Source organism: Paramaledivibacter caminithermalis DSM 15212 (assembly GCF_900142245.1).
In the GTDB taxonomy this organism is placed as follows: Bacteria; Bacillota; Clostridia; order Peptostreptococcales; family Caminicellaceae; genus Paramaledivibacter; species Paramaledivibacter caminithermalis.
The window spans coordinates 1-57,671 of sequence record NZ_FRAG01000006.1; the positions used below are offsets into that span (position 1 = coordinate 1).

Annotated in this window: 58 protein-coding genes and 2 other annotated features (1 of these 60 running past the window's edge); of the genes, 13 read left to right on the forward strand and 45 right to left on the reverse strand. The window is 30.0% G+C overall.

Going from position 1 to position 57,671, the window contains the following annotated elements; genetic code table 11:
- Window positions 1–30 precede the first annotated feature (30 nt).
- The 3 genes from BUB36_RS03520 to BUB36_RS03530 all read right to left on the reverse strand — a co-directional run bounded on the left by BUB36_RS03520 (window position 31) and on the right by BUB36_RS03530 (window position 4,309).
- Complete coding sequence (locus tag BUB36_RS03520) at window positions 31–1,533, reverse strand: sodium-dependent transporter (RefSeq protein ID WP_073147075.1); 1,503 nt, start codon at window positions 1,531–1,533, stop codon at window positions 31–33.
- Between the two features lie 282 nt (window positions 1,534–1,815).
- Window positions 1,816–2,019: a binding site (T-box leader), on the reverse strand.
- Between the two features lie 211 nt (window positions 2,020–2,230).
- Window positions 2,231–3,013, reverse strand: a complete 783-nt coding sequence (gene pdaB / locus BUB36_RS03525) for a polysaccharide deacetylase family sporulation protein PdaB (protein WP_073147077.1) — start codon at window positions 3,011–3,013, stop codon at window positions 2,231–2,233.
- A gap of 114 nt (window positions 3,014–3,127) precedes the next feature.
- A complete protein-coding gene (locus BUB36_RS03530; protein ID WP_073147079.1) occupies window positions 3,128–4,309 on the reverse strand; it encodes a polysaccharide deacetylase family protein in 1,182 nt (393 codons plus the stop codon).
- Window positions 4,310–4,539: 230 nt separating this feature from the next.
- Here BUB36_RS03530 and BUB36_RS03535 point away from each other — a divergent pair, with 230 nt between their 5' ends.
- Window positions 4,540–4,728 (forward strand): hypothetical protein, encoded by a 189-nt coding sequence (locus BUB36_RS03535; RefSeq protein WP_073147081.1) that lies wholly within the window; start codon window positions 4,540–4,542, stop codon window positions 4,726–4,728.
- Window positions 4,729–4,771: 43 nt separating this feature from the next.
- Here the strand turns inward: BUB36_RS03535 and BUB36_RS03540 are convergent, their stop codons facing one another.
- Window positions 4,772–5,464 carry a 4Fe-4S double cluster binding domain-containing protein gene (locus tag BUB36_RS03540; RefSeq protein WP_073147083.1) on the reverse strand — a complete coding sequence of 231 codons (693 nt, stop codon included), beginning with the start codon at window positions 5,462–5,464 and terminating at the stop codon, window positions 4,772–4,774.
- 277 nt (window positions 5,465–5,741) lie between these two features.
- Here BUB36_RS03540 and BUB36_RS03545 point away from each other — a divergent pair, with 277 nt between their 5' ends.
- Window positions 5,742–5,948 (forward strand): alpha/beta-type small acid-soluble spore protein, encoded by a 207-nt coding sequence (locus tag BUB36_RS03545; protein ID WP_073147085.1) that lies wholly within the window; start codon window positions 5,742–5,744, stop codon window positions 5,946–5,948.
- A gap of 463 nt (window positions 5,949–6,411) precedes the next feature.
- A complete protein-coding gene (locus BUB36_RS03550) occupies window positions 6,412–6,939 on the forward strand; it encodes a DUF4364 family protein (RefSeq protein ID WP_073147087.1) in 528 nt (175 codons plus the stop codon).
- Window positions 6,940–6,955: 16 nt separating this feature from the next.
- Here the strand turns inward: BUB36_RS03550 and BUB36_RS03555 are convergent, their stop codons facing one another.
- From BUB36_RS03555 to BUB36_RS03625, 17 genes are all read right to left on the reverse strand, one after another.
- Window positions 6,956–7,870 carry a YVTN family beta-propeller repeat protein gene (locus BUB36_RS03555; RefSeq protein ID WP_073147096.1) on the reverse strand — a complete coding sequence of 305 codons (915 nt, stop codon included), beginning with the start codon at window positions 7,868–7,870 and terminating at the stop codon, window positions 6,956–6,958.
- Window positions 7,871–7,975: 105 nt separating this feature from the next.
- Window positions 7,976–9,274 (reverse strand): bifunctional folylpolyglutamate synthase/dihydrofolate synthase, encoded by a 1,299-nt coding sequence (locus tag BUB36_RS03560; protein WP_073147098.1) that lies wholly within the window; start codon window positions 9,272–9,274, stop codon window positions 7,976–7,978.
- Between the two features lie 58 nt (window positions 9,275–9,332).
- Window positions 9,333–11,987 carry a valine--tRNA ligase gene (locus BUB36_RS03565; RefSeq protein ID WP_073147100.1) on the reverse strand — a complete coding sequence of 885 codons (2,655 nt, stop codon included), beginning with the start codon at window positions 11,985–11,987 and terminating at the stop codon, window positions 9,333–9,335.
- 81 nt (window positions 11,988–12,068) lie between these two features.
- Window positions 12,069–12,575, reverse strand: coding sequence for a GNAT family N-acetyltransferase (locus BUB36_RS03570; RefSeq protein ID WP_073147294.1), 507 nt, complete (start codon window positions 12,573–12,575; stop codon window positions 12,069–12,071).
- A gap of 133 nt (window positions 12,576–12,708) precedes the next feature.
- Window positions 12,709–12,943 (reverse strand) — a binding site (T-box leader).
- 101 nt (window positions 12,944–13,044) lie between these two features.
- Window positions 13,045–13,572, reverse strand: a complete 528-nt coding sequence (gene pgsA, locus BUB36_RS03575) for a CDP-diacylglycerol--glycerol-3-phosphate 3-phosphatidyltransferase (RefSeq protein WP_073147102.1) — start codon at window positions 13,570–13,572, stop codon at window positions 13,045–13,047.
- 152 nt (window positions 13,573–13,724) lie between these two features.
- Complete coding sequence (locus BUB36_RS03580) at window positions 13,725–14,078, reverse strand: hypothetical protein (protein ID WP_073147104.1); 354 nt, start codon at window positions 14,076–14,078, stop codon at window positions 13,725–13,727.
- A 226-nt stretch (window positions 14,079–14,304) separates the two neighbouring features.
- Complete coding sequence (locus tag BUB36_RS03585) at window positions 14,305–14,880, reverse strand: accessory gene regulator B family protein (protein ID WP_073147106.1); 576 nt, start codon at window positions 14,878–14,880, stop codon at window positions 14,305–14,307.
- Window positions 14,877–15,596, reverse strand: a complete 720-nt coding sequence (locus tag BUB36_RS03590) for a response regulator (protein ID WP_073147108.1) — start codon at window positions 15,594–15,596, stop codon at window positions 14,877–14,879. The genes BUB36_RS03585 and BUB36_RS03590 overlap by 4 nt, the downstream gene beginning before the upstream one ends.
- A 48-nt stretch (window positions 15,597–15,644) precedes the next feature.
- Window positions 15,645–15,776 (reverse strand): AgrD family cyclic lactone autoinducer peptide, encoded by a 132-nt coding sequence (locus BUB36_RS19045; RefSeq protein WP_084111653.1) that lies wholly within the window; start codon window positions 15,774–15,776, stop codon window positions 15,645–15,647.
- The gene (locus BUB36_RS03595) at window positions 15,763–16,989 is read right to left on the reverse strand and encodes a hypothetical protein (protein WP_073147110.1); all 1,227 of its coding nucleotides are present in this window, start codon (window positions 16,987–16,989) and stop codon (window positions 15,763–15,765) included. The genes BUB36_RS19045 and BUB36_RS03595 overlap by 14 nt, the downstream gene beginning before the upstream one ends.
- A 93-nt stretch (window positions 16,990–17,082) precedes the next feature.
- Window positions 17,083–18,312 carry a hypothetical protein gene (locus BUB36_RS03600; RefSeq protein WP_073147112.1) on the reverse strand — a complete coding sequence of 410 codons (1,230 nt, stop codon included), beginning with the start codon at window positions 18,310–18,312 and terminating at the stop codon, window positions 17,083–17,085.
- 356 nt (window positions 18,313–18,668) lie between these two features.
- Window positions 18,669–18,815 (reverse strand): hypothetical protein, encoded by a 147-nt coding sequence (locus BUB36_RS19565; protein ID WP_165613018.1) that lies wholly within the window; start codon window positions 18,813–18,815, stop codon window positions 18,669–18,671.
- 342 nt (window positions 18,816–19,157) lie between these two features.
- The gene (gene speE, locus BUB36_RS03605; RefSeq protein WP_073147114.1) at window positions 19,158–20,012 is read right to left on the reverse strand and encodes a polyamine aminopropyltransferase; all 855 of its coding nucleotides are present in this window, start codon (window positions 20,010–20,012) and stop codon (window positions 19,158–19,160) included.
- 173 nt (window positions 20,013–20,185) lie between these two features.
- A complete protein-coding gene (locus tag BUB36_RS03610; protein WP_073147116.1) occupies window positions 20,186–21,070 on the reverse strand; it encodes a LiaI-LiaF-like domain-containing protein in 885 nt (294 codons plus the stop codon).
- A gap of 1 nt (window position 21,071) precedes the next feature.
- Window positions 21,072–21,512, reverse strand: coding sequence for a PspC domain-containing protein (locus BUB36_RS03615; protein WP_073147118.1), 441 nt, complete (start codon window positions 21,510–21,512; stop codon window positions 21,072–21,074).
- 394 nt (window positions 21,513–21,906) lie between these two features.
- On the reverse strand, window positions 21,907–22,848 hold the full coding sequence (locus BUB36_RS03620; protein ID WP_073147120.1) for a TDT family transporter: 942 nt from the start codon (window positions 22,846–22,848) through the stop codon (window positions 21,907–21,909).
- A 13-nt stretch (window positions 22,849–22,861) separates the two neighbouring features.
- Entirely contained in the window at window positions 22,862–23,326 is a 465-nt protein-coding gene (locus BUB36_RS03625) for a C-GCAxxG-C-C family (seleno)protein (RefSeq protein ID WP_330390399.1), read from the reverse strand.
- Between the two features lie 286 nt (window positions 23,327–23,612).
- Between BUB36_RS03625 and BUB36_RS03630 the strand changes: the two genes are divergently transcribed.
- From BUB36_RS03630 to BUB36_RS03640, 3 genes are all read left to right on the forward strand, one after another.
- Window positions 23,613–24,299, forward strand: coding sequence for a response regulator transcription factor (locus tag BUB36_RS03630; RefSeq protein WP_073147124.1), 687 nt, complete (start codon window positions 23,613–23,615; stop codon window positions 24,297–24,299).
- The gene (locus BUB36_RS03635; protein ID WP_073147126.1) at window positions 24,274–26,397 is read left to right on the forward strand and encodes a HAMP domain-containing sensor histidine kinase; all 2,124 of its coding nucleotides are present in this window, start codon (window positions 24,274–24,276) and stop codon (window positions 26,395–26,397) included. The genes BUB36_RS03630 and BUB36_RS03635 overlap by 26 nt, the downstream gene beginning before the upstream one ends.
- A gap of 162 nt (window positions 26,398–26,559) precedes the next feature.
- Window positions 26,560–27,558: an ABC transporter substrate-binding protein gene (locus BUB36_RS03640; RefSeq protein ID WP_073147128.1), complete on the forward strand. Its 999-nt coding sequence runs from the start codon at window positions 26,560–26,562 to the stop codon at window positions 27,556–27,558.
- Window positions 27,559–27,993: 435 nt separating this feature from the next.
- Here BUB36_RS03640 and BUB36_RS03645 read toward each other — a convergent pair whose 3' ends face one another.
- Window positions 27,994–28,314, reverse strand: a complete 321-nt coding sequence (locus BUB36_RS03645) for a hypothetical protein (RefSeq protein WP_073147130.1) — start codon at window positions 28,312–28,314, stop codon at window positions 27,994–27,996.
- Window positions 28,315–28,601: 287 nt separating this feature from the next.
- On the opposite strand from BUB36_RS03645, the gene BUB36_RS03650 reads away from it, so the two are divergent.
- Entirely contained in the window at window positions 28,602–29,366 is a 765-nt protein-coding gene (locus tag BUB36_RS03650) for a YwaF family protein (RefSeq protein ID WP_084111655.1), read from the forward strand.
- Window positions 29,367–29,450: 84 nt separating this feature from the next.
- On the opposite strand, the gene BUB36_RS03655 is transcribed toward BUB36_RS03650, so the two are convergent.
- The 14 genes from BUB36_RS03655 to BUB36_RS19570 form a co-directional block, all read right to left on the reverse strand.
- Complete coding sequence (locus BUB36_RS03655) at window positions 29,451–29,633, reverse strand: hypothetical protein (RefSeq protein ID WP_073147132.1); 183 nt, start codon at window positions 29,631–29,633, stop codon at window positions 29,451–29,453.
- A gap of 162 nt (window positions 29,634–29,795) precedes the next feature.
- Window positions 29,796–30,164 carry a hypothetical protein gene (locus BUB36_RS03660; RefSeq protein ID WP_073147134.1) on the reverse strand — a complete coding sequence of 123 codons (369 nt, stop codon included), beginning with the start codon at window positions 30,162–30,164 and terminating at the stop codon, window positions 29,796–29,798.
- Window positions 30,165–30,247: 83 nt separating this feature from the next.
- Window positions 30,248–30,757 (reverse strand): Gx transporter family protein, encoded by a 510-nt coding sequence (locus BUB36_RS03665; protein WP_073147136.1) that lies wholly within the window; start codon window positions 30,755–30,757, stop codon window positions 30,248–30,250.
- Window positions 30,758–30,830: 73 nt separating this feature from the next.
- Window positions 30,831–31,712: an L-serine ammonia-lyase, iron-sulfur-dependent, subunit alpha gene (gene sdaAA, locus BUB36_RS03670; protein WP_073147138.1), complete on the reverse strand. Its 882-nt coding sequence runs from the start codon at window positions 31,710–31,712 to the stop codon at window positions 30,831–30,833.
- Between the two features lie 16 nt (window positions 31,713–31,728).
- Window positions 31,729–32,400: an L-serine ammonia-lyase, iron-sulfur-dependent subunit beta gene (sdaAB, locus tag BUB36_RS03675; RefSeq protein WP_073147140.1), complete on the reverse strand. Its 672-nt coding sequence runs from the start codon at window positions 32,398–32,400 to the stop codon at window positions 31,729–31,731.
- A gap of 356 nt (window positions 32,401–32,756) precedes the next feature.
- Window positions 32,757–34,109, reverse strand: a complete 1,353-nt coding sequence (gene ypeB, locus BUB36_RS03680) for a germination protein YpeB (protein WP_073147298.1) — start codon at window positions 34,107–34,109, stop codon at window positions 32,757–32,759.
- A gap of 16 nt (window positions 34,110–34,125) precedes the next feature.
- Window positions 34,126–35,022 (reverse strand): spore cortex-lytic enzyme, encoded by an 897-nt coding sequence (sleB, locus tag BUB36_RS03685; protein ID WP_073147142.1) that lies wholly within the window; start codon window positions 35,020–35,022, stop codon window positions 34,126–34,128.
- A 650-nt stretch (window positions 35,023–35,672) separates the two neighbouring features.
- Window positions 35,673–36,974 carry a peptidoglycan-binding domain-containing protein gene (locus BUB36_RS03690; RefSeq protein WP_073147144.1) on the reverse strand — a complete coding sequence of 434 codons (1,302 nt, stop codon included), beginning with the start codon at window positions 36,972–36,974 and terminating at the stop codon, window positions 35,673–35,675.
- Window positions 36,975–37,236: 262 nt separating this feature from the next.
- The gene (locus BUB36_RS03695) at window positions 37,237–37,989 is read right to left on the reverse strand and encodes a tRNA threonylcarbamoyladenosine dehydratase (RefSeq protein WP_073147146.1); all 753 of its coding nucleotides are present in this window, start codon (window positions 37,987–37,989) and stop codon (window positions 37,237–37,239) included.
- A gap of 17 nt (window positions 37,990–38,006) precedes the next feature.
- Complete coding sequence (locus tag BUB36_RS03700) at window positions 38,007–39,986, reverse strand: molybdopterin-dependent oxidoreductase (protein ID WP_073147148.1); 1,980 nt, start codon at window positions 39,984–39,986, stop codon at window positions 38,007–38,009.
- Between the two features lie 640 nt (window positions 39,987–40,626).
- Complete coding sequence (locus tag BUB36_RS03705) at window positions 40,627–41,478, reverse strand: bifunctional 5,10-methylenetetrahydrofolate dehydrogenase/5,10-methenyltetrahydrofolate cyclohydrolase (RefSeq protein WP_073147150.1); 852 nt, start codon at window positions 41,476–41,478, stop codon at window positions 40,627–40,629.
- 21 nt (window positions 41,479–41,499) lie between these two features.
- Window positions 41,500–43,176, reverse strand: a complete 1,677-nt coding sequence (locus tag BUB36_RS03710) for a formate--tetrahydrofolate ligase (protein ID WP_073147152.1) — start codon at window positions 43,174–43,176, stop codon at window positions 41,500–41,502.
- Window positions 43,177–43,360: 184 nt separating this feature from the next.
- Complete coding sequence (locus BUB36_RS03715) at window positions 43,361–44,140, reverse strand: folate family ECF transporter S component (protein ID WP_073147154.1); 780 nt, start codon at window positions 44,138–44,140, stop codon at window positions 43,361–43,363.
- A 342-nt stretch (window positions 44,141–44,482) separates the two neighbouring features.
- Entirely contained in the window at window positions 44,483–44,650 is a 168-nt protein-coding gene (locus tag BUB36_RS19570; protein WP_165613019.1) for a hypothetical protein, read from the reverse strand.
- Window positions 44,651–44,898: 248 nt separating this feature from the next.
- Between BUB36_RS19570 and BUB36_RS03720 the strand changes: the two genes are divergently transcribed.
- Window positions 44,899–45,324, forward strand: coding sequence for a universal stress protein (locus BUB36_RS03720; protein ID WP_073147156.1), 426 nt, complete (start codon window positions 44,899–44,901; stop codon window positions 45,322–45,324).
- Window positions 45,325–45,644: 320 nt separating this feature from the next.
- On the opposite strand, the gene BUB36_RS03725 is transcribed toward BUB36_RS03720, so the two are convergent.
- The 4 genes from BUB36_RS03725 to BUB36_RS03735 form a co-directional block, all read right to left on the reverse strand.
- Window positions 45,645–46,478, reverse strand: a complete 834-nt coding sequence (locus BUB36_RS03725; RefSeq protein ID WP_073147158.1) for an aminotransferase class IV — start codon at window positions 46,476–46,478, stop codon at window positions 45,645–45,647.
- A gap of 107 nt (window positions 46,479–46,585) precedes the next feature.
- A complete protein-coding gene (locus tag BUB36_RS19575; protein ID WP_165613020.1) occupies window positions 46,586–46,759 on the reverse strand; it encodes a hypothetical protein in 174 nt (57 codons plus the stop codon).
- Between the two features lie 25 nt (window positions 46,760–46,784).
- Window positions 46,785–47,039: a hypothetical protein gene (locus BUB36_RS03730; protein ID WP_073147160.1), complete on the reverse strand. Its 255-nt coding sequence runs from the start codon at window positions 47,037–47,039 to the stop codon at window positions 46,785–46,787.
- A gap of 569 nt (window positions 47,040–47,608) precedes the next feature.
- Window positions 47,609–48,487: a cation diffusion facilitator family transporter gene (locus BUB36_RS03735; protein ID WP_073147162.1), complete on the reverse strand. Its 879-nt coding sequence runs from the start codon at window positions 48,485–48,487 to the stop codon at window positions 47,609–47,611.
- Window positions 48,488–48,831: 344 nt separating this feature from the next.
- Here BUB36_RS03735 and BUB36_RS19400 point away from each other — a divergent pair, with 344 nt between their 5' ends.
- Entirely contained in the window at window positions 48,832–48,999 is a 168-nt protein-coding gene (locus BUB36_RS19400) for a small, acid-soluble spore protein, alpha/beta type (RefSeq protein ID WP_165613021.1), read from the forward strand.
- A gap of 46 nt (window positions 49,000–49,045) precedes the next feature.
- Here BUB36_RS19400 and BUB36_RS03740 read toward each other — a convergent pair whose 3' ends face one another.
- From BUB36_RS03740 to potA, 4 genes are read right to left on the reverse strand one after another with little or no spacing between them, the layout of a single operon-like run.
- On the reverse strand, window positions 49,046–50,095 hold the full coding sequence (locus BUB36_RS03740; protein ID WP_073147164.1) for an ABC transporter substrate-binding protein: 1,050 nt from the start codon (window positions 50,093–50,095) through the stop codon (window positions 49,046–49,048).
- Entirely contained in the window at window positions 50,092–50,883 is a 792-nt protein-coding gene (locus BUB36_RS03745) for an ABC transporter permease (RefSeq protein ID WP_073147166.1), read from the reverse strand. The genes BUB36_RS03740 and BUB36_RS03745 overlap by 4 nt, the downstream gene beginning before the upstream one ends.
- On the reverse strand, window positions 50,877–51,701 hold the full coding sequence (locus BUB36_RS03750; RefSeq protein ID WP_073147168.1) for an ABC transporter permease: 825 nt from the start codon (window positions 51,699–51,701) through the stop codon (window positions 50,877–50,879). The genes BUB36_RS03745 and BUB36_RS03750 overlap by 7 nt, the downstream gene beginning before the upstream one ends.
- Complete coding sequence (potA, locus tag BUB36_RS03755; RefSeq protein ID WP_073147170.1) at window positions 51,691–52,746, reverse strand: spermidine/putrescine ABC transporter ATP-binding protein; 1,056 nt, start codon at window positions 52,744–52,746, stop codon at window positions 51,691–51,693. The genes BUB36_RS03750 and potA overlap by 11 nt, the downstream gene beginning before the upstream one ends.
- A 581-nt stretch (window positions 52,747–53,327) precedes the next feature.
- Between potA and BUB36_RS03760 the strand changes: the two genes are divergently transcribed.
- From BUB36_RS03760 to BUB36_RS03770, 3 genes are read left to right on the forward strand one after another with little or no spacing between them, the layout of a single operon-like run.
- Window positions 53,328–54,101, forward strand: coding sequence for an ABC transporter ATP-binding protein (locus tag BUB36_RS03760; RefSeq protein WP_330390402.1), 774 nt, complete (start codon window positions 53,328–53,330; stop codon window positions 54,099–54,101).
- Entirely contained in the window at window positions 54,094–54,900 is an 807-nt protein-coding gene (locus tag BUB36_RS03765) for an ABC transporter permease (protein ID WP_106406469.1), read from the forward strand. The genes BUB36_RS03760 and BUB36_RS03765 overlap by 8 nt, the downstream gene beginning before the upstream one ends.
- 21 nt (window positions 54,901–54,921) lie before the next feature.
- Window positions 54,922–55,356, forward strand: coding sequence for a DUF2935 domain-containing protein (locus tag BUB36_RS03770; RefSeq protein ID WP_073147174.1), 435 nt, complete (start codon window positions 54,922–54,924; stop codon window positions 55,354–55,356).
- 36 nt (window positions 55,357–55,392) lie between these two features.
- On the opposite strand, the gene BUB36_RS03775 is transcribed toward BUB36_RS03770, so the two are convergent.
- Entirely contained in the window at window positions 55,393–56,955 is a 1,563-nt protein-coding gene (locus BUB36_RS03775) for a zinc metalloprotease HtpX (RefSeq protein ID WP_073147176.1), read from the reverse strand.
- Window positions 56,956–57,272: 317 nt separating this feature from the next.
- Here BUB36_RS03775 and BUB36_RS03780 point away from each other — a divergent pair, with 317 nt between their 5' ends.
- On the forward strand, window positions 57,273–57,671 hold the 5' portion of the coding sequence (locus BUB36_RS03780; protein WP_073147178.1) for an AEC family transporter. 537 nt of this gene lie beyond the right edge of the window; only the first 399 of its 936 coding nucleotides appear in the window; it begins with the start codon at window positions 57,273–57,275; its stop codon lies off the right edge, out of view.

Sequence of the window (57,671 nt, forward strand, 5' to 3'; positions counted from 1 at the left end):
TTTTATGTGCTATATAAATAGTGCTTTTTACTACTTTTCACTAGAGCTTTTGAGCCTACTTCCTGTCATTGGTCCATCCATTACTTTGCTAATGAAATAGTTCTTAGTTACTAATGTGATTATTATTAAAATAGTAAATTGAAATGCTATTGATCCTGCACTAAAGGTCTCAAAGGGATTCCACCAGCTATTTGGATACCATGATATAGCTTGTTGTACCCACCATCCTAGAATAATTACAAAGAATATGGGGAATAATCTAATACATGTGTTCCACCATTTTCCAACAATGAAATCTGTTTCTGGAATATTGATATCCTTGGTTCTTAATTCTTCTAGTCCATATTTAGTTAATGCTATTGCAAAAAATAGACCACTAACCAAAAGTCCTACTCCCCACACAAAGTCCTGATTATCTAAAAAGTGTAGACTGTATGCCGATGGTATCCCAAGTAAAAATCCTGATACTGTTATAACAATTGTTGCCTTATTTCTTTCTAATCCCATATCCATTACATTCCTTACCCCTACTTCTATCATTGGCAATAATGATGATAATGCTGCTATTGACATTGTTAAAAAGAATAATGCAGCTATAAATCCTCCTGCTGGCATTCTACTGAAAAGCTGGGCTAGATAAATAAATGTTATTCCTTGATTTCCTGCTGATAAGGCTTCGTTTGCAAACTCTACAGTAGGTGATAAAGCAAATATGGCTGGCAACACTGTCATTCCTGCTACTAATGCTCCTACATTATTACCAAGTCCCATAATCATACAGTTACCACCAATATCTTCATTTTCCTTTGTATATACTGCATAGGTTACTATAAAGCCCCAGCCTGCACCCGTTGACCATGCTGATTGTGTAAAAGCTTCAAGCCATATTTTAGGATTTAAAAGCATACTTAGCTTTGGACTAAATAAATATTCAAGCCCCTTTGCTGCTCCTGGTAATGTTACTGATCTTACTAAAGCAATCAACAATAGTACAAATAGTGTTGGTATCATTATCTTTGACGCCTTTTCGATTCCGTTTGTTACACCTTTATAAATTATAAATCCAGCAATTGACATAGCTATAAAATGAAATAAGATCGTTTGGGATGGCGTTGTTGTAAAGGTATTCCATATAAGTTCTGTTTCTTTTACTCCTATTCCTGGTTTAAATGCTCCTGATACTGAAAGTGTAAAGTATTTCATACACCAACCCATTACTACTGAATAATAAAACATTATAAGTAAGCATACTGCTGCTATCCAGCTTCCCATCCATGTAAATTTCTTTCCTAAAAAATCCCTAAAGGACCCTATTGTACCTAGTCTTGTCTTTTTTCCTATTACCATTTCTCCCATTAATAGCGGTATTGACCATACTAACAGTGCTACAGTCCAAGCGATTATAAATGGTCCTCCTCCATTTTTTGCTGCTACCCTTGGAAATCTCCATATATTACCTGTTCCTATTGCCATACCTATACTGGCTGCTATAAATCCCCAGCGGCTTCCCCATTGCTCCTTGTTTTGACCCATAAAAATCTCTCCTTCATATTCTAAATTAGCAAAGCTATAAATTATTACTTGTATTTTCATATGTTTTAAACATCTAACTTCTAGAAGTATTATGATTTACTAAAAAATATTTTTATAAGCACTTTTAAACATTAGTTTTCATTTGATTTATTTAAAAGACAAAGGCATCTAACGACGTGTTTTAGTTGCAAGTTACAAGTTTTAGGATCATTCTTTTAGATCTAAAAACCTTAATTCCTGATTCTAAAATTTTACTGGTAAAATAAAAAACCTCCTTTCCCTAACAGGGACGGAAGTTAACCGCGGTACCACCCAAATTAATCACAATTGTGATTCACTCAAATAGCTTTAACAGCGCTATAACTGGTATGGCTTATTTCACCAACAGCTTAGGAGCGGGTTCAAAAAGATACTCTAGAAACTTTCACCAACCGTTTCCTCTCTATAAGAATAAACTTTTCTACTATTCCCCATCATTGCACTTAAATATTAATTTTTTGTAATTTATTATATATTTTATTACTTTCTATACTAATAGTCAATATTAGTGAATTCTTTTTTATAAAATTTTATACATGTATATATAAAAACATTTATACACCCATGCCAAATATTTGTAGATCTGTCTACATCCTAACAGTTAGACAATTAAGAAATATTAGAACTTCTGTAGTAGAAATTAGAACAATGGGTTAAATCACTCTTTATTATTATTATCTAATTTTTTTTGTTTGCCAGTGTGATCAATATAATAATTATCCTTCATAATAATTTCTGAAATAGGAACTATTTGATAGCCTTCTTTTTGGAGCTTTTCAATTATTAATGGTAAAAAATCCAATATATATTTTGCATTATTATGAAACAATACTATTGATCCATTTTTTACATTTCTTGTTACTCTATCAACCACAGGTTCTACACCAAGTTCCTTCCAGTCTAGAGAGTCAACATCCCATTGAATCGTATAATATCCACATTCCTTTGCAGTTTTTATTAAATTATTATTATAATCTCCAAAGGGTGGTCTAAAGAGATATGGTTTTTCACCTGTTAAATTATTAATTTTATCACCAGTTTGATTTAACTCCTTAACAATCTGCTCCTTGGACAGCTTAGACATATGGGGATGGGTAGAAGAATGATTGCCTATATCATGACCTCTTTTATTTATCTCTCTAACCATATCTGGATATCTATCAACCCAAAATCCTACTAAAAAGAAAGTAGATTTAATATTATATTTATCCAATATATCTAAAATTCCTTGGGTATAACGATCACCCCAAGCAGCATCAAAGCTTATAGCTATCTTCTTTTCTTCGGTATCAACGCAGTATATAGGAACTAGTTTATTTGGAGCTATGGTTTCTAAAACCTTATAGCTAATATCTTTAAATAATAATAAGGAAAGCAAGATAATGGTGAAGATTATAATAGCTATAATCACACTCTTTTTCGAAATAACAATAAGCCTCATGATTTCCCCCCTTATTTCTCTTATATATTTAATTTATTCTTAAGTAATTTTATTATTCTATATGTTTAAAAAAAAATATAAAAAACAACCCACTGTTTAGTGGGCCTTTTGCTGTTATTTCTTTTCTAATTTATATATTCTTAATTTCTTATCACCTATCTTAGTCTCATCAACTACATCTCTTTGATGTTCTTGTATTGTAACTGTATCTTGATCTCCATCGCTTATATATCTTTTTTCTGGATGCTTATCAAAATATTCTAACCAAAATCTAATTCCCCATTCTCCAGAACTTCCATGAACACGAGGTATATATCTATGATTAAATTCTTTATGTATAGAAGAATGTGCTGGATTAGCTCCAACTGCCAATGCACCAATGTTTTGATATTCTATACCATCAAAGGATCCATTATAAAGATAGTTTCGTTTTTCTTCACTTTTCGGTCTAGCTCCATAGGGTAATGCTAATGTATTGACTTCGTAATCAGGTAAATATTGTTTTATGTATTTAACATTTTCAGCTAGTGTCTTTTGTATATCTTCTGCTGACAAAACACTAAGCTTATCATGCCCTGAAGTATGATTGCCTATATCCATTCCTTTGTTTATAATATATTTAAGCTTATAATCAATTAAATCCTTCTGTCTAAATGGGTTCCTTCCATATATATAAAATGTTGCTTCAAGACCAAAATCTGGATGTTCCTTATAAAAATCTTCTAAAATACCAACAGCGCAATTGGGATCTACCTTTTTCTCTCCATTTTCTTCAATAATATTAAAATCAGAATTATTACCATCATCAAAGGTAATAACTACTGGAGTCTTACCAGCTTCTATATCGATATCATTATTAATATAATCATTTAAGCTAATCAGTCTATATCCTTTTTCGTAAAGAAGTTCTAAATCTTTTTTGAAATTTTCTCTTGTTCTTACAAAATCTTTCTCTTCATCTCCAAGGGCATGATACATAACAATCATTACCTTTCCTGCTTCATTGGGTTTTATTTCTTGCAAATTTATTTCCTTTTCTTTCTTATCTTCTTGTTCTTTATCATTTGTATCAGGTTCAGAATCCAAATCGCTATTAGCTTCACTTAGTTCATTTTCATCAACATTCCTTTTATCATCATTCTCTTTTTCATTTTCCTTAACTTCTCTAACAATTTTTTCATTTCCTTCAACCTTCGAATCATTGGTATTGTTTAAATTTATAGTTGAAGCAGTACATCCTGTAAATAAAACTACTGATAAAATCATTGCTATAATATTTTTTGCATATCTCTTCAAATTAATTCCTCCTTAGTATTTTAAAAATTGTGAATATATTTGTGGTAAATTCAAAAACTATTATTAAGTTAATTTCATCGATAACTAAAGACAGACAACTTTAAAGTATTATAAATTCCATAGAAAAAAATATAGAAAGATTCATTATCTTCTATGAAATTTATATTAGGTTCTAATGTTGGTTATCGATAAACCTATTTACTAAATGAGTCTCATAGGGAGTGTTTATCTTGTCAATTATTAGAAGCCAATATACAAATATCAAAGGTAAAAGAACTGAATTAGGTAGAAAAACCTTTAAAGAGGAAGATAGACATTGGCATAAAGAGGCAAAATCCCAAAAATCTCAGCTAGAGAGTTCTCATAATCATGGTATTCGTAAAGATGTAAAAGTAAAAATGAATAGGAAGCTAACATAGGGCAATAGGATAGCTTATCTACAATCTCAATAGGGTAGTCTTTCTACCCTATTCTAATTACATTAGTTCCTACAGGACAATTTTTAATACAAATACCACATACGGAACCCCTGCCAATATGCTTATAGTGATTTGACATATGCTCGCTACACGCCTGTGCATCTATAAGTTCTTCTCGCTTTATACCAGCGTACCACATATTTCCTCTCAATGCTAGTGCTGGGCATGCCTTAACACATTTATTACAATCTCCGCAAAAAGAATTAGTTATAGGTTCATCATATGCAACCTCCATATTTGTAAGTATAGTACCTAATCTAATCCTTGGTCCAAATTCCTTTGTTATAAGACAAGCATTTTTCCCTATCCAGCCAAGACCTGCTCTTGTAGCAGCAGTTCTGTGGGGAAATATTCCTTTATATTTATTTCCATCAATATTAACTGATTGAGATGCAGCAATAGGCATAGCTAAATATCCCCACTGCTGTAATTTTGATACTCCGCTTAAAATAATTTGATCTATTTTATAGTTTACAGTTCTATAATGATGGAAATAACTATGGGTAGGTTCTTCTTCAATTTCATTAATAATTTGGTCTGACAGTCTAAAAATAACTGAGATCCCAGTTTTTAAATGTTTATATTTGTTGGGTAATACATCCTCAAGATAACCAAAACCTACCTTTGCAGCTCCTAAACTAATAAGCAAATTTTTTAATTTTTCTCTGTAGTCCATTTTCTTCCTCCAATATGATTTTATAAAAATCATAAATACCATATAATAATATTTTACTACATTTTTTCACAATTTTTTTATACATATTTTACCTAATCTATCATTTCTATTTTACTATACTAAAAAATATACTTAAAAGCTTAAATTGTCAACATAATTCTTTTGTAAAATGGTTAAATTATAATTACAACCAAAAAGATATTACTAATAATTATTTCTCAGCATTAGTATAAGGTAATACCTTAGGTTGTAAAATATAATTAAAGGAGGATAAACAATGGCACGTAATAAAGCTGTAGTTCCTGAAGCTAGAGCAGCCCTTAACAGCTTTAAGCTTGAAATTGCCAATGAATTAGGTTTAGCAAATTATGATACCATAGATAAAGGAAATTTAACTTCTCGACAAAATGGTTATGTTGGTGGATACATGACTAAACGTCTTGTTGAAATGGCGGAAAGACAAATGTCTGGAGGAACAAAATAAAATAGTTTAATAGATAAATATTTAAAATCACTGACAAACCCACGAATTCAGTCGTGGGTTTGTCAGTGATTTTAAAAGTCCTTATACCCTATAATTTCTTTTGAATATATATTTTTCTTATTCTTTCTTTTACTAAATTTCTATCTAACGGATCATAAATTATAGGAGTTTTGGTAAAAACTTTAATTTACATACGGCCAAAGCGCCCATAATCATTGTACATTTGTGCATGTATAAATTAAATTTTTCTATTGGAAATCTATATTACTCCTTCAAATCATCATGATTGTTTATCTTTTCTCCTGTAATACTCTTTATAAGTCTAAGTTTCATTATAAAATTTTCACATATTATTGATGAATGAGTTCAATAAATATGATATAATTTACTAAGTGTAGATAATTAAATTAATTAATTTTTGTTTAAATTGGTTATTTTTAAGCCTTAAGGTGTGGTGTTAAAAATGTTTGCTAACAATAGTAAAGATGAAGCAAAAAATAAATTATTACTTTTATATATTTTTAATAAATTTGAAATTGCTATTACTAATAATCAAATAACAGATTTTGTTATGGAAAATGAATTGCTTAACTATTTTGTACTTCAACAGTTCTTATCTGAATTAGTTAATACATCATTATTAGAATACACTCAAAATGAAGACCATTATTATTATTTAATTACTGAAAAAGGAAAAGATACTCTTAATTATTTTAAAGATAGATTATCTGATAAATTCCTTTCAAGAATAGATATGTTAATTGAAAAAAAGAAAAAAATACTTTTAAAGGAAACACAGATTTCTGCCAACTATAAGAAAAAATCTAAAAACGATTACTTAGTTGAACTTAAAGTCATAGAAAATGATATAACTTTAATTGACCTAAAATTAGATGTAGTGTCTAATAAACAAGCAAAAACTATTTGTGACAATTGGAAAAATAATGCTCCCGATATATATGGAGAAATAATTAAACTACTAATAGATTAATATAATTTAAATATATCTATATACATAAAATACCTGTAGGCTCTTTGCCTACTTTGATATTCTTTACTAAATAGAATCTCTTTAAATCAATAATAGAAACAGTATTATCTCCAATATTTGTTGTAAGTAAATACTTATTTCGGGAATCTACTTCTATACCTAGAGGCATTTTTCCTACCCTAATACTATCAATGATTCTTCTATCTTTTCTGTCTAAAATGTAGACAACATTAAGCTCCATATCAGTAATATATAAATGATCTTTATTTAACCCATATGTAACATCCATGGGGGTTTTTCCTATCTCTATCTTATCTTGAATCTTTAATTCCTTAGTATCCAATATTGTTATACTGCCCTTTCTAAGGCTTGAAAAATTAGTGTTGACTATATATAAGCTTTTTCCATCTCTATTCAATCTCATATGATAGGGATTTTGATTAACATAAATATTTCTTTCTCTTTGGTTAGTGACAGTATTGATAACCGATAAGGTATTTGTTTTAAAATTACATACAAAAAGTAAGCTTCCATCTCTATTAAGCTTTACATCATGTGGCATTTCTCCAACAGGAATCTGTGCTTGCAGAATCATTTTTTTTGCATCAACTACTGAAATAGAATTTGAATCTTCATTTGCTACGTATAATGAACCATTTTTTTTATTAAGAACTAAATGACAAGGATTACTTCCTACATAGACCGTATCTATAATCATGTCAAGAATCAAGTCATATTTGCATACGCTGGAATTATAAGGATTGGAAATATAGAGAAACTTACTGCATAGATCTTCTACGACATGATGGGACCCAAAGGATTTTTTGAGGAATATTTTTGCCACCTCACGTAGGCTTATCATATTAATAATTGAAAGTGTATCATCACCTGCATTAGAAATAATGATGGTTAATGCATTTATATTCCTCATCCATATACCTCCAAAAAAATATATTAAGACGTTCATCTTAATTACTATAGTATGTAATTTTCTCTTGTCACGTGATAATAAGCAAAAAAAATAGCGGCAAAACCGCTAAATATTCTTTGTAAGTTTTTTTCTTACATTTCCTATCATATATAATGAGCCACAGTATAAAATCAAGTCATCTTCTTTAGCTATTCTTAGAGATTCATCCACTGCACTTGCTATATCTTCATATTCTACTGGAATATTACCTAATGCTTCAATTTTCTCTTTTAGCTCAGCTAGTGAAATAGCCCTTGGATTATTAGGCCTAGTTATTATAACTTCATGGCATAGGGGAATAATCTCTTTCAATATGCCATCTACATCTTTATCACCCAATACTCCAATAACTCCGATTAATCTACCATAATTAAAGATTTCTTTTATAGATTTTTTTAGAGCCTTAGCTCCATGAATATTGTGGGCACCATCAATAAGCAAAGTCGGGCATCTTCTGATAACTTCAAGCCTACCAGGCCATTTTGCATTCTTAAGACCATTTCTTATTGAGTTCTCACTTATATTAATTTTGTGATACTCTCTTAAAGCATAAATAACCATTAATGCTACTGCTGCATTGTTGGCTTGATGCATACCTAGTAATTGTATCTCTAAATTCCTAAGCCTTATATCAGGCAAATCTATATTAAATTCAATACCAAATTCATCATATTTGTTTATCTCAATTGATTCTATGGGTGCTACCAATAGTTTTGTTTTTCTCTCATTACAGACATTTTCTATTACTTCCATGGCTTCTTCTTCCTGGGGATGTACTACTGTAATACTATGTTCTTTTATAATCCCAGCCTTTTCATAGGCTATTTTATCTAGGGTATCTCCAAGATATTGGATATGATCAAATGATATGGGAGTTATTACTGAGACTAGGGGTTTTTCTATAACATTTGTTGAATCAAGTCTTCCCCCAAGTCCTACCTCCAGTACTACATAATCAACTTCCTTTAAGCTATAATAAAGCATAGCAATTGCTGTTACTATCTCAAATTCTGTAGGATGATTTTTACCTTCCTTCAACATAACTTCTACCTTTGTTTTAACTTTCTCAGTAACCTCAGCCAAATCATCCTTAGGTATATTTTGACCATTTATTCTTATTCTTTCAGTAAATTCCTCAAGATAGGGTGAAGTAAATAAGCCCACTTTATATCCTTGCTCTATAAGTATCTGACTAATAAAAGTTGAAGTTGAACCCTTGCCATTTGTACCTGCAACATGAATAACTTTTAACTTCTTTTGAGGATTTCCAAGGAGTTTAAGTAAATATCTAATATTTTCAAGCCCAAGCTTGCTTCCAAATTTATATGTACCATGAATATACTCTAAAGCTTCACTGTAATTCACATTAGCCCTCCTCATATAATATGTTTAAATGAGCCGAGCCATTTGCTCGGCTATAAAACTACTTCAATTTATTTTGAGTATACTCTAATCTTTCTAAAACTTTATTATACATTTCCTGATATTTTTCTTTTTTCTCCTTTTCTTCTTCAACTAATTTAGCTGGTGCCTTACTGATAAAACCTTCATTAGACAGCTTTTTATTAACTCTATCCAGTTCTTTTTCAAGCTTATCCTTTTCTTTTTGTAATCTATCAAGTTCTTTTTCAAAATCTACAAGGTCATCAAGTGGAATAAATATTTCAGCACCATCAATTACTGTAGAAATTGAATCCTCTGGAATATTGGATTTGTTATCTTGAATTATTACTTCAGAAGCACTAGCTAAAGTAATCAAATAACTCTTGTTTTCTTCTATTGTTTTGAAAGCATTATCATTGGCTACAACAATCACCTTAGCTTTTTTAGATGGAGCTACATTCATCTCTGCCCTTATATTTCTTATATTTTTGATTGCTTCCATTATTAATTCCATTTTCTTCTCTTCATCGGGCTTTATTTTCTCTTTTTCTGCCCTTGTCCACTCAGATGTTATTATATAATCTCTACTATTTGGTAGATGTCCCCAAATCTCTTCAGTTATAAAAGGCATAAATGGATGGAGTAGCTTTAAAAATCCCTCTAAAACCTCTAAAAGAACATCCTGAGCAGTACGTTTGGAATTGAAATCTTCACCATATAATCTTGGTTTAACTAGTTCAATATACCAATCACAATATTCGTTCCATATGAAATCATAAATCTTTTGTGCCGCTATTCCCAACTCAAATTTTTCTAGGTTTTTCGTTATTTCATCTGCAACTGTATTTAATCTAGATAAAATCCATCTATCGGAAAGAGTCAGTTTTCTTTCATATTCTTTATTTAATTCTTCTTTGTTTAAGTTCATCAGTACAAACCTCGATGCATTCCACAGCTTGTTAGCAAAATTTCTACAGTTTTCTACTCTTTCCATATAAAATCTCATGTCATTACCAGGGCTATTACCTGTTGCCAACATAAATCTTAATGCATCAGCTCCATACATATCTATTACCTCTAATGGATCTACACCATTTCCTAATGACTTACTCATCTTTCTACCCTGTGAATCTCTAACTAAGCCATGAACAAAAACATGTTTGAATGGAACCTTTCCTATTTGGTCTAAAGCTGAAAATACCATTCTAACAACCCAGAAGAAAATAATATCATATCCCGTTACTAATACATTAGTTGGATAAAAATACTTAAGATCTTCAGTTTCTTCTGGCCAGCCTAAAGTTGAAAATGGCCATAATGCAGAACTAAACCATGTATCTAGTACATCTTCATCTTGGCTAAGCTTGGTCGAATCACATTTCGTACAATTTTCTGGTTTATCTTTGCTAACAATTATCTCTCCACAGTCATGGCAGTAATATGCCGGTATTCTATGTCCCCACCATAACTGTCTTGATATACACCAGTCTTTGATATTTTCTAACCAATGTAGGTATATCTTACTAAATCTATCAGGTACAAATTTTAGATCTCCCTTTTTAACTGCTTCAATAGCTGGTTTTGCTAATTCTTCCATTTTAACGAACCACTGGTCTGAAAGCATAGGCTCAACTACAGTATTACATCTATAACAGGCACCAACGTTATGATTATGTTCCTTAGTTTTAACTAAATATCCTTGTTCTTTTAAATCCTTTACAAGGGCTTTCCTACACTCATATCTATCCATACCTTCGTATTTTCCTGCGTTTTCGTTCATTGTTGCGTCTTCATTCATTACAATAATCTGTGGAAGGTTATGTCTAATACCTACTTCAAAATCATTAGGGTCATGGGCTGGAGTTATTTTAACCGCTCCAGTTCCAAAGTCCATTTCAACATACTCGTCTGCTATAACTGGAATTTCTCTATTTACTATTGGAAGTATAAGAGTCTTTCCAATCAAATGCTTATATCTATCATCTTCTGGATGTACTGCAACAGCTGTATCTCCTAGCATAGTCTCTGGTCTAGTAGTAGCAATTTCTACATATTCATCACTATCCTTTACCGGATACTTAATATGCCAGAAGAAACCTTGTTTCTCTTCATGCTCAACTTCAGCATCAGACAAAGATGTCTTACAATCTGGACACCAATTTATTAGTCTATTTCCCCTATAAATATATCCTTTTTCATATAGTTTAATGAAAACCTCAGTTACTGCTTTATTGCAGCCTTCATCCATAGTAAATCTTTCTCTGGACCAATCGCATGAATTTCCAAGCTTTTTCATTTGCTCAACTATTCTATTGCCATATTCTTCCTTCCATTTCCATGCTCTCTTTAAAAACTCTTCTCTACCTATTTCTTCCTTAGTTTTTCCTTCTTCATTATAAATTTTTTCAACAACCTTTACTTCTGTAGCTATACTTGCATGATCTGTTCCAGGAAGCCATAGAGCAGCATAACCCTGCATTCTTTTCCATCTAATAAGTATATCTTGTAAAGTCTGGTCTAATGCATGACCCATATGAAGCTGTCCTGTAATATTGGGGGGAGGTAATACTATTGTATATGTCTCCTTCTCTGGATCCAATTCAGGTTTAAAAAGATTGTTCTCCATCCACATACTATAGATTTTTTCTTCAAATTCTTTAGGATTATATTTTGTTGCTAAGTTCTCTTTAGTCATACTACCAACTCCTTATATATTATTTTCAATCATTTATCTAAAAAAATATTACTTAAATATTGAATCTTTATTTGTTCAAATTTATTTAAATTGCTGAGGTATATTATATCTTGCCATTATATACTCATCAACATATTTACCATTTCTTACTATTGAATATTTCTTTTTACCTTCTATTTCAAAGCCAAGGGATTTATAAAGGTTTACAGCCCTTTCATTACCTTCTAATACTCCTAATTCTATCCTAATCAACATTAACCAATTATCTGCTAAATCAATGATCTTTTCCACAAGCTTTCTTCCAATACCCTGCCCTTGATATTCTCTTCTTACACTTATTCCAAAATCAGCTGAATGTTTCATCCTAGGGTTCTTCATAATAGTAAGTCCAGCAACACCTACTACCTTTCCTTGAACCTCTGCAACTAATTGATGTGAATTTGAATCTAAATTTCTTATGAAATTTTCACTCTTCATAACTGTTTCAGTAATAATCCCCAAAGTATTTTCCCTTACTCCATCCTGTATCCTTATCTCATTAATATCAGAAGCATCACTTATCTTTATAGGTCTAATAATAAAATCCATCCCCATTTCCCCCTTCAAAAATTTTCCTCCATTCTATCTAGAATGACCCTAATCCTAATACTCAATCTTAGTCTCAATCTTAATCTTCCCCAATAGCTTTGACCTTCAAAAAATAAAAACACCTTCTCATCCACAAAGGGACGAAAAGGCATAGCTCGCGGTACCACCCTATTTTTAGTATATAAACAGATAATACTAACACTCTAAAATCTTTAACGGAATATACCGGCTAAATCTACTTGCTTAGATTTTCAATTTAGCATCTCAGAAGCTACCTTCAGAAGTAATTTACATAGGAAACCTTTCAGCCTACGGATTTCCATCTCTAGATGTTTTACTTTCCTACTCCTCTTCTTCGTTGATTTTCCTGTATTTTTTGTATTCATTATACATATATAATAGATAAAAGTCAAGATTAACTGAAAATAAATTCAATAGACTTTACTAAAAACATTAAAGGAATTATGTTTCATATTGAAGTGTCTTTTTGTAATTTTCTAAAATATTGCATATATTTAATCAAAGCAAATAAAGCAAATATTATTGCAAAGGATATTAATATTATACTATAAGGCATCCCAAAAGCCATATACAATATAGCTATATAAAAAATCACTGTGGCCATCTTACCAAATTTGTTTGCTGGAATAACAATTTTATCCTTTTTATAATAAAGAAAAAGTCCCCCAAGAATCATTAAAATTTCCTTTAACCCAACAATTATTATTACCCAAATAGGTAAAAAATCTTTGATTGTAAAACATATAAGTACAGTAATTAGCATTAATTTATCAGCAAGAGGATCCATCGCCTGTCCCCATTTTGTAATTAAATTATATTTTCTAGCTATATAACCATCTAAAACATCTGTAATACCTGCTAAAATAAATATATATGTCGCATAAATAATATTGCTTTCTCCTTCATGAAAAAATATATAAATAAATAAAGGTACTAATAGAAACCTTATAGTGGTTAAAATATTTGGTAGATTCATATTTTTCTCCCCATGATTATTTTTTCATATGTTTGTTGATTTAATTTCAACATTACACCTAATATTATATGATATAAATACTAATATGTACATATTTTATCAATAACTATTACTAGAAGTTAATTTTACTTTATCACAGCTATATAATTCTCTTACTTAATTAACCTAAGTGAATATCTTCTTTCCAGATAAAGAATAAGCTCTTTAACCATATCATAATAATTTTTATTAAGCACACTCCAATTCCTATGATAATTTGCAAAAATATATCTTTTTACACTTAAAGAAGGTATATATGGATTACCTAAAAAATCCGTTTGATCCTTATACAAGCATAACCTTGTTATTCTACCTTTCCCTACAGTTAAATCATCTGGATTAATACCATTATCTACTGCATCCTTATGTACCAATGCAAACCATGCATAATTGTCTATAGCACCTTTAATGTATCCATATTTATTACAATTCTTATCAATTTTTATATCATAATTATAATCAGACATTAAAACCCCTCCAAAATGTCTTTACTAAAATGTCTATGAAATCCTTATATATAATATTCTTCTCTTTAACTAAAAGCTTATTCATTAAAAATATTTGAATACTATATACTTTCTTAGATTTTTTTTGAATTATATAAACAAAAAAAGAGCAAGTGATTAGCCTACTCTTTCTCCTATATTATACAATTTTGCACATAAAACGTGATGAAATCTCCTTCATCACGTTTTATGTGCCGAATAATAAATTGACAAACCCAAATATTGTAGCTAAAGTCATCATATCACTAATTTCTTGAAATCCAAATAAATATATGATTATATTAATAGTAAATATTATTTTGATAGCCTTTAAGCCATTAGTTTTAAAATAACTTTTTTCTTCCTTAGATAGTCTTTTATTTATGTTATCTATAGTCCCAATTTTTATCCCTATTATATAACTTATCATATAGACTAATAGTAATAAAAAGATATTAAAGTCAATATGATATCTTACAAATAAAGCAATCATAGGAACTACTATGCTTAACATGAGACATATCATACTGTTTTTTGTATGATATCCTCCAAAATATCTTCTTATAAATATAAATGTAACTGTATAAACCACTACCGATGAAAAAGCAGCCAATTTAGGAATTAATATATTTAGAAGCATTGAAATTACGAATAAACTAACAATCCATATTAGATAATTCATTAAAATCTCAACTGAATATATTAATATCTCTTCCCTTTCTCTATCAGATTCACTTATTAAAGCCATGTATTTACCTAGCTTTACAGCAATATTATGTATCATTTATTGGATACCTTCTTTTCTTCTATAAGCTCCTTTTCCACCACATCAACAAACTTACTTAGAAATTCTATGTTTTTAGGTCTTGTTACAAAACCTAATTTACCAAAGGAATTATTATCAAGGTTTTGTATGATGTTATTTAAGGATCGTCTAATAGATGATTTTTTTTCATCATTTTGATTAGAGAGGGTATCATATACCCTGCTTTTAACCTCCTCATCATACAAAAGCACCTTTATCATTTTTTGAAAAAGGGATTTTTGTTTTAGATCGCATCTATTATTTAATATTTCTTCTGTTTTATCATTTACCTTATTATCTCTGGAGATGTAGATATCTCTTTTTACAATGTTTAAAACCATATTGAGATCTTCAAATCTCATAGGCTTACCGACCTTATAATCGTAGTATTTCATACGCTTAATAATTTCACTGTCATGTAGAAACGTTATTAATATAATAATTGGTCTATATTCTTTTAAAAGATATCCTACCAGCTTATCTCCTTCTAAATAAGGCATAAAATGGTCAGTTATAATGATATCAAAATCGCATGTTTTCAATATTGCTTCTTTTGCCTGATTGGGGTTATAAAAACCTACAGGGATAATGTCCTTATGAAATTCTGATATATATTCACATACAATATCTACTTGCTCCTTAAAGTCATCTATTATAGCTGCTTTAATCTTAATATGATCACCCTCCCTTCTCAATTAATCTCCTTAAAGCTATTTTCTATTATGCCATAGTCTACTATTTCCTTATTTTCTTAATGCTTTAGGTATTTCTGGTTCGCCAAATACAATTGAACATGCATTGCTTTGAACCATAGTAGATGCAAATGTGATTAAAGCTGGTACCAATGCCAATAATGCTTTGTTAAGCTTTTTCATCCTTTGTCACCTCCTTATAGGGTATTTGTATATCCAATGCAAAGTATCTGTCCTTGATGATTCGATACCTTGCATTTTCGCCGATAAGGGAAAGCTTTATATTCTCCATATTCAAGTCATGCTCAAGTATTTTTATCAGCCTTCTTTTTTCTAAGTCATTTAATATAATTTTCAGATTAAAGCTTATATATTCCCTTAGCTCTAAAGTTACAATTACATTTTCAAAGCTTATTTTCCTCAAGGCAGAATATAAAAGTATCTCCAACATAAAATAAAGCTTCTTAAAATCATAGTCTACAAAACCCAGCCTCTCATCTATGTGATAATAAAAGTTTTTATTTGATTCCTTCATGCTTTTAAGGATTTCCTCTATCTTTTCAATTTCAATAACATTTAAATATGTCTTCATTAAATTCAAATAATAATATATTTCATCTTCTGTGCTATTATATAAAAGGGTCTGAAAGGTGCTTTGGGGACTATTTAATATCTCCTTGTAATTCTCATATAATATGGTTCTACTCAATAAAACCATAGTTACTATCATAAACACTATCGTCTCTATGAGGAATATTTGTATATTTATAAATATTTTTCTAGCATCAATATCATATAAGTATATCTTGAAAAAAATTTCATTATAATTCATACTAAATAAATAACCGCTTAAAAGCAGAGCTACTATAACATGAAAGGTTATCTTCTTCGATTTTGATAATAGATTCCATGGTAAAGTCAATAGTTTATTTGATTTTAAATTAAATTTTAAGCATATAAATACTGTTATTATTTGAAAAATCCTAGTGGGAAACGAAAATATAAATCTATACTGAAATAGATTACCAGAATATTTAATTTTTAACAAATTAATAATAGGTGTAGAAAAAGTTTCATAAAATATTAAAGCAAATACCGCTAGATATCCACCTAATAAAGCTTGTCTAACATTAAGTCTAAAAACAACTTTAAGAATAAGAATATAGTATAATAAAGATATAATACTCATTATTATAAAACTATCTATATTTTTCCTTATTATGATTAATACTAAAGGAAAAACAATGGAAACCAATAATGTTTTAATTACAAACCTTAAACTAAACTCTTTAGATTTAAAAATATTTCCCTTGATTAGAATTATTCCTATTAAGCATGTTAATAGAACCTCGGGAGTACCGACAATTATTGCATCAATTAAACTCATATTTTCCATAGGTCTCTCCCCAATCCTCATAGGTTTATGTCAATATATTCATTGATATATTCTATAAAAATTATTAAATCTTTACTATACATTTTTGGGGAATTAATTTTTTATATGTTTTTCCAAATCATTATATGGTACACATATTTCCAACTCAAAATATTTATCTTTATTAATCCGATATTCTGCACCTTCCTCTACAATGGAAAACTTTAAATTCTCCATATCTAAGTCTTGTTCAATTATCTTCAATAACTTTCTTCTTTCTATATCATTCAATATTATTTTTAAGTTAAATCCTATATTATCCTTTAATTCCAAAGTAATTATTGTATTCTCAAAGGTAACTTGTCCTAATACCTTATCTTTAAACATTTCCAATAAAAAATATATTTTTTTAAAATTATACCCTGTCATCTCTAAGCTTTTATCAATATGGTAATAAATATTTTTATTGGCTGCCTTCATTTTTTTTAGTAATTCTTCTACCATATCAATACCTATGACATTAAGGTAATCCTTAGTTAGACTTAAATAATAATATATTTCTTTTTCCGTACTGTTATATAATAATCTTTCAAAGGCCTTCCTTGGACTGCTTAGTATATCCCTATATTCTTCATACTGGATGGTTCTGCTCAATAAAATAATTATTACTATCATAAATGCAATAGTTTCTATAAAAAATATTTGTATATTAAAAAATATTTCTTTGACATCGATATTGTATAAGTCTATCTTCATATAAGTCTCAGTGTAGTTGGCACTGAATAAATAGGTACTAACAATTAATAGTACTATGGAATAGAATGTCTTTTTCTTTGACTTTGACAATAACCTCCACTGAATATTTAAAATTTCACTTGATTTTAGGTTGAATACTAAGCATATGAATAATGCAACTATTTGAAATATCCTAGTAGGTATGGTAAATAAAAATCTATAATCAAAGTAATAGCCACTATATTTTATCCTCATCAAATTCACTATTGGAGTAGACAAGGTCTCACAAAACAATATAATAAGCATTACTAAATAACCACATATTAAAGCCTGTCTATAATTAAATTGAAAAACAAATCTTAAAGTAGCAATTATAAATAACATGGATATACATCCTATTGCTATAAAACTATTTATATTTTTTCTAATGATAATTAGAAGTAAGGAATAGATAGTGGAAGTCAATAATATTTTTAATATAAGTTTTAGATTATAATCTTTAGACACAAATATATTTCCATTTATTAAAACAATACTTGTTAAATAGACTAAGAAAACCTCAGGAATACCTACAACTATTACATCCAGTAACTTTACATTATCTTCCATAGGTCTTCCCCCAATATTCATTCTTATATACTTATATTTTACAAAAAAATGTAATTTCCCACAAGATGTTTTCTTCGACATTATTTTACATTTTTCACGTCCTTGTTATATCAAGCCTTTCACGATTTAATAATATGCTATAGGAATTTAAGTAAAGATTTTAATTTATACATATCCAAAATGGTCAAAAACATTGCATGTTTATACATATCAAAATATCCAGAGCTTTTAAGGATTTTTGATGTGTATAAATTAACTGTTTTACTGGAATATCTATATATAAAAGAATTATTATTATCTGTAAATAGGGTATTAATGCTAATATATTAAATTTTAAACAAAAAAAGAATAGGCCCTTAGCCTACACTTTCTTCTTTTCTTAGAAATTCTATTTTATTTTTTGTTAATTCATTATACAGCTTTAAATCAATTTTTCCATTTTCAAGCAATTTATCGCAAAGCTCGATAAAATTTTCTACAATTTCAACTAATTCTTCATACATTTTTCTACCTCCACATACAATTTTCTTTAAAATTATATGCAAAAAACTGAGTTTTATACCATTTATTCCTTAAACAATTTATTTTTTTGATCTTTTATATTTCAGAACAAAGGCGTCTGACGACTGATTTTAGTTGCAAGTTCTATGTTGCAAGTACTAGGATCTTTCTGGTAAGTTTTTAAAAAACAATTTGTACAAATATGTTACTGGCAATAATTTTAATTCTCCTTCTAGTACTCTATTTTACTCTGTTTTAGCTATGCAATTTCTTTTAAAAAAAGTTTGAGTTCTTTAGCAATAAAAAAAGATAGAGCACTTATTAGATACTCTATCTCCTAATGCTTATTCAAGCTCTTGTTTCATAAAATTTGGAAGATTAAAGCAGGACTTAAATATTTCACTATTTATATACTTAGTATTTCTATTAAGCTTTTCAATATTTGCTGTCAATGGATCATATTTTAATGAAGCAAGGGTAAAACTCCACATACCTCCTGGATAGCTTGGTACAACAGCTTTATAAGTCCTAACTATAGGAAAATGCTTTTTTAAAATATTTCTTGTCTTCTTTAATACTTCTTTATGAAAAATAGGAGATTGGCTTTGACATACCATTATCCCATCATCCTTCAATGATTTTTTTAAACTAATATAAAATTCTTCTGAAAAAAGTATTTCTGCTGGACCAACTGGATCAGAGGAATCTACTATAGCTATATCATAACTTTTATTTTTATTCTTAACAAACTTAATTCCATCCTCAAATATGAAGTTAACCCTTTCATCCTTTGGTGCCTCACCAGAAATAGAAGGTATATATTCAACACAAGCTTCAACCACTGCCCTATCTATTTCAATCATATCTATATTTTTAAGGTTTGCATACTTAATTAACTCATTAACTACTCCACAATCACCTCCACCGATTACTAATACATCCTCTGGCTCATTATGGGTAACTGCAGGAATATGTGAAATCATTTCATTATATATATATCCATCTAATTCCGTAGTTTGAATAACACCGTCTAAAACTAAACAACGACCAAAATCATAAGAATCTACTATATTTATTTGTTGATAAGGTGATTTTTTTGAAAAAATTACATCCTTCAATCTATAATGCAGCTTCATATTATCCCTTTCATCTTCCACTAACCAAGTTTCCCCATTTATTTCTTTAAAAAACTTCTCCATAAGCCTTTATCTGGTTATTCCTTAACCAGATTTTAATCACCACCTTCGTTTTTTATTATATTCTTTATTATGTACTTTTAAAATAGCACATACTCTTTATTTTACTCTAAACTATATGCAAATTTCAATTGCTTTTCAAAATCAAATCAAAAAAAGGCAAAATTATTTGCCTTTTACTCAACCCTCACATCAAATTTTCCAATACCTGTATCCACATCTATTTCCAGCTTCTTTTCAGCATTTTCGTAGTTCGGTGATATATAACTATCCCCTGATTTATACCATCCCAATCCGCTAATATTAGTGTTTTTTATACCTCCATCAAAATCAGCCTTTACTCCAAGATTCTCTGGTATAGTTATCTCAAGATTTGATATTCCCCCATCAATATCAACCTTTGTGTAATCTTGTTTATCTCCAAATTTTAAATTCAAATTAGATACTCCCATATCCATATCAAGCTTTGATATTTTTAGGCTGCTAAAATCCAAAGTCCCATTTATTGCACCAGTATCTATATCTATGTCCCATAATACATTATTATTTAAATTAAAATTGTAATCATAGGATTTCTTGTTATTTAATTTTATAAAATCAATTTCTTGTTCAATATTTATATCTACTTTAGTTTTGTCATCACTAAATCTTACTTGTCTTTTTACATTTGAACTAGATACCTTTGCTTTTATGAGATTATCATTTATTGAATTTATTTTTATATTTCCTCCTGCTAATTTAAGCCTTAATTTCCCAATACTAGTTTTTTCGTGAGTTGCTTGAACAAAATTGGGATTCGAATTAAAAGTAATATCATTTTTCCATTTATAGTCTCCATAAAAACCAAGCAGAATTACAATAATAAAAAATATTCCCCATGTAATATACCTGATTAAATTATTAGCTCTAAATATTATATTTATCCCTATCACTATAAGTATTAAAGGCCATAGCCTAAAGATTCCATAAAAAGACCAATTTATAATCCCAAGGTTGCTCATAAGCAAAAAAACACCTATGAAGATTAGTATAAATCCACCTAAATTACCCCTGCTTTTCAAGCTAATTTTCCTCCCTTTTCTTAAATATTATAAATGCTCCAAGGATTATTAAAGCAACTGGCCATAATTTACCTAAATCAAACCAATAAACGTACTTCTTAATTAAAAATAAAACTCCTAAAACAATTAATATCGTTCCTATAAGAATCCTATTTTTATCATTCTCTCCATTTTCTTTCCCATAATAATGCTCATATTTGTCATCATAATTTTTAGCACCAACTACGTACTCATCATCATTTAATGCAGTATTATAGCTTGATCCTTCTGGAAAAACTATAGCACAGATTATATAGGCAATAATACCCGCTCCCCCCATAAGAGTAAATATTACCCATGCAATTCTTACTAGTGACGTATCAATTCCAAAATAATCTGCAATTCCTCCACATACTCCCGCAAGTATCCTATCATTTCTTGAGCGATATAATCTTTTTGACATTCTAACACTCCTTCCCCATACTCTATTATTTATTATGCCATTAAGTTGTTTAATATCCTTCTAAATATTTTATATTACCTAAACTAAAAAGAAATTTTAAAAAGCAGAGTAATAGTAGATTTAATTTTTATTGATTATAGTATAACATAAGCTATCTTGTGTTACAAGGTACTGAATAAAACTTTTTATAAAAGTTTACAATATAAATCATAATTACATAACTTTTGTGCAAAAGTTGCGTAATTATGCGAAAAGAAAATATTAAGGTCCTCTTGATAGAAAGCTTGACGGGTTTTATTAGTATAATACTACCAAATACCGATCCAGGATTTTTATATATATAAATTTAAAAGGCAAAATCTTAATTTATAGATTCTGCCTTAAACTATTTTTTCTAATTTTTTATAGTATTATCAACTTCTTCTTTAACAAAAATAAAACTAACATATCTTATTAATACGTATATCACTATAAGAACAGCAATTAATTCTTCAAACTTAACTATATAGTTTAATACTTCTATCGACTGATTGATTTTAATTAAAAATCCATTTACTTTTTTTATTGCAATAGCACTTATCACAAAAGGAAAGGTAAATGCTGCGTAGCTAGGATAAAACTTAATCCTCAACATTTTGGGCATATACATAAGAACTGAAGCAGTCATAATCAATGACAAGCAAGTTAAAAAGACAATAATAATCATATTCTTTTCAATAAAAGAGCTCATATACCCTGCTAAGCATAAACTGGCAGGGGCTGCAAATATAGCTATAGTTGGCAAGGCAGGTTCTTTAATCCTTTTAATAAAAAAAACTCTGTAAGTTACTATAGGTAATAAAGCTAAATATGAAATTAGTCCAAACCAAAATATGATCTGTCCAAGCTTTATCATATTATATGCTGGTGCTGTGACGCTTGCAACAACAATTCCAACATAAACAACAAAACAACTCGGAAAAATCTTTTCAATGCTAAATTTTAAAACATGCTTTTTAGTAAAATAAACTATCAAAACACAATGTATAAGTATACCTAATATCCAAATTCCATAAGCTATTGAAGGTAGGGAAGGTTTAATATAAGTTGATAAAATCATTAACCCCATTGAAAAAGTAGGGCTTACACTTGCTATGACAGGATTATTAAGCTTTTCTACTATAGTTTTAAAGCCTGTTAAAATTTTAATTATTAAAAGTATTAGTATTCCAGCAGATATTACTCCAAAAATATTTCTATATACACTGCCATAGGATAGTATGAGATTACCTAATGCAGCTAAAGCCAACATCAAACCTGCTATAGGTATAGGTATCTTTTTTATTACTCTTTCCATTTTTCACTCTCCATTATTCGTCAATGTTTTTAATCTCCAATTCTCTTACTATTATTTCAGCCACTTTTTCAGCTATCTCTCCTGTAAAGGATATACATTGCTCTTTATGTTCACCTGAAGCCATATCCATTCCTTTTGTATGAACATGACAACAAAGACAGCCATGGTTATCTCTAAAGCTTTGTTGTAATTCATTAGCCAATTTAAGAGTATTTTGAACCTTTGGGTCTCCACCCTTTGTCCTGCCAAAGAAATATCCCAAGGATAATATTCCTCCCGATACAGCTCCACAAACACATTTAGATTTTCCTATTCCTATCGGAAAACCTGATGCCATAGCAATCATTTCATCGGGCATATCGATTTCAAAATTATTTTTTATAGAGCTTACAACAGCTTCCGAACAGTAAAAATCACCCTTCCTAAACAATTCCTCAGCATCATTTCTAATTTTTTTTATACTTACCTCTTTCTTCACTAAAATCTCCTCCTATTCTATTTGAATTATTTATAAATATATCAGATAAATATATTGATTTCTAATTAAATGTTTAAATATAAAAATATATTCTATTTAAAAAAACTATAGTTTTTTATTGGAAATGAATAAAAATAATACCCTACCTTGTTTTACAAGTTTCTTAAGAAAACCTTAAGAATTATATAAGTTCTTTTGTAAGAAATAGATGTTATTATCTATTCAAAGTTTATTTTGAAGGGATGTGATATAATATGTCTACAAAAATATATAGGGGTGATATGTTATGAATATACTTGTATGTGATGATGATAAAGAAATAGTTGAGGCCATAGAAATATATCTAAAAAATGAAGGTTACAACATCTTTAAAGCTAATAATGGATTAGAAGCATTGAAAATATTAGATAATTCAGAAGTTCATCTTATTATAATGGATATTATGATGCCCAAGATGGATGGTATGAAGGCTACAAATAAAATTAGAAAAACTAAAAATATTCCAGTTATAATGCTTTCAGCTAAATCTGAAGACATGGATAAAGTAATGGGCTTAAATATAGGAGCTGATGATTATGTTACTAAGCCCTTTAATCCATTGGAGCTTATAGCTAGAGTTAAATCTCAGCTTAGAAGGTATACAACCCTCGGAAGCTATACCCAAACAACAGGAGTTTATAAAACTGGTGAATTAATCATAAATGATGAGAGTAAAAAAGTAACTGTAGATGGTGAATTAGTTAAATTAACACCTATAGAATATAAGATACTTAAATTTTTGACAGAAAATGCTGGTAAAGTATATTCCATAGAACAAATATATGAAAATGTTTGGCAAGAGCCAGCATATAACCCAGAAAACACAGTGGCTGTGCATATTAGAAGAATAAGAGAAAAAATAGAGATAAATCCAAAGAAACCAAAATACTTAAAGGTGGTGTGGGGAATTGGCTATAAAGTGGAGAATATTTAGCCATTCATTAATAACAAAAATTATTGTTTTTATAATAACTATAGCTTGTTTTTCTTGTAGTATAACAATGTTTATAAATCTTATAGAGATAACAAATAGTGACATAGATATAGTTTTTGGAGATAATTATTATAGTAGTCATGGATATATAAATGAATTGTACAATTTAACTAGATATCTATCCCAATTAATTATAACTTATAAAAGCCAAGATTACATATTATCTGGTGGAACCGTTACTGAAAAAGACTTTGAAATAGAAAAAGAAATTCTTTTTTCAGAGTTCCAAAATAATTCAAATAAATATAATCCTAATTGGTCCCGTGAAAAAAATTATGAAGCATTTGAAAGGTATGCCGCCAATAAAATATTAGAAGAAAAAAATAGATTGATTCAGGAGGATTTAAAAAAGTTTAAATCATATTTGAAAAAATTGCAAAACTTAAATGGAATCTTATATTATATAAGCGATGGTGAAAATGAATTTACCAACAGTCCAAATAAATCTAAAGAATATTTTAAAAAATATCCTTCTTATATAGTATTTGATAAATCTGATGAAATAATATTTCCAAATGAAGTTAAAAATAATCCAGAATATAATTGGATTAAAAACAATATTGCACAATTAGTTCAAGAAGACTATGTTATGTATATTGCATTTATTGAAGGTCCTTTGAATGATCGAATTAAAGAATGGGAAAAAAATAAAGCAGCTGTCACTGAAACCTTATATATAATAGCATACTTACTTGCAGGCTTATTGATTTCTTTTATATATTTAGTATTGGTTATTGGCAGAAAGTCATTTAATGATAATAAGCTTCATTTTAATTTCATAAATAAGCTCTACAATGATATCAATATTGTCCTGTGCTTAGGCATTATAGCATCATGGTTTGGAGCTATGGGATTTGTATTTGATAATGATGTATATGAAATCATACTTCCTATAACTGCTATATTAGGTACTTTGGGATTAATATTAGTCCTATCATTAGTTAAACATATTAAAAATAGGACACTCATTAAGCATACATTAGTTTATACTATATTGAGCAGATTTTTTAGTTTCATAAAGTCCATCTATAATAGTGGTAGTGTTGGAATAAAAATTATATTAATAGTAATAGGTTATCCCTTAATAATAGGATTATCTTTCTTTATATTTGTACTAGGTCTATATAATGTCATACTAGTTATCCTAGCATTGTTTATTTCTCCTACAGCTATAGGAATAGCATTATGGTTATCACTCAAAAAAGTAAAAGAATTCAATGCAATAAAGGAAGGTGTAGAAAAAATAAAAAATGGATATATACATCATAAAATAGACGTATCTGGAAATGGAGAGTTTGGGAAGCTTGCTTCTAATATTAATAGCATAGCCGATGGATTAAATAAAGCAGTTGACAATGAACTTAAGAGTGAGCGATTAAAAACAGAGCTTATTAGCAATGTATCCCATGATATAAGAACTCCCCTTACTTCTATAATAACCTATATAGATTTGTTGAAAAAGGAGGGCTTGACCTCAGAAAACTCTGAAAAATATTTAGGTGTATTGGAAAAAAAATCTTTGAGATTAAAGTTTTTGACAGATGACCTATTTGAAGCTTCCAAGGCATCTAGTGGTGATATTCCTGTTAATATTGAAAAAATAGATATAGTCTCTCTGCTAACCCAAGGTATGGGTGAATTAGATGATAAGATAGCTTCTTCGGGATTAAAATTTAAGTTTAACTATCCAGCAGAAAAGGTATTTGTTAAAGCCGACGGTAAGCTCCTATGGCGTGTAATAGAAAACCTTATGTCAAATATCTTTAAATATGCCCTTAGAAGCTCAAGAGTTTATATCGATGTCCTTGATTCAGACAATAGCGTTTCTATTGTTTTTAAAAATATATCTTCTTACGAACTTAACATAAATGCAGATGAGTTAATGGAACGTTTTAAACGTGGAGATGAATCTAGAAACAGTGAAGGCAGCGGTCTTGGACTATCAATTGCAAAAAGTCTTGTGGAACTACAGAATGGTGAATTCAGTATAGAAATTGATGGTGACTTATTTAAATCTATAATTGTTCTGCCTAAATAGCATAAAAGCAAGATAAAATTTTTCAATCTGACTCATGGTACTAATTTCTATCACGGAAATTTAATTTATTTAGTAACACAAGGGATTAATCTATATTGTAACCTTTAGAGCTATGCTGAATATAATGAAATTATAGGCAATTTTTAATATGGAGGGATTTTAATGAAAAAGTTTAAAGCTATCTCCTTGTTACTATCTATAGTATTAGTTATATTTATAGCATTGACAGGATGCGGTGAAAAAGAACTTACAAAGGTTACAGTTGCAGAAGTAACTCACTCGGTATTTTATGCGCCCCAATATGTTGCTTTAACTGAAGGGTTCTTTGAGGAAGAAGGACTTGAAGTAGAGTTTGTAAATACTAAGGGTGCAGATAAAACTATGACTGCTTTACTATCAAATCAAGCAGACATAGGTTTCATGGGACCAGAGGCTTCAGTATATGTCTATAATCAGGGTAAAGAAGACTACGCTGTAAACTTTGCACAACTTACTCAACGAGATGGTTCATTCTTGATGGGAAGAGAAAAGACTGCTAACTTTGACTTCAACATGCTTAAGGGAAAAACTATTATTGGAGGAAGAAAAGGCGGTATGCCTGAAATGACATTAGAATACGTAATTAGAAAGCATGGCTTAGAACCTGGAAAAGATGTTACAGTTAGAACTGATATTCAATTTGCAGTAATGGCTGGAGCTTTTAAAGGTGGAGAAGGTGACTATGTAACATTATTTGAACCAACGGCAACAATGCTGGAAAAGGAAGGGGCTGGTTATATAGTAGCATCCATAGGTGAAGAGGGAGGCTATATACCTTATACTTGCTACTCGGCTAAGAAAAGCTATATTGAAAAGAACCCAGAAATTATTCAAGCCTTTACAAATGGAATTTATAAGGGCATGAAATGGGTTGAAGGTCATAGCCCTGAAGAAATAGCTAAATCCCTACAACCACATTTCCCCGATGCTGATTTAGAAATTCTCACTGCTTTAGTAGAGAGATATAAAGTTCAAGATACATGGAAGCCTGACTTAATATTAACTGAAGAAGGACTAAATCATATGATGGATATTATAGATCAAGCAATAGGTCTTGATGCTAGGGCTCCTTATGAAAAAATAGTTAATACTGAATTTGCTGAAAAGGCTATGAAAAAATAACTTGAATTAAATAAGAATAATCCTCCCTGGTACAGTAAGCTAAGGAGGATTATTTATTCCTTATCTCCAATTTTACATATCAAAATTAATATTTTATATTTTATAAGTAAACAACATTAACATTTAAAATAAATTCTAAAGAAAATAGTGAAGTCTTCTACGTGTTTTGAAATTTATTAAACCTTAAAGTTGTTTATCTCTAATATACAAGACTAATCTTTTCTGATTAGTCCCAGATTGTAGACAAAGTCTACAAGATGACAGGCTTTGAAAAAAGTCCAAGTTCAAGGCACGCCAAAATTGAGTAGCGGAGCTTGCTAAGATGGCAAGTGAGCAACGGAAATTTTGGCAGCAACGCAGAAATTGGGCTTTTGTCAACAGCCTGAAGACTAATCTTTTTTGATTAGTCCTTAATATCTTTAAAATAATTTATTTTTAAAATCCAATATAACTATCACAAATCGTCTTTATAAGATTATTAATTTCATCACTATTTAAATCATCACCAGCTAATTGTATTTCTGTTACATCAAGGCTTCCATTCTCATAACCTATACTGAATGTGATTCTACAAAAAGCTGCTGAAGTGGAACTATATTTCTTATAACCCTCAAAGACTACAGTATCTTCATCATATCCTGCAGCTTGATATGTATATTCTCCAGAATAGGAATCACTTTTATAGATATGAAGACAGGCAACATCTTGGTATCCCAAATTTAAACGAATTGAATCTTCTAATACTTTTTTATTCAAATTAAGATTTTCTGATGCATCAAGGGGTGTAGTAAATCTCTAGTATTGATGTTGATTTACTAGCTTCAATCCTTTTGTCGAAAAAGTTTTTATTGCCATCCCTATATATTGCTGTTTTTGATTTTCCTCTATTCTAGCTTTATCCGTTGTCAAGAATTCTTAAACTTATCTTAAAAACACTGATGTTATATCTTTCATTTATAAAATATTGCTATAATATAGTAGATATAAAACTATTTTGTCGATAAAATAATTTTTCTTAAGTTTCTTGAAAGGGGTAAGTTAATTTGTCTAGGATCATTAACATGAATATATTTTGGAATAAAATTACTGGAAACAATGATTTTAATATTTTTTCCAAGGGGCATATATTGATATTAGGTTTTATATTTAGTATTAGCTTTTTAATGTTCTTCAACAAAGAAGTTTTAAGAAAACCCAATGTTAGAATAAGAGTAGGAAAGGTAATTGCATATATTTTAATTTTTCAATCCTTTTTTCAACATTTTTGGTATATTGAAAGAGGTGTATTTTCACTAAAGGAATCATTGCCATTGTATCTTTGTAGAATTACAGTTATATTATGTATTATAATGATCTTTAAAGAAAGCTATTCTCTTTTTGAAATAGTTTATTTCTGGGGATTGGGAGGAGCAACTCAAGCTCTTTTAACTCCTGATACAGGCGGCTTTATCTTTCCACATTGGATGTACATTCAATTTTTTATTGGGCACGGAGGAATAGTAATAGCTGTATTATTCATTATGCTGGCCTATAGGTATAGACCTACATTTAAGTCATTGAAAAAGACTTTTAATTGGAGTTTTATATATTTAGTAATTGTAGGAATCTTTAATTATTTAGTAGGTGGAAATTATTCTTATTTAAGAGGTAAACCATTGGCATCATCTGTCCTTGATTATCTCCCTCCATATCCTTATTATATTCCAATTTTAGTGGCTGGTATGTTTCTGATTTTTATTCTTCTCTATATACCCTTTTATATATACGATCTTAAAAGAAACACACTTCATAACATAATGAATATATAAATAATAGTTTGGGATATGATCAATCATAAGCAATATCCCAAACTATAAGTAATTAAAAATAAAATTCTTGATATATTAAATCCTTTATTCCCATTTAGGCGTATTAAATTTGCCGCTTTCTTTTATCCTTTTTCCCTCATTTTCTGAAACAATATAGGCTGATATTCCTTGTTTTTCGTATTCTTTAACTTTATCTGTTGCTTCTTTTCTATTCATTGGCGTAGATATAGAATTATTATCTCCTACAATAACATATTTTTTCTCCATTTTTTTCCCTCCAAATTAAATATATTTTCTTATACATATAATCTCTCTTTAATTGTTTTATATGCATTAATTTAATATTTTTTAATTGATTATCTTATGCTTTTGGAATAATAGTCATGCCCAAAAATAAAAGATAGCTAAGGTTTTATCCAAAGCTATCTTTTATTGGTTTGAGGCTTTACTTATTTCTTTATTAAAGAATACTATGTTAATTAGGAATAATGAGCCAGCCTTAATCATAGGAGATTGAATTCCTAATTTGTTAAATGATGTGATAGCAATTACTATTGCCCATGGAGCAAGTACTGATTTTATAAATAAGCCTTTTACGCTTCTTCCATCTTTTTTAAATATAGCAGAAAATATAGTTCCAAAGCTTAATGAAACAAATATTAAGGGTATTATATAACCCAAAATCACACTATTATTTACAAATTGAATCCTTGATAACACTCCTGCTATAAGCAGTATAATCCCCATGGAAATAGACATTATTCTATTCTCCATTAATAACTTTATTATTTTTTCCATGAAAAAACCCCCTTTATTATAGGTTATCAAAGGAGATGGGGGCAAATCAATGCAATATTTTTGGATAGATTAGTAGAATTAACCTAATATATATTTACAATTTTATCTAGAGAAGCTAACAGATACTTTGCAACCAATCCAACAAAAACACCCGTTCCTACTGCAGCTATAAATAATATAGGCAAATATGTGAATATATTGATGTTATTAATAATAAAGGCTGCCGCCAATAGCTGCCCAATATTATGAAATACTGCTCCAGCTACACTTATACCTATTACACTTACATTCTCTTTACCTAGTCTTTTAATAAGTGCCATAACTAGTATACTAAGTAATCCACCTGAAATACTATATATAAATCCCGATAACCCTCCTCCAAATATTGATCCTAATATTATTCTGGCTACCAGTACAGTAAAAGCATCCTTAAATCCTAAGTACATAAGTACAGTTAAGGTTATTATATTTGAAAGCCCTAATTTTGCCCCTGGTGTTATAAATGGTACAGGTATTGCTTTTTCAAATATATGAAGGGCTAGGGCCATTGATACGAATAATCCCATCATTACAATTTTTTTGGTATCTTTCATAGTATAATCCTCCGAATCTCATATGAGGCATTTACTTTTATTATATAGCCACACCCTCATAAGCCCCTTATATCTATTTAGTAAAAATTTCATTCATTATACTTCTCCCTGTTGGAGTGGCAGCCAAGCCTCCTAAGGCAGTTTCTCTTAAAGCAACTGGTAATGATTTTCCTACTCTATACATAGCATCTACTACCTCATCAAAGGGTATTATGCTCTTTATTCCAGCTAAGGCCATGTCGGCTGAAATTAGAGCATTAGCCGTGCCTATGGCATTTCTCTTAACACATGGGCATTCTACTAGGCCGGCTATAGGGTCACAAACCAATCCTAGGATATTTTTTAATGTCATAGCAGCGGCATGTAGTGCCTCCTGAGGACTTCCTCCTAAAATCTCTACAACTGCTGCTGCAGCCATGGCTGAGGCTGTTCCTGTTTCTGCTTGACATCCACCTTCAGCTCCTGATACTGTAGCATTTAAGGATATAATTAATCCTATAGCAGAAGCAGTAAATAAAGCATTAATTAAATCATCCTCAGCAATATTAAATTCTTCACCTATTGTTATTAAAACTCCAGGTAAAATTCCACAGGAACCTGCTGTTGGTGCTGCCACCACTTGTCCCATTGAAGCATTTACTTCTAAAACTGCCATTGCACTAGCAACTGCCTTAAGCATTTTACCTCCAGAAACTGTTTTATCCTTTTCATATCTATTTTTAAGTTTTTTTGCATCTCCTCCAACAAGCCCACTCACAGACTTAATATCTTCTTCAAGTCCCTTTTTAACTGCTTTCTTCATCACATATAAATTTTCCTTCATTAAATCAAATATATCATTCTCACTTTTTTCTGAGTTTTCTACCTCTCTTAATAGCATTATCTCATATATTTTTTTATTATGCTTTTTACAAAGCTCTATGAGTTCTTTTCCAGTATTAAATTTATACTTCATATCAATATCCCTCTCATTATATAGAATTTATTAAATATATATTTTTTATGTCTTCTATAGAATTTTTCATATATTCTATTAATTTAGGTTCTAGTTTATTATCGGTCTCAATGACCATAAAGGCATCTTGTCCTTTATCCTGTCTATATACACTCATAAAAGCTATATTTATCTTATAATATGCTAAAATCTTGGTAATCTTGGCTATAATCCCTGGATAATCTAAGTGTCTAGTTATAATTGTTGGATACTGTCCTGTAAATTCAAGTCTTAATCCATTTATTTCAATAATCTTAATGTTCCCACCACCAATAGATGAACCTATAAGTTGTATTTCTTCTCCATTTGACTTTTCAATATGAAATTTAACAGTGTTGGGATGTACTTCACCTAAATCATCTTCTATAAATTCAAAGTCTATACCCTTCTCTTCAGCAATTTTTAATGAATTCTTAAGTTCTTCGTCGCTTTCCCTCATACCTAGAATTCCTGCCATAAGAGCCCTATCTGTACCATGCCCTTTATAGGTTTTGCTAAAAGAACCATGTAGTATAAACTTAACCTTTTTAATGTCATAATTTGCTATTTTCCCAGCAATCCTTCCTAATCTCGCTGCCCCAGCAGTATGTGAACTAGATGGTCCAATCATCTTTGGTCCTATTATTTCAAAGGCACTATAATTTTTCATTTCTTAACCTCCATAAATCTTGTATAAATATAAACGAATAATCTGGATTTAATTTTATCATATCTTAAAGTCCTAATCCATATTTGTTATAGGAATTTAAGTAAAACTTAAATCTATCGATAAGGAGTCAAATATTTAATAATCCTTGATTGGGTTTAGTTTCTATTTCAGGTAAATATTTTAAGTATAACTTAAGGTTGAGATTAGAGGGTTTTTTATTTGAGTTGCTAAGCAAAATACCAAGCTCACCAGTATATAAAACACTAATGAGCTTTAGTATTAAACAAGGTCTATATATTTTATTTGAATAATTTTTATAAACCTGTTTTTTTCCTTCAAATCTATATAAAAAAACATTACATCATCAAAACACCTTGCTCTTTAATAATCATTTGTAATATTCTTTCTTCTTCTCCATTTACAGCATTAATGTATATTAAAAAATTATCTTCTTTATAATTTGCTATAACTTCATAACATAATACTTCCTTTGAACCTTCAGTAGGAATTATAGCTAATCTAGCCTTTTTAACATCAGCATCAATACTTATCATATTTAATGCATCTTCCTCAGAAATCTGTGGTTTGTCTATCTTTCTTTGATGATGATTTGATAAGTAGCCTTCAGCTTCAAATCCTACAATGCTTCCGTCATCTAAGCTTACCTTTACCTTAATTAAATCTGTATAAACTATTACATTATCCTGCTTGTATGCAAAATTTATAACACTTGTCCCATCATATTCTTCAGAATAAGTTGCAACCATACTATCAAATCCACTTTTTTGTAAAAACTCTTTAGCTTTTTTTACAGCATCCTTTAAACTTAATTTACTATGTCCCACTGGTTTTGTATTTAACATCCATATTACTTTACCAGCCTTTTTTGTTATAGCAAAGGTTATATAGCCTTCCTCTGCGTTAGTATCCCTTAACTGGATGATATAAGCAGGAAATCTCGTATTTTCTGTCTCTGATATTACATCAATTTCATATTTTTTATCGTTCTTTAGAAATTCCCTAGCAATCCTCTTAGCTTCATTTTTTGATATTTCTTTCCCCTCTAATTTGGGTTTAATGTTTTTTAAATGCTCAGAAAAGGGCCCATCATATATTAATTCTGGATACTCCTGCATTCTTTCCTCTACATTTAAAAAACTGGTATTGAGAATATTATCATTTGTTTTATCTAGCTTTTTATTTGTATTTCTTATAAGAGCATTTAATTTAACCTCATCCTTAGTAATATCTTTTTGAAGCTGTAAAAGACTTTGAGCTAAATAATTTGAATAATTATGCAATTTCTCTAAGGTTTTCATATCATCAGCAGTTAATGTTTTTCCCCTTAAGCACTTTCTAGACATGGCCATACTAAAATCACCAACTTGGCTTAAAAACTTCTGAGTTTTACTAACATCCTTATGTTTAATTGGAAGCTGTGTCAAATCTTCTTGTGCATCATAACATTTATACATCAAATCAGTAAATAGCAGAACGTTCTGATTAGGTGTTCCAGTAACCATAATCTTAGCAAGATCAGACTGTATATTTTCAACATTTCCAACTAAATCATAGAACATTCTTCTAAACTGATTTTCAACATATAAATTATAGCTATTAAGTTCATTGTACTGATCATATCCCCAGTTAAATGTTAATCCTAGGATTATTAAAAGAGAAACAACCATACCTATTAGTATATTCTTCATTTTCCATCCCTCCCCATTACTTTTTTGCAAAAACATGCCTTCCAATTCTTAGAGTAGGCTTTAGTTTCCATATCCATGATGAACCACTTGCCTTTGCAGGATTCCAATAATACAATGCTCCACCTGTAGGGTCCCATCCATTCATTGCATCTCTAGCCGCCTTAATTGTGCTTGTCTTTAAGGGTGTATATATTTGACCATTTGTTACCGCCTCAAATGCAAGGGGCTGATATATAACTCCCGCAATAGAATTTGGGAAGGATGGATTTTTAACTCTGTTTAATATAACTGCTCCAACTGCTACCTGCCCTACATATGGTTCTCCTCTAGCTTCTCCGTTTATTGCCATGGCTAAAAGAGTTACCTCGTCGGATTTTGATACACCTTTACTTGTTGCTGCATATTTTGAAGCTGCAGTCTTTGGTGATATACCCAAAGCTTTCCTAGTTTGAGAACCAATATATCCATCTACCTTCAAGCCATTTTTTCTTTGAAATTTTATAACTGCATTATATGTTTTTGATCCATAAATTCCATCTACAGCACCTTTGTAATATCCCCATTGCTTTAATTTCCTTTGAGCTGTCTCAATTAACTTACTGTAGGTGGTGGTAGTTTTTTTAGTTTTTGTAATTCCCAAAGCTTTTTTTGTATTTTCTCCAACAAGTCCATCACTTCTTAACCCATTCTTTCTCTGAAAAGAAATTACTGCTCTATAGGTTTCCTTTCCATATACGCCATCTACTGTTCCCTTGTAATATCCCCATTTTCTCAATTTTTCTTGAACCTCTCTCACATCAGCTCCCCTTGTTCCCCAGTAGAGAGTTCTTGCATGACATACATCTATATAAAATAAACCTATAAGTATTGCAACCATTATTAAAGATAGAAAGGTTATATATTGTCTTTTCATAGTAATCCTCCTCTATAATTATGAAGCTTGATTTGATTTAATCTACTAACTCTAAAATTATAATTTACAGCCTGATAATTTTATGGATAGCCATACTAATTTTACTTATTATGCTAGTTTCTATTGCTAGGATTTTGATATTTCTTATTTATAATATTTTCTGTTATATAATGACGTTTTATTCTAATACCCATAGGTATTTTTAATTAATATCAAAAGCTACGGTTGTTTTTATAGCTCTTAAAAAATATTTAATATCAAAATATCCAGAGTTTTTAAGGATTTTTGATGTGTATAAATTAACTGTTTTAATGGAATATCTATATAAAAATAGTGCTTGCATCTCCTATTTTATAGGAGATGCAAGCACTAAACAGAAAAAAAGATAGCCCTAAGCTATCTTATCTTATATTAACTACATGATTGGTAATATTCAAAATAAAACCAGCGATTCCTGAGATAATAGAAAAGTACGTCGCTCCTACAACTAGAGCTTTTATATCCTTCATCTTCTACTCTACCCCCTATATTAATAATTCTCTAATAGCTAAAATAACTAGACTTCACATATTCCTTAATCCCCTTACTGTAGATTATACCACAAATCATAATATCTTAATCAGAAATCGCATTTTGTAATAAATTTTTAATTATTGAAGTCCAGCAGCTATTTTTACACAAGCCTGATGCTTAGAGTCTTTTCTATTATCCTTATGTCTTCTACTGTTTTTAAAATGAATATCCAAATGTCCTGAGATTCCATTTCCTTTAACAAAATCATAATTATATCCGTATCCATATCCACCACTTCTACCTGATACATATTTTCCAGCTGGTTTACCTTCAACTCCAGCATGGGGCATAGCAGTCATAGAAGCAGCAATTGTTCTATTATTCAAGTACACTAACACAGGTCTTCTTTCCCAGCTAAAGCCTCCCCATACCTTTTTTATAACTTTTGTATCATTTTTTGATACGGGTTCCACATCTGCATGGTTAGACCCAGCAGTTACCTTTACTTTAAATGACAAGCTGGTTTTTAAGTCCTTAACTGTCAATATTGTTTTATTTCTTACCAAGAGCTTTTTAACATTTTTCCAATCTAAATATTCTCCCGCTCCTCTTTTTACACTACCTCTACTAACGATAAAGTTAATCAATCCAAGAGATTTCATCTTCTGTAAAGTACCAGTACCTACAACCCCATCCACATCTAATCCATATTTGCTCTGAAAATCTTTAACGGCATCCTCTGTTACTGGTCCAAAATATGTTGTAAAAGCATCCTCATTAAATGTACCGCATTGTTTTAAAACCTTTTGAATTATCTTTACCTCTGGATGAGACATTCCCTTTTCATACTTAGGTAATGTAAGATTACCTATAATCCCTGTAACACCAATATTATGGGTTACCAGCCCAAGATTCTCCATTTTTTTTATTGTAGAACCACCTACAACTCCGTCAACAGTCAGTCCATACATTTTTTGAAAATCCTCGACAGCCTTCTCAGTAACTGAGCCAAAGTATGTTGTTATAGTATCGCCTTCATATGTACCAATATCACGTAATGCTTCTTGTATTATTTTTATGTCAGAATGAGTCATTCCTTTCTTGTAAACCCTTAAGGAAAGATTCCCATGGGTAAAAAGCCCTAAAGAATTCATCTTCTCTATTGTTGATTTTCCTATTATACCATCAGCTGCTAATCCATATTTCCTTTGAAATTTTATAACAGCATCTTCAGTAAGAGTACCATAATATGTAGTAAATTGGTCATGCTCAAATACTCCGTCTCTCTTAAGAGCTTGTTGTATTACTTTTATATCATCATGTTCCATTCCCTTTTTGTATCCAGAAAGACTCAGATATTGACTTTCAGCTGCCAAAGCTGTTGAGGTCGTACTTATTATATAAATTGAAGTTAAAATAGCTGCTACAGTTTTTCTCACAATATTTCCTCCTAACAGTTTTTGGACAAACTCTCTTAATATAACTATATCACTTTACATATCCTTATATCAAGTCTTTATCCAAATTCAACACTTTTTTCCTAGTTTAATCGTCAAAACAAAAGCGACCAAAGTCGCTTTATGATTTTTATAAGTATTCTAATATAATATGAATTCGACATTATTTATTATTTTCCTTTTTATTATTATTGGTAATTTATTGAAATATTGTAACCCTCACATTAGAAACTAGCTTGGCAGGCTACTCTTTTAATAAATCCTTTATTACCTCAGATGCTATTATGAGTCCTGCTACAGATGGTACAAATGCAACACTACCAGGAATTTGTCTTCTTACAGTACACGTTCTTTCTTTGTTAGTACAAATACAATCCGTCTTACAGTTTGATGTTGATTCCATGGGCTTGATGGGTACTTCCTTTGAGTATACAACCTTCAGTCTTTCTACTCCCCTTTTTCTTAGTTCTTTTCTCATAACCTTTGCTAAGGGACATATGGATGTATTGTAGATATCATCAACCTCAAATCTAGTGGGATCTAACTTGTTTCCTGCTCCCATACTACTCATAATAGGTATATTTTTCTTATAACACCTTTCAATTAAATCCAGCTTAGAGCTAACCATATCTATAGCATCGACTACATAATCATAACTGTTCTTTAATAGTTTCTCAGCAGTTTGAGCTGTATAAAGTATTTTATGAGTGATTACTTCTGCTTTAGGGTTAATATCTAATATTCTTTCCTTCATTACCTCTACCTTAGCTCTACCCACTGTACTTCGAAGTGCATGTATCTGTCTGTTTATATTAGTTAAACAGATGTCATCATCATCTACCAAAATAAATTTCCCAATACCAGATCTAGCAAGCCCTTCTACTACAAAGGTTCCCACTCCACCTATTCCAAATATAGCTACTGTTTTATTTGATAATTTGTCAAGTCCTTCTTTTCCTATTAATAACTCTGTACGAGAAAAAGAATGTAATGCCATCTTTTCTGCCTCCTATATTACAGATTTTCTAATTTACAAAAACATTCATAATACGCAGCTTGCTCTCCTATATCGCTTATTTCATCGGGAGTAACAAAATTTACTGAACCACTCTTATGCCACCAGCCCTCATATATCATTATAATCCCATCGCCAATATCTTCACTAACTTCTAATTTTGCCTTTAATTCTCCATACTTAGACTTAATCTTAACTGTTTTATCAGCTTTAATATTATTTTTCTTTAAAGTCTTTGTATTTATGTACACCCTTGGTATATCTTCTTCAAAGGCAAAATGTTGTGAGTGAAGAGAATTTTTAAAGTGAGGTGTGATTAATCGTAAATCATATTCGTTTTTATTATCATTTGCTGATATATATATTGGTATAGGGCTTAAACCCTGATCTTTGGCAGTTTCTGAATACAATTCATACTTACAAGAAGGAGTATTAAACACCTTATCCTCCCATGGTATATCTCTGTCTTCTATAGTAAAAAAATTGTGCTTTAAATATTCATAACTTACATCAAAATTTTTCATCAGCGGTTCTAAAGCTCTTTTAAAAAATTCTTCCCTTTCAATATCTGGATACCCCCTCAGCTTAATTTTTCTTGCAAGGATTCTAAAAAGATCATATTCTCCCATAATACCATTAGGCGGCTTTACCACTCTATTGGAATAATTAAGATATGGTGAAAACATAGAAGAATATATGAAATCCTCTTCTTCAAGTATACTAGTTGCAGGAAGTACTAAATCCGAATATCTTACTGTATCAGTCATAAACATATCTATAACAACTTTAAAATCCACCTTATTAAAAGCCTCAATAGTTTTATTGATATTTGGAACTTGTACCAATGGATTTGATTTAGTTATAAATAAACATTTTATAGGAGGATTATCAGCTTCTAAAATAAATCTAGCTAAGTTTGCTTGAGAATAAGTTCGTCTATCCTTTACATAATCTTCACTTTTCTTAACTTCTCCACCTATATACTCTGCAATTAGTTTATTTGAATAATTAACACCTCCACCCTTTATCCCTATATTACCTGTTAAAGCCCCTAAAGCATCAATAGCTCTTACATTATTGCCACCATTTTTATATCGCTGTAGACCATAGCCAATAATTATACTTGAAGGCTTGCCTTTAGAATATCGTTCTGCTATCTCCTTGATTTTATTCCTATGAATTCCTGTAATTTCCTGAGTATACTCCAATGTGAAATCTCTAACATATTTCTTGTAGTCTTCATATCCTTTAACATTCTTTTTAATAAAATCTTCATCAATCAATTTTTTTTGAATCATATAGTTGGCAATTCCAAGGGCCAAAGCACCATCTGTAGAAGGCTTTATTCTCATATATTCTGAAACCATCTTAGCCGTTCTTGTCCTTATAGGATCTATAAGATATATATATGCACCATTTTTCTTAGCTTTCGTCAAATACTTCATTAAATGTATATTTGTATCAGCAGGATTTCTACCCCAAATAATTATCGTTTTTGAATTTATTAAATCCTCAGGAGGATGACTTTTATTCCCTCCAAAATCAATTTTTTGGGCTTCTATACCTGCACCCCAACATAAACTACCTGTATGAACAGTAGCTCCACCATAATAATTAAAGAACATCTTGTCCACTGTTTTACTAAGACCCCCATAGCCACTATCATAAAAGTGTAGAACGGCTTTGGAACCATATTCTTTCTTTATTTTATTAAGCTTTTCAGCAATCTCTTCTATAGCCTCTTGATAGCTAATATCTATCCATTTACCTTTATACTTTTTCTTAGGACTTAGTATTCTATTTGGGTGATAAACTCTTTCCAAATGCTTTCTTCCTTTTTGACATATGAAGCCCTTTGTAAGAGGATGTTCTTTATCTCCTTCTATTTTTATAATTTTTCCTTCCTTTACTGTTGCTATCATAGAACATACATCAAAGCAATCAAGAGGGCATGAAAATCTTATCTTCGTTTTAGACATTGTAAAGGCTCCTTTCAACAAACTAATTATAGCATAAAACAGTATACAGGTTTATATAGTTATTTGGGGTTAGAAACCTTCTCATCATAAAATTTCTTCAGTTATTTATAGTATATCATTTACATATAATTGTCTCTGTATTATTTTTAAATTCCACAAAAATTGCTTTTCATTAAAGCTTTTTATTAAATCTTTTATAAAAATATATAGGGTAAGAGTCGTCTATTATTTTAATTAATATCGTTACTCCTACCCTACATATTATTAAATATAAAATATGCAAAACAAGGATTTAATTCTGATTAGCATTATGTCCTTATTTTGATACTAATATTTTTTATATAAAAACTAGGTTGTTTAATAACTATTTTTACCAAAAGCAAAATGCTGTATTTTGGCTATCAAAAGTGTTTTTTATAAAAATGATTCTAATTTTATAATGTAGAGAATTAACCGAATTACCAATTTCCCAATTTAGTTATTCAACAACCTGAAAAACATGTATTTCATATTAACTAATGCTATTGACGACTCGTTAGATTCTACATATCTTAAATCGACGATAGCTTCTATCCATTAAGCACCTATCCTTTATTTTGCAGATCTTCAAAAGTCATAATCTTAATTCATACGGATATTTTTATAAATTATTTTGAAGCTTACACGCCTTGATAACATGCTTTGCTAATATTGATGTTGTGACAGATCCTACACCTCCTGGAACAGGAGTAATCATAGATGTCTTCTCTTTAACACCTTCAAAATCAACATCTCCACATAGTTTTCCATCAACAACATTAATTCCAACATCAATAACTACTGCCCCGTCCTTTACAAAATTTTCTTTTACAAAGTTGGCTCTTCCAACTGCTACAACTAATATATCAGCTCCACTTGCAACCTTTGCAGTGTTCTTTGTTTTAGAGTGACATACTGAAATAGTTGCTCTTTCATTTAAAAGCATTAAAGCGGCAGGCTTTCCAACTACATTTGAAGCTCCAATTACAGTAGCATCCTTTCCTTTTAATTTTACATCATAGAATTTTAACATTTCCATTACTGCTGTAGGAGTACATGGGGGAAATCCTGAATCGTCTCCTTCATATAATTTGCCTTCATTTACGGGACTTAAACAATCTATGTCCTTTTCAGGTGCAATTTGATATTTAATCACTTCCTCATCCAAATGCTTAGGAAGAGGTCTAAAGATTAATATACCGTGGACTTTAGCATCTTCGTTTAATTTGATTAATTCACTTATAAAATCTTCCTGAGATATCTCTAAAGGAAGTTCTATAACTTCTGATTCTATTCCGATTTTTTTACATCTTGAAATAGCTCCCTTTTCATAGGCTAAATCATCGGGTCTAGCTCCAACTCTTACTATTGAAAGCTTTGGATTTACCCCTTTACCCTTTAGCTCCTCTACCTCATTAATTAATTCTTCAGTTATTTTATCTGCAACTGGTTTTCCTTTCATTATTTGCCCCATACTATTCCTCCTAATTCAGCTTTAGAATAAGCCCGTTATTACTCCATTTTCATCTACATCTATTTTCTCAGCTGAAGGAACTTTAGGAAGCCCAGGCATCTTCATGATATCACCCGTAAGAACAACTAGGAAACCAGCACCTGCTGAAACGGTAATATTAGCAACAGTGATTTTAAATCCTTCAGGTCTTCCTAATTTTTTAGGATCATCAGATAAAGAGTATTGTGTTTTTGCCATACATATTGGTAACTCACCGAATCCTAGTTTCTCTAGGTTTTTAATCTCTTTATCTGCCTTAGATGTATATTCTACACCGTCAGCACCATATATTTTTGTAGCTATTGCATTGATTTTTTCTTTTATACTCATAGTGGTATCATATGCAAACTTAAAATTATTATTACCTTCATCGATGAGTCTTAGTAATTCTTTTGCTAGAACTTCTCCACCTTCTCCTCCTTTTGCCCATACTTCAGATAACGCTACATTCACTCCTAATTCTTTACATTTATCTTCAACTAATTTTAATTCTGCTTCTGTATCAAATGGGAAACGATTGATAGCCACAACAGCTGGAAGTCCAAAGTTTTGAGTAATATTTTCAACATGCTTCAATAAATTTGGTAAACCCTTTTCTAAAGCTTCAAGATTTTCTTTATTTAATTCACTTTTAGGAACTCCACCATTGTATTTAAGTGCTCTTACTGTAGCTACAATAACTACTGCATCAGGTTTAAATCCTGCCATACGGCATTTTATGTCAAGGAATTTTTCTGCTCCAAGGTCTGCACCAAATCCAGCCTCTGTTACTACATAATCAGCAAAATGTCTTGCCATTCTTGTTGCCATCAATGAGTTACATCCATGGGCAATATTTGCAAATGGTCCACCATGTATAAATGCTGGTGTTCCTTCTAAGGTTTGCACTAGATTAGGCTTTAAAGCATCCTTAAGCAGTGCTGCCATAGCTCCCTGTGCATTTAGATCGCTTGCTGTTACTATTTCCCCTTTGCGATTATATGCCACTACTATACGTGCCAATCTTTCCTTCAAATCTGAAATATTCTTTGACAAACAAAATGCCGCCATTACTTCTGATGCAACGGTTATATCAAAGCCATCTTCCCTCGGTACTCCATTTCCTTTTCCCCCTAGACCGTTAGTTATTTTTCTAAGCTGACGGTCATTCATATCTACTGTTCTTCTCCACACTATTCGTCTAACATCTATATCCAATGCATTTCCTTGATGAATATGGTTGTCAAGCATTGCTGCAAGTAGGTTGTTGGCAGCACCTATAGCATGTATATCTCCAGTAAAGTGAAGATTTATGTCTTCCATTGGAACTACTTGTGAATATCCACCTCCTGCTGCTCCACCCTTTACTCCAAATACAGGCCCAAGTGATGGCTCTCTTAAAGCTACTATTGTGTTTTTGCCTAATCTTGAAAGTGCATCAGCCACACCTATAGTTGTAGTAGTTTTACCTTCTCCTGCTGGGGTAGGATTAACAGCTGTTACTAAAATCATTTTTGCATCTTTGCTTTCAGTTTTCTTTAATACATTATAATCTACCTTCGCCTTATATTTGCCATATAGGTCTATATCATCCTCTGTTAATCCTAGTTTTTCAGCTATCTCTCTAATATCCTTAAGTGTTGCTTCTTGAGCTATTTCAATATCCGATTTAAATGTCATTTCAATTCCCCCTCATAAGTAAAATTTATTTAAATTTTTATATCATCTATAGTTCTGCACTTTTCTATAGAACAATTAAAATGCTAAGTTTTTTATTTTATGATAAATAACTTGAAATCAATGATTTTCGCAAAAAGTGCAAAACTTCAGATATCATATATATTATATACTATTTTCTTAAAATTTAATATTTTAGACCATTTGAAAACCTTATAAAAGAGTATAGTATAAATGTATCTACTGGAATAGTAATAAAACTAGAAATTATTCTAGTTGGCAGGAAAATAATATATCCTTTATTAAAGAGAATAGCAAGCCATAGGCTGTTTAAAACTATAGAAACAATTAATGTAGACAAAGTTACAATAAAAAATATCTTATCTAAAGAATATATCTTTTGTGATTTCATTTTTAATTTACCCATTAATATTGGAATTAAAATATAGACAAACACTATAACGATATACAAAACAATAAATATAACCGATAATTTCTTATCTTGATAATATATCCATCCATTTTTTAAAACTAATAACTGTTTAACAAAAAGGGCTTTCACAACAGCTACAGCTAACACTATTACTGTGGCTGTATTTATAATATTAAAATTAAACCTTATTTCATTAGATCTAATTCCCATATAAACGATACCAGGTATTACACCTCTAAGTGCAGCACTTAATGTGAAACCAGGAAAATATGCACCACCCATGGGATTTATCATAAATCCTAATAGATCCGCAGCTACTCCTGTTAATGCACCTGCTAAAGGTCCAAATAAAATTCCAGCTGTATATATCGGAATCGAACCAAAACTTATTCTTAGCCCAGAAACACCTGCAATTGGAAGCATTATTCCAAAAAATCTTGTTAAAATAACGCTTAGTCCAACAAGTAGCCCTGAACCTACTAAAACTTTTGTACTTAAAAGTTTATTCTTATGGGTTATTAATTGTTCCTTCATTATTTTCCTCCTTTTCTTTAGTATGAATTTCTTATATCATACTAAAAAAAAGTCTCTAATTCGTCAATAGCTAATTTATATTTTTTGTAATGAAAGGAAAAGCTTATGCCAATTTTAACTAACCAATTAATCATGTATTATATAGATATTCCAGTAAAACAGTTAATTTATACACATCAAAATTCCTTAAAAACTCTGGATATTTTGATATGTATAAATATGCAATGTTTCTGGGCATTTTGAACATGTATAAATTAAAGTATTTACTTAAATTTCTATAGTAATTTTAATAAATCATGAAAAAACCTTTCTATATATCCTAGAAAGGTTTTTCCCTTTTTCCTACTCAAAATTTTGGCGTTTTTCTCTTAAAAACTCAATCTTATTTTTGGTTATATATGCATATTGTTCTTCATCTATTCTTCCATTTCTTTTTAATTCGTCTGCAATTTCTATAAATTTCTCAACCAATAACACCAGTTCCCTCAATTCGTCCCCATTGTCAATCATTTGCATAAATCCCCCAAATAATTTAATAGCAATATCATTAGATTATCATTTAGTTATATATTATACACATTTTTTAGAAATCCTTCTTTTTTTATGTTATTTTTATGTTAATTTTTTTTTTAACATAAAATTATATGCTTTTTCTACTTGACAACTTAACGAATTTATACTTAATAAATTATTTTTTAAACTTATTTCATAACTATGCTTTAAATAATAATATATATACATTTTAGGAGGTATTACTTATGAAAAAGATATTTCTACTCATTGACGGTTCAGAAATATGCCCTAAAGCCTATGAGCATGCTAAGAAAATCGCTGAAAAATTTGACTCACAAATAATTATATTCAATGCACAAGACTTAACTCCACCCTTCGGATGGTTATATAATCCTGTTATCTTAAAAAACGAAAAAAGTAATCCTCAAAAAATTGCAAAAAGAATTGTTGAAGATGAAAAAAAATCCTTTAATGGAACGGGTATAAAAGTAACTACTGAAACAGCTTTAGGAGATCCTGCCGTTACTATTTTAGAAACAGTTGAGAAAAAAGATTGTGATTTAATTATAATGTTTACCCATGGGATGTCAAGGAGTAAAAGGTTTCTAATTGGAAGTGTTACAAATAAGATGGTTCTTCATTCTAAGATTCCTGTGTTGGTTATAAGATAGAATAGAGATGACTGCCGATGCGCTTTAAGTTTCAAGTTCCATTTTGCAACTAGGGTCTTTCTAGCAAGTTTTAAAAGAAAACAATTTGCACCGATATTTTACTGTTAATAGCTTATAATTCCTTGTATCAATTGAAATAACTTTGTTCAACCCATAAAATTTCTTCAAAATATGTTTGAGTTCCTATACAACAAGACAAAAGGTTTTTAACAAAACTGAAGCTTAATGCATGCTGAAAAGGAGTAAGCAGAAGGTGGTATATAGAAATACATGAACATTTCTCCTTTTCAGCAACAGCAAAAAAATTGGCTGTATTTTTATTAAATATTTTTTCTTTTTTTTATATAATCTGTTTTATCCCTTTCATATATTCCCATAACTTTGATAATAATATCGTTTTTAGATGAGTTAAAGCTTATATTACCTATACTCTTTATGGGAAGCACATTAATAGAAGTCCCTGTTATAAAAGCTGCATCGTATTCTTTTAAACTATCTACTGCAATTTTTCGCTGAACAACACCTATGTCCTGCATCTTACATAGTTCCATTATTTTTGAACGTGTAACTCCAAGTAAAACATCATTCGCTGGAGAAGTAAATAATTTTTCATCCTTTACAAAAAATACGTTTGATCGGCTTCCTTCTGTTATCTGGTTATTGTCATTTACAAGTAAAGCTTCAAATGCATTTTGTTCTTTTAATTCTATATTTATCATTTGTCTAAGGTGCTGGTTGAAGGTTTTAACATTTGGATTTTTTCTTTCACTTTGATAAAGTATAGTATGTATACCCTCCTCATACATTTCTTTAGATGGATAAAAACTCCTTATAAAATATAGATATATATTTCCAAACCCTTCCTCATCACCAATACATAATATCTTTATATTTCCATTATACTCCTTATTTATTTCTATTAGTTTGATAATTTCATAGGTTAATTCCTTATCACTTTTATCAATGTTCTCATTAAGAATCTGAGCAGATTTTCTCAGTCTTGTAATATGCTCTTCTAAATATAAAGGAATACCTTCTATTATTCTTATCACTTCATATATAGATTTTTTTTCACTTTTAGATATATTAATTTCTGCACTAGAATAAATTTTACTATTATAGATAACATAATCTAAGATGGATTCTTTTACCATAAAAACACCTCCATTTCTATTATATATCCTATCACATCTATAGGACAACATATATTTAAACTAAAAAAGACACTACTTTATTAAATAGCATCTTTTTTTTATAGCTTCTAGTATTCTATACTATCTCCTCTTCTGCATTTTTTTACATTTCCCTCAAACATACAATTCTTTTCTATATTTTTTATATTGCTTAGTTCTCTACTGTTCGACAAAGATATATATTGGGGAGAAAAATATTCATCAATCATTTTTTCAACACGTCTACTTTCATTAATTCTCATTTACAATCACCCTTTTTTAATATATTTATTCATTAAGCAAATCTAATTCTTCTTCAACATCCTTTAGTCCCTTTAAAATGGCTACCATATTATGATAATTTTTATCTATTTTCTCACTTTCTAATATAAAATCATTAGTTAAAACACTCTTTGGATAATTTTCTTTCAAGTATGAAAGACTTTTATTTATCCATCTATTATTCTTTTCATTAAATTCTTTTCTATTAGTAAATTTTTTTTCTATTTTTTCACCTTCATTAATTAATTTACTTAATCTCATATATCTAATTCCTTTCTTTATTTATGTTAAATTTAAATAAAATTTGTTTTGTATTACATTTTCATAGTTTTTACTATAGATATTCCAGTAAAATAGTTAATTTATGCACATCAAAATTCCTTAAAAACTCTGGACATTTTGATATGTATAAATTAAGTTTTACTATTGGAAATCTACATAACAAATTATATTATTATTATTATCTCAAATGAAAAATGCTAATATAATTATTAAAAATTTCCAAAAACAAAGGCGTCTTAAGACGCCTCAGATTGTAGACAAAGTCTACAAGATGACAGGCTTTGAAAAAAGTCCAAGTTCAAGGCACGCCAAAATTGAGTAGCGGAGCTTGCTAAGATGGCAAGTGAGCAACGGAAATTTTGGCAGCAACGCAGAAATTGGGCTTTTGTCAACAGCCCAAGGCGTCTTAAGACGCCTTCTAGTTACAAGTTCCATGTTCGCAGTTGCAAGTGCTAGGGTCTTTTGGTAAATTTTAGAAGAAAACAATGAAAGCTCTTACATTTTTTCTTTGGAATTTGTTAAACCCTTAAGTTGTTTATCTCTAAATATTATCTTTCCCCAAAAGGATTTACATGCACCATACAATGTTTAACTTTTTTTATCTGTTTCTCAATTTTATAATGGACATTTTCAGCAATATCATGGGCTTGAGATACTGATAAATCTTTACTAACAGAAATTTCTACATCAGCATATAATTTATTGGCATGTATCCTTGTCTTTAATTCATCTATTTGAATAACGCCTTCGGTTTCAAGTATTATTTTTCTTATATCATCTATAGTCTCTTCGTCGGCAGCTGAATCAATTAATTCTTTAATAGATTGAAGGTAAATATCTATAGCAACCTTCGCAACAAATACACTAATGATAACAGCTGCTATAGAATCTAATATGGGATATCCCAATATAGCTCCAGTAACACCTAATAAACTACCCACCGAGGATAATGCATCGCTGCGATGATGCCATGCGTCGGCGAGTAGCGCTGAGCTATCTATTTTTTTTGCTCCCTTAACTGTATATCTATACATCCACTCCTTAACTATAATAGAAAAAACAGCAGCATATATGGTAATCTTTTCTGGAATCGTGTAGTTTCCTTGAATAATGTTTTTTATACCATTGTATCCCATAAATAAAGCTGTTATCAATAATATATTTGCTAGAATTTTCCCCATAACTGGCTCTATTTTTTCATGTCCATAGGGGTGATTTTCATCATCTTCCTTGTTAGCAAGTCTTATTCCTATTAAGGCAACTATCGTGCTAAATACATCGGATAATGAATGAAATCCATCGGCAATAACCGCATTACTTTTTCCTATAAAGCCTACAATAACCTTTATTACCGATAATATAATATTAGCTATTATTGTAACCACAGATATTCTATTTGCTATTTTAATTCTTTGCTCATTATTCATTATTTCACCCCATAATTGTAAATTCAAAATTTATAACACATTTTATGTACTTTCAATTGATAATTAATTTTGTTTATATAGTATATTATATTAACTTGTTTACTAATTTGCAACACTTTTTTTAGATATATCCTATCATTTGATAATGATATTCATTAAATTCCAACTTTGATTATATAATATTTATTATTCCCAAATGAATCTAAACAACTAAAAAGATTTAGACATTCAAATACCAATTAATATAATTATATTCACAAATAGATAATATTTACATGTATTATCAAAAAACAAATGTAAAAAATAATATTAGTTTTATACTACAAAATAAAGGAGGATTTCCTATGGCTAACAAAAAAATTGATAGAAATGCTAGAAAAGCTTTAAATGAATTTAAATATGAAATGTCTACTGAATTGGAATTGAATGACTCTAATAAAATTTACAAGACTAATACTAGTAAAATAAGTAAAAAGGCTAATAAACGTATGCGTAATACTAATAAATTTTAAAGATACAAACCTCCTTCATCTCATTGAAGGAGGTTTGTATTATATACTATTTTGCAGCTTTTATTTCAGTCCAAATACGGTCATATATTTTTACCATATCCCCTAAATCCCTATAAACTTCACATTTTTCAAGTATGTCATCACTTGGATAAGCCACTGGATCATTTGCAACTTTGGGGTCTAACATTTTCTTTGCTTCAGTATGTGGAGTAGAGTATCCTATATAATTAGTATTCTTTAATGCTATCTCTGTTTCACACATAAAATTTATAAACATCTCAGCTTCTTTTTTGTGTTTTGATGTCTTAGGTATAACCATAGCATCCACAAAGAAGTTACTTCCTTCCTCTGGTACAACATAGGCTAAATCTGGATTTTGCTCTATCATAACAACAGCGTCACCAGCCCATACTACTGCTAAAGCTGCCTCTCCACTTATCATTTTATCCTTTACTTCATCAACAACATATGCCAAAACCAATGGTTTTTGCTTTATAAGCTCCTGCTTCGCTTCTTCTAGCTCATCTAGATTATTTGTATTTAAAGAATATCCTAGTTTTTGCAATGCAACTCCTATAGTTTCTCTTTGGCTGTCCTGCATAAGGATTTGCTTTGCATATTTTTCATCCCATAATATATCCCAGCTGTTGACAGGCTCCTTTACCATAGTTTTATTATATAAAATTCCTACGGTTCCCCACATATAAGGCACAGAATATTCATTAGTAGGGTCATATTCTAGGTTTTTGAATTTGTCATCAATATATTTGTAGTTTGGTACATTATCAAAATCAATCTTTAAAAGCATATCTTCTTCAATCATCTTACTTATCATATAATCCGATGGAATAGCTACATCATAGTTAACAGCCCCTGGCTTTATTTTTTGATACATAGCTTCATTGGTCTCAAACAATTCATAATTAACATTTATACCATATTTTTCTTCAAATTCTCCGATTACACTTTTGTCAATATATTCTCCCCAGTTATAAACGTTAATGGTAACCTTTTTTTCCCCTTGACATGCAGTTAAGGAAATAATCATAAGCACAGAAAAAGAAATCAAAAGACATTTCTTAATTAATTTTTTCAAATCACATCTTCCTTCCTTTGTGAATTTTTATTTGTTCTACTGTTTATTATAAAAAGTAGGGACAAAACAGTAATAAACATTAATGTTGAGAGGGCATTAATTTTAGGCTTTATACCTCTTCTGGCCATTGAATAAATGATGATAGATAAATTAGAGACACCAGACCCTGTAGTAAAAAAGCTTATGACAAAATCATCTATAGAAAGTGTAAATGCAAGTAATGCTCCTGTAATTATTCCAGGCATAATCTCAGGTATTATAACTTTCCATAGGGCATACCACGGTGTAGCTCCAAGGTCTAGAGCTGCTTCGTATAAATTATTATCAAGCTGTTTAAGCTTCGGAAGCACTGATAATATTACATAGGGAATATTAAATGTAATATGGGCAATAAGCAATGTCATAAATCCTAATGGCAATTTAATAAAGATAAATAGAATCATTAATGAAATTCCCGTTACAATATCAGCGTTTAATACTGGTATATATGTTAAATTCATAACAATATTCTTCTGTTTTCTATTCATACTATATATTCCTATGGCTGCAGCGGTTCCTATTAGTGTAGCAATGATAGAAGAGGTAACTGCAACGGTTATAGTATAGTAAAGTGCCGACATTATTTGGGAATCTTTAAATAATGCACCATACCACTTTAGTGTAAAACCCCCCCAACTGCCCCGTGACTTTGAATTGTTAAATGAGAATATTATTAAAATAAGGATAGGAGCATATAAGAACAAATAAATCAAAAAACTATAAAGCTTCTTTAAAAATCGATTTACCATAATCCTACTCCCTCCTTGTCTTTACCGTATTTGCTCATAACAAGGGAGCTAAGAAGTATCAGTATAAGCATAAGTATAGATATTGCAGAACCAAAATTCCAGTCTCCTGCACTTAAAAATTGTTGTTCAATAAGATTTCCTATTAAAGTAAACTGCCCTCCACCTAGCAACCTCGAAATTACAAAGGTTGTGATGGCAGGCATAAACACCATAATAAATCCAGAGATTACACCTGGTAAACTTAATGGCAATGTAATCTTTAAAAATACTTCTGATTCATTAGCTCCTAAATCCTGAGCAGCTTCGATCAAGCTTTTATCTATTTTAACTAGTACAGAATATATTGGAAGCACCATAAATGGTAGAAAGTTATATACCATACCTAATACCACTGCTACATTGGTATACATAATATTTAGTGTAGGCAGTTGTAATAATTTTAATAATTTATTTATCAATCCGCTTCGTTCTAAAAGCGACATCCATGAGTAGGTTCTAAGCAAAAAGTTCATCCACATTGGGATCACAAAAAATAGTACCATCATATTTCTATGGCGTACTGGCGCCTTAGCTATAATCATAGCCATAGGATATCCTAAGACCAAGCATATAAGCGTGCTGATAAGTGCCAAGTTCATGGAATGTATCAATACATTAATATATAAGGGATCAAAAAAACGTTTATAGTGCTGTAGGGTAAAGGCTAAACCTGTATCGCTTTTATAGGTTACACTATAGGATAACACTAAAAGTATAGGAATCACAATAAATAGTATCATCCATACAATATAAGGATAGGCAATCAATTTATTCTTCATCCTTTACCCTCTCCTTCTTCATTATATGTATATCATTAGGCTCTATTATAAGCCCTACCTGTTTACCTACTGGTGCCATTTTAGTACTATGTATTTTAAACAAGTGATTACCGCTTTTTACTATCATTTCATAGTGAACGCCTTTAAATATTACAGATTGTACCATACCAACTAGCATCCCTTCATCAGAGCCTACTACTTTAATATCCTCGGGACGAATAACTACATCAACATTTTCTTTCTTTCCAAAGCCTTTATCTACACATCTAAATTTACATCCAGCAAATTCAACTAAAAAGTCTTCATGCATAATTCCATCAACTATTGTACTTTCTCCGATGAAATCAGCAACGAATGCATTTTCAGGTTCGTTGTAAATATCCTCTGGAGTTCCTATTTGCTGTAATCTACCATCCTTCATAACTATAATTTTATCGGACATAGTAAGGGCTTCTTCCTGATCATGGGTAACAAATATAAAGGTAATTCCAAGTCTTTGCTGTATACGTTTAAGCTCAATCTGCATTCCCTTGCGCAGCTTTAAGTCCAATGCCCCCAAGGGTTCATCCAACAAAAGAACATCAGGTTCATTTATTAAGGCTCTAGCTATTGCAATTCTTTGCTGCTGTCCACCGCTTAATGAGTCTATGGAACGTTTTTCAAATCCCTTTAAATTAACTAGGGACAACATCTCTTTAACCTTTTTATCTATAAGACTTTTATTCATCTTCTTTACCTTTAAACCAAATGCAATATTATCATAAACATCCATATGAGGAAAAAGTGCATATTTTTGAAAAACAGTATTCACTTTTCGCTTATACGGAGGAAGGTCTGCAATATTTGTATCTTCAAATAAAATTTCCCCTGACGTTGGATGTTCAAAGCCACCTATAAGTCTGAGCGTAGTAGTTTTACCGCAACCACTTGGTCCAAGCAATGTTACAAACTCATTCCTACGAACATAAAAATTCATATCAATTAAAGCTTTATGTTCTCCAAAATATTTACAAACATTTTTGAGTTCAATAATATTCAGGGTCATCTATCTACCTCCTTTAAATAAATAATCATATATAGATATTCAACCTGATAACTTGATTTATACATTTTTTATTTCTTGCAATTAAAATTGATTAACCTATAAAAAAATTATAGTATAATTTAAAGCTTTGACTGGAATCTCTATATTATACACCTACTATAAATTCTTATAGCTTAATATTATAGCTTAATATTAAAATTAGTATTAAAATACATACACATTTATACTAAACTTTTTGTTTAGATTAACTAAACTTATTCCAGAAGAATTATATATGATTTTAGACCCAATTGTCAATATAAAATAGGCTTTAGTATATAAGTTTTTTTAAGTGCTAAAGAGGATATAAAATTACTAAAATAAACTTAAGTATTTTCCTATAAACTCAAGTTTTATTATAGATAAACAACCTTAAAAATTATAATAAATTGCAAAAAAATAAATGGATGCTTCTGCATTTTTTTTTGTAATTTATTAAACCTTGAAGTTGTTTATCTCTAATTTGTTATATAACTTTTTCACAAATTTAAATCTCAGGAATAAAATATATTATGACTTTTTTTTGATGGGAGGACATGAAGTTGCCTGATAAAGTAGTTGATATACAAAATGTATCTAAAATATATCATACATTGGATGGAGAAACCTTGGCTATGAGCAATCTTTCTCTATCAGTATATGAAGGTGAAATAGTATCTATAGTTGGTCCAAGTGGCTGCGGTAAAACTACTCTGTTATCTTTAATCGCAGGACTTATAAAGCCATCCTCTGGAAAAATATTTATTAATGGAGAAGAAGTAAAAAAGTATGATAAAAAGATAGGCTATATGTTTCAGAATGATAATCTATTTGAATGGCGTACTATCCTCAAAAACGTCCTTATAGGTCTTGAGGTGCAAAATAATCTTAAGGAAAAAAACATTTCAAAAGTTGAAAAATTACTTGATACTTACGGTTTAAAGGATTTTAAAAACCATTATCCACGTCAGCTTTCTGGAGGTATGAGACAAAGAGTAGCCCTTATAAGAACGCTTTCCACTCAACCAGAAATCCTGCTCCTAGATGAACCCTTTTCAGCATTAGATTATCAGACTCGGCTTAAAGTGGCAGATGAGATTGGAACTATACTCAAAAAAGAAAAAAAGACAGCTATATTGGTTACACATGATATTTCAGAAGCTATATCTATGGCAGATAGAGTTATTGTTCTTTCAAATCGACCTGCAAAGGTTAAATCTACACACAATATAAAACTTACGCTAGATGTAATAAGAACCCCTTTAACATCAAGAAAGGCTCCAGAATTCAAAGATTATTTTAACGTGATTTGGAAGGAGCTTGATATACATGTCTAATAATAATTATTCAAAGGAACATATAAAGTTTTTGCAAAACATAAAAAAGCAAAAAAGAGTTATTTTCATTACCCAGATATCCATACTTATTATATTCTTTGCACTTTGGGAATTGCTGGCGAAGCTTCAACTTATAGATACGTTTCTTACCAGCTATCCATCTCAAATGTGGAAGCTATTTTTAAAGCTATCTACCAGCGGGTCATTATTTATGCATATAGGAGTAAGTGTATTTGAAACCGTTGTTGGATTTATTTTAGGAACAGTTTTTGGAACATTGGTGGCTGTGCTCTTATGGTGGTCTGACTTTATTTCTAGAGTATTAGATCCATATATGGTCATCTTAAATGCTCTGCCTAAAACCGCATTGGCTCCAATAATTATTGTCTGGGCAGGTGCCGGAATATCGGGTATTATAGTTACTGCGTTAATGGTTTCCTTAGTAGTTACAGTGCTTGGCGTATACGGTGGCTTTAAAGAGGTTGATTCTGACAAAATTAAAATGCTTGAAACCTTCGGAGCAAAAAAATATCAAATTCTACAAAAGGTAATAATACCTGCTAGCATACCTACAATAATAAATGCTCTTAAAATAAATGTAGGCTTATCCTGGGTCGGTGTAATCGTAGGAGAATTTTTAGTTTCAAGAGCAGGTATAGGTCATCTTATAGTTTACGGAAGTCAAATCTTTAAACTGGATCTAGTTATGACAAGTGTAATAATATTGGCTGTTTTAGCTGGGCTAATGTATCAAGGGGTTGCTTATATCGAAAAAAAATTACTAATCTGGCGTCGATAATACAATGCAGGAGGTGAAAAAATGTATTGTTACACCATCATAAATAACCTAAAATGTGTTTTATCGGAACTTGAAACTTGGTCTAAAGACTCAATGGAACATCATACATTTATACTAAAGTTTGCTGATTGTAGAAATATAAGGCTAGGCTATAATCTAACTAATGAAATAAGAGAATCAAGACGGTATTTTAAGGAATTCAATGAAGAAATCAATGATGTAATAGCAGAATATGAAAGTATTTCATCATATAACCATTATGCAAAATTACTTAGGGAAATAAAACGATTATTACAACGATTTATTAAATATGATAAAAAATTTCTATCAATCTTAAAAGATTTGCAAACAATAGGTAGACGGGACAATATTTGGCAGACATTAATTGACCATATATTTGATGAGCAAAAATATTCATTTAGATTAATGAAGAATTTAAAAAGACAGCTTAATTAAAGTGAAGAGAGCAGGATTAAACTGCTCTCCCAATTTTTAAAAAATAAAAGCTATTATAATCCCTGCTGCTATAAATACATATCCTAAAATCTGCTTTAAAATAAAGTTAAAGGATCTAATCTTTTTTCCATCTTCAATGATGTATCTACAAACAAAATATGGTCTAATTCCCCTCTTGTACCATCCTATCACCTTAACATCCTTTTCCATAATTTCTTCTGCTTTGAAAACGCCAAATAAGAATTCCAATATCCTTAAAGGCTGTCTGTAATCAATAAACATAATACCAGTATCATCGTCTATTACTAAATCTTCACTACAAAATAAACCAGGTATTCCTCTCCCAATAATTTTGCCTTTTAAAATAGCTGGCACACCTTTAATAGGCGATGCATCTTCTCTACTCAGCAAATCGAGTACTTTATATTCTTTATGCCCATTACTATAGCAGTAATAATATTTTATCAATATACAAACTCCGATGAAGGAAATATATAGAGGATTACTTATTAAATTATCTATCAAAACATCAAAAATACCACATTTCAATATGTTTTCTGTTTGGGCAAAAAATAATATTGTAGCTGCAAAAATCCAAGGTAATAGATTTATAAATACATCAAAAGAAAATCTTTTAATATCTTCTATTGATAATTTAGAATCGTCAATTTTTTCTCCAGTCAATGCCATTATTCTTTTTGCTGTTAAAGGGTGAGTAGAATTAATTTCGTACCACTTCCCCCAAATATTCTTAACATCCCATCTCATCAAAGTTTTATTAATTTTATCTTTCATATCTAATTTATACGTAGTAAAAAGCAAAGCATCATTTTGAACATTGTTGGTAAATGCCATTGCGGATACCCTTGGTTCCTCATTCTCCTCACGACTTGCTGTCCCATAAGCGATTTTTATAAGGGCACTCTTTAATTTTTCTCCACTTCCCATTAGCTTTTTTGAAAAACTATCTGCATAATATTCTCTTATTCTAGAAAATGATAGGACAAAGAAGCCACTTAAAATATAAACTGCATAAGCCCCTAATCCTACTAAGTAAGTCCCATTTGATTTATTGTTTTTAGTTCTTATATATATCTGATAAAGTATCATTGGTATCAAGGATACAATTGTCATAGTGATAAAATCATAATGTTTTATATGCCCTATTTCATGGGCTATTACTGCCTTCAATTCTTCCTTATCTAATACCGATATTAATCCAGTAGTAACAACTAATCTAGCATCCTTAGGAAAATGTCCATATGTAAAAGCATTTGGATTTCCATCATTTATTATTCCAATTCTAGGTTTTGATATATTCATATCCTTGCATGTTTTCTCTATAAACTCCAAAACCTCATGTCCTATAGATTCTTCTATTAATTTAAGGTCATCATATTTAACACTATATATAATATCTATAATCCATGGAGCCAATAAAAACTGAATACCTACTATAATAACAGATACTCCAATACCATACCAAAGATCTAAATTCAACTTCCAAATTATAGCTGTAGAAGCTGCAAATACAACCCCTAGCAATAGTATCATAAGAATTAAAGATTTCCTTAACATCAATTTATAATAATTTTTCATGCCATGCCCTCCTTACGTACATTGTCACTTCAATTAAAACTAAAACCTTTATAAAACTTTTATTTCCATTCATATTTTGTTACATATAATTACCTAAAATAGAATTTTATCAAATTAATTCTAGTTATCATATATTTTAAGACATTTATAAATATGATTCAATAGAATAGCAAAATATTTATTCCATAAATTTTAAATGTACTATTTTTGTTTCATATTTGGAATAAAAGACTTTAATTTATACACCTTATACATCTTTTATATGTTATAATCATTACTGTACTTTATAATATGTTATTAAGATTGGAGATGTATAAATGCTAAATGGTTTAAATAGTGTATTGACTATCTTTATAATGATAGGTATAGGCTTTATGCTTACAGAAAAAGGTTTTTTTAATGAAGATACTAGTAAACTTTTTTCCAAGCTTGTCGTGAAAGTATCTCTTCCACTAATGATGATTGTAAATATCCCCATGCGATTTAGTAAAGAAAAACTATTGGACTCACTAAACGGTATAATTGTAGCTTTTCTATCTATTTTAATTATATATTTTGTGGCTGTGATTATAGCCCATACTTTTAAAATAGATGATGATAAAAAGGGAATTTTTTATGTAATGTTTACTTTTTCAAATTCTATATTCATTGGACTTCCTATAAATATATCATTGTTTGGTGAAGATAGTGCTACATACGTATTTCTCTTTTATATT

Bases quoted from the DNA above. Each gene is read 5' to 3' on its own strand.
- BUB36_RS03520 (WP_073147075.1), bottom strand. From the start codon at position 1,533: ATGGGTCAAAACAAGGAGCAATGGGGAAGCCGCTGGGGATTTATAGCA.
- pdaB (WP_073147077.1), bottom strand. From the start codon at position 3,013: ATGAGGCTTATTGTTATTTCGAAAAAGAGTGTGATTATAGCTATTATA.
- BUB36_RS03540 (WP_073147083.1), bottom strand. From the start codon at position 5,464: ATGGACTACAGAGAAAAATTAAAAAATTTGCTTATTAGTTTAGGAGCT.
- BUB36_RS03545 (WP_073147085.1), top strand. From the start codon at position 5,742: ATGGCACGTAATAAAGCTGTAGTTCCTGAAGCTAGAGCAGCCCTTAAC.
- BUB36_RS03550 (WP_073147087.1), top strand. From the start codon at position 6,412: ATGTTTGCTAACAATAGTAAAGATGAAGCAAAAAATAAATTATTACTT.
- BUB36_RS03555 (WP_073147096.1), bottom strand. From the start codon at position 7,870: ATGAGGAATATAAATGCATTAACCATCATTATTTCTAATGCAGGTGAT.
- BUB36_RS03565 (WP_073147100.1), bottom strand. From the start codon at position 11,987: ATGACTAAAGAGAACTTAGCAACAAAATATAATCCTAAAGAATTTGAA.
- BUB36_RS03570 (WP_073147294.1), bottom strand. From the start codon at position 12,575: ATGGATTTTATTATTAGACCTATAAAGATAAGTGATGCTTCTGATATT.
- pgsA (WP_073147102.1), bottom strand. From the start codon at position 13,572: ATGAATCTACCAAATATTTTAACCACTATAAGGTTTCTATTAGTACCT.
- BUB36_RS03580 (WP_073147104.1), bottom strand. From the start codon at position 14,078: ATGTCTGATTATAATTATGATATAAAAATTGATAAGAATTGTAATAAA.
- BUB36_RS03585 (WP_073147106.1), bottom strand. From the start codon at position 14,880: ATGATACATAATATTGCTGTAAAGCTAGGTAAATACATGGCTTTAATA.
- BUB36_RS19045 (WP_084111653.1), bottom strand. From the start codon at position 15,776: ATGAAAAAGCTTAACAAAGCATTATTGGCATTGGTACCAGCTTTAATC.
- BUB36_RS03595 (WP_073147110.1), bottom strand. From the start codon at position 16,989: ATGGAAAATATGAGTTTAATTGATGCAATAATTGTCGGTACTCCCGAG.
- BUB36_RS03600 (WP_073147112.1), bottom strand. From the start codon at position 18,312: ATGGAAGATAATGTAAAGTTACTGGATGTAATAGTTGTAGGTATTCCT.
- BUB36_RS19565 (WP_165613018.1), bottom strand. From the start codon at position 18,815: ATGTATGAAGAATTAGTTGAAATTGTAGAAAATTTTATCGAGCTTTGC.
- speE (WP_073147114.1), bottom strand. From the start codon at position 20,012: ATGGAGAAGTTTTTTAAAGAAATAAATGGGGAAACTTGGTTAGTGGAA.
- BUB36_RS03615 (WP_073147118.1), bottom strand. From the start codon at position 21,512: ATGTCAAAAAGATTATATCGCTCAAGAAATGATAGGATACTTGCGGGA.
- BUB36_RS03620 (WP_073147120.1), bottom strand. From the start codon at position 22,848: ATGGAAAGAGTAATAAAAAAGATACCTATACCTATAGCAGGTTTGATG.
- BUB36_RS03630 (WP_073147124.1), top strand. From the start codon at position 23,613: ATGAATATACTTGTATGTGATGATGATAAAGAAATAGTTGAGGCCATA.
- BUB36_RS03640 (WP_073147128.1), top strand. From the start codon at position 26,560: ATGAAAAAGTTTAAAGCTATCTCCTTGTTACTATCTATAGTATTAGTT.
- BUB36_RS03655 (WP_073147132.1), bottom strand. From the start codon at position 29,633: ATGGAGAAAAAATATGTTATTGTAGGAGATAATAATTCTATATCTACG.
- BUB36_RS03660 (WP_073147134.1), bottom strand. From the start codon at position 30,164: ATGGAAAAAATAATAAAGTTATTAATGGAGAATAGAATAATGTCTATT.
- BUB36_RS03665 (WP_073147136.1), bottom strand. From the start codon at position 30,757: ATGAAAGATACCAAAAAAATTGTAATGATGGGATTATTCGTATCAATG.
- sdaAA (WP_073147138.1), bottom strand. From the start codon at position 31,712: ATGAAGTATAAATTTAATACTGGAAAAGAACTCATAGAGCTTTGTAAA.
- sdaAB (WP_073147140.1), bottom strand. From the start codon at position 32,400: ATGAAAAATTATAGTGCCTTTGAAATAATAGGACCAAAGATGATTGGA.
- ypeB (WP_073147298.1), bottom strand. From the start codon at position 34,109: ATGAAGAATATACTAATAGGTATGGTTGTTTCTCTTTTAATAATCCTA.
- sleB (WP_073147142.1), bottom strand. From the start codon at position 35,022: ATGAAAAGACAATATATAACCTTTCTATCTTTAATAATGGTTGCAATA.
- BUB36_RS03695 (WP_073147146.1), bottom strand. From the start codon at position 37,989: ATGGCATTACATTCTTTTTCTCGTACAGAGTTATTAATAGGAAAAGAA.
- BUB36_RS03700 (WP_073147148.1), bottom strand. From the start codon at position 39,986: ATGTCTAAAACGAAGATAAGATTTTCATGCCCTCTTGATTGCTTTGAT.
- BUB36_RS03705 (WP_073147150.1), bottom strand. From the start codon at position 41,478: ATGGGGCAAATAATGAAAGGAAAACCAGTTGCAGATAAAATAACTGAA.
- BUB36_RS03710 (WP_073147152.1), bottom strand. From the start codon at position 43,176: ATGACATTTAAATCGGATATTGAAATAGCTCAAGAAGCAACACTTAAG.
- BUB36_RS03715 (WP_073147154.1), bottom strand. From the start codon at position 44,140: ATGAAGGAACAATTAATAACCCATAAGAATAAACTTTTAAGTACAAAA.
- BUB36_RS19570 (WP_165613019.1), bottom strand. From the start codon at position 44,650: ATGATTGACAATGGGGACGAATTGAGGGAACTGGTGTTATTGGTTGAG.
- BUB36_RS03720 (WP_073147156.1), top strand. From the start codon at position 44,899: ATGAAAAAGATATTTCTACTCATTGACGGTTCAGAAATATGCCCTAAA.
- BUB36_RS03725 (WP_073147158.1), bottom strand. From the start codon at position 46,478: ATGGTAAAAGAATCCATCTTAGATTATGTTATCTATAATAGTAAAATT.
- BUB36_RS19575 (WP_165613020.1), bottom strand. From the start codon at position 46,759: ATGAGAATTAATGAAAGTAGACGTGTTGAAAAAATGATTGATGAATAT.
- BUB36_RS03730 (WP_073147160.1), bottom strand. From the start codon at position 47,039: ATGAGATTAAGTAAATTAATTAATGAAGGTGAAAAAATAGAAAAAAAA.
- BUB36_RS03735 (WP_073147162.1), bottom strand. From the start codon at position 48,487: ATGAATAATGAGCAAAGAATTAAAATAGCAAATAGAATATCTGTGGTT.
- BUB36_RS19400 (WP_165613021.1), top strand. From the start codon at position 48,832: ATGGCTAACAAAAAAATTGATAGAAATGCTAGAAAAGCTTTAAATGAA.
- BUB36_RS03745 (WP_073147166.1), bottom strand. From the start codon at position 50,883: ATGGTAAATCGATTTTTAAAGAAGCTTTATAGTTTTTTGATTTATTTG.
- BUB36_RS03750 (WP_073147168.1), bottom strand. From the start codon at position 51,701: ATGAAGAATAAATTGATTGCCTATCCTTATATTGTATGGATGATACTA.
- potA (WP_073147170.1), bottom strand. From the start codon at position 52,746: ATGACCCTGAATATTATTGAACTCAAAAATGTTTGTAAATATTTTGGA.
- BUB36_RS03765 (WP_106406469.1), top strand. From the start codon at position 54,094: ATGTCTAATAATAATTATTCAAAGGAACATATAAAGTTTTTGCAAAAC.
- BUB36_RS03770 (WP_073147174.1), top strand. From the start codon at position 54,922: ATGTATTGTTACACCATCATAAATAACCTAAAATGTGTTTTATCGGAA.
- BUB36_RS03775 (WP_073147176.1), bottom strand. From the start codon at position 56,955: ATGAAAAATTATTATAAATTGATGTTAAGGAAATCTTTAATTCTTATG.